We start from the raw sequence: 55,190 nt of genomic DNA on the forward strand, positions 1-55,190 counted from the left end.
CGCATGGCCGCCAAGGTGGACGAGCAGAACGCGGGCGATCCCTTCTACCAGCCGCTGCTGGAGAACGAGGACGGCGCGGCATTCAGCGCGGCGAAGGACCTCATTTTCAAGGGTGTCGAACAGCCCAGCGGCTACACCGAACCGCTGCTGCACGCCTGGCGGCGCAAGAAAAAGGCGCAGGGCTGACCACAGCCAGTCGCGATCGAAGGAAAATCCCCGCCGACCAGCGGGGCTTTTTCGTGGGGCCTCACCCTTCTGCGGTGAGTGCGCGCGCGAGGGTCACGAATTCGCCCACCGTTACCGTCTCGGCGCGGCGCTGCGAATCGATGCCCAGCTGCTCCAGCGCGGCGACTGCTCCGGGTACGCCCTTGAGGCTCTGGCGCAGCATCTTGCGGCGCTGGCCGAAGGCGGCTTCGGTCAGGCGTTCGAGCATTCGCGCGGACACGCCTTCGGGCATGGTGCCGGGTTCGACATGGACGATCGCGCTCATCACCTTGGGGGGCGGGGTGAAGGCGCTGCGGTGGACCTTCATCGCCAGCTTCGCGTGGCTGCGCCACTGCGCGAGGACCGCAAGCCGGCCATAGGCCGAGCCGCCGGGCTGCGCGACGATGCGCTGGGCGACTTCCTGCTGGAACATCAGCGTCAGGCTGGTCCACAGCGGCGGCCATGCATTCTCGCTGCCCTTCACCCCGGCCAGCCAGCGCACGAACAGCGCGGTGCCGACATTATAGGGCAGGTTGGACAGCACGGCGAAGGGTTCTCCGCCCATCAGCTCGGCATGATCGAGCTTGAGCGCATCGCCCTCGATTACGCGCAACTGGCCCGGGAAGGCGTCTTCCAGCTCGGCCAGCGCGGGCAGGCAGCGGCGGTCCATCTCGATTGCGGTCACGCGGGCGCCGGCGCGCAGCAGGGCGCGCGTCAGCCCGCCGGGACCGGGACCCACCTCGAGGACCTGCTTGCCCGAAAGGTCGCCGGGCACCGCGGCGATCCGGTCGAGCAATTGCTCGTCGAACAGGAAGTTCTGCCCCAGCGCTTTCGATGCGCTGAGACCATGGCGGGCGATCACTTCGCGCAAGGGAGGGAGGTCGGGTGAGGGCACGGGCGTCCTATACAGTCATTGCGCGCGAAGCGAAGCGATCCGGTTCAGCCTTCGAATGCAGCTATACCCGGGCGCGCCGCGCCGCCATGTCACCGGCCATTTTCAGCGCGGCGATCATCGCGCCCGGATCGGCGATGCGCCGTCCGGCAATATCGAAGGCAGTGCCGTGATCGGGGCTGGTGCGCACCAGCGGCAGGCCAAGCGTGACATTGACCCCTTCGTCGAAATCGAGCGCTTTCAGCGGAACCAGCGCCTGGTCGTGATACATGGCCAGCGCAGCGTCATAGGTCTGGCGCGCGCGCGGGGTGAAGAGCGCATCGGCGGGGTGGGGACCGCTGATCGACAGGCCCTCCGCGCACAGCGCCGCGATCGCGGGCTCGATGATCCGCGCCTCCTCGTCGCCGAACCGGCCACCTTCGCCCGCATGCGGATTGAGACCGCACACCGCCAGCCGCGGCGCGGCGATCCCGAAATCGCGGCGCAGCGCGGCGTGGACGATGCGCGCACGGTGTTCGATCAACGCCTGCGTCAGCCGCGAGGCGACCTCGGCCAGCGCGCAATGCACGGTCAGCGGTACCGCGCGCAGGCTCGGCCCGGCGAGCATCATTACCGCGTCGTCGGGGTCCCGCTCGCAGGCGGCGGCGAGGAATTCGGTCTGGCCGGGAAAGTCGAACCCGACCTTGGCCAATTCACCCTTGGCGATGGGGGCGGTGACGACCGCGCCCGCCTGTCCACTTCGCGCCAGCGCGGTGGCCTCGACCAGCGAATGCAGCGCCAGCCGCGCCCCGTCGGCATCGGGGGCGCCGGGGCGGTACTCGCCATCTTCACTGCCCAGGACCGGCAATGCCCGGGAAAAGACCGCCGCAGCGTCCGCCGGTTCGGCAATCCGCTCGACCGTCAGTTCAAGCCCGCGCGCCTGTGCCGCAGCTTCGAGTACGCCTGCCCCGCCGACCACGAAAAAGGGCGCGAGCCCCTTCTCGGAACGTCGCGCCCAGCTTTCGGCAATGATTTCGGGCCCGATCCCCGCCGGATCGCCAAGGGATACGGCGAGGGGAGCCACGGCCTGCGTCAGTTATACTCGATGAAGGCGTCGTTGCGCAGGTCGCGCAGGTAACGCTGCGCGCGCTTCTCGACGCGTTCGTCCTCAAGCTCGCCCATGATCTGGTCGAAGTTCGGACCCGCAGCCACCTGCGGATCGTCGCGGCCGCACAGCATCAGCACGCGCACGCCTTCTTCGAACGAGCCGAAGGGCGGGGTCGACTGGCCGACCTGCAGCTGGAGGACGATGTTCTGCAAGGCCTCGGGCAGCGAGCGCACGCGGATCTGGTCATTGGTGACCACATTCGCGCCCAATTGTGCCGCGGCATTTTCGGCATCGCCGCACCCGCGGATATTCTGCACGCCTTCGGTGAAGGCGGCCACGCGCTGCTGCGCGGCGGCCTGCGAGGTGCCCGGATCGAAGGAGATCTGGATTTGCTTGAGGCTGAGAACGGCATCGCGCGGATCGGCCATCAGCACCTGCCGCTTGTCGATCAGGTAAAGGATCGAAAAGCCGCCGGGAATGCGGATCGGGCCGACCAGCTGGCCGGGGCTCATTTCCGCGGCAACCGCTTCAAGCTGCGCGTTCTGGAGCTGTGCAAGCTGGATCCAGCCGAGATCGCCCCCGACCGCTGCGGTCGAGGCTTCGGAGAACTGGCGCGCATAGGCGACGAAGCTGCCACCCTGGCGCAGCTGTTCGACGATCTTGTTGGCATTGTCCTCGACCGCGGCTTCGGTCTCGGGCGTCGCCGAGAGGTAGATCTCGCCAAGCCGGTATTCCTCGGTCCCGCGCGAGGCTTCGAGCCGGTCGATCAGCTCGTTCACTTCCTCGCTCGAGACATTGACGAAGGGTGCGATATTGCGGCGCAGCAGCGCGTTCCACGCCAGTTCGCCGGTAATCTGGCGCTTGAGCGCCTGCGGTGCGGAGCCGATCGAGGCGAGATACTCGTCCATCTTGCCCGGCTCCTGGCCGAAATTCTGCGCGGCGACACGGGCATAGGTCTGGTCGACCTCGGCCTGCGAAATATCGAGTTCCTGCGCAATCGCCGCCTGGATCTGCAAGGTTTCGTCGATCAAATTGCGCAGCACCTGCATCCGCACGCGGAGCATCTCTTCCTCGCTGACCGGACGCTGGTTGGCGGCGAGCAGCAGCGCGACGCGCTGGTCGATATCGGTTTCGGTGATCACGAAGCCATTGACCACTGCAGTGGCCACGCGGTGGTTGGGATCGCTGTCCTGCAGCATGCTGAGGTCGCTGGGCAGGCCGAGCAGATCGCCCTGCGCCATGGTCTGCTGGGCCTGGCCCGCAAGGGGCGCAGCGGCGAGACCGGTCGCGGCGGCGATCGAAAGCAGTCGGGAAATTATCTTTGCAGTCACGTGTCGAACCTGTTTTGCGGCATCGTCTCGATACCTGAATATGCCGCCTGCCTTGGCGGGCTGCGGCTTAACCCAAGCTGATAGTCGCGCGCCGGATAGCGCGTTTGGTCCAAGCTGCCAATTGCACAGCCTAGCGGAAGCCCAGATTTCTCAGGCTGAAATAGAATTGGAAGGTATCGCCGCGTTCGGCATCGCCCGAAGTGATATAGTCGCGCCGCCAGGTCACCCCCAGTTCGAGGCAATCATCCTGATAGGCGATGCCGAGGCGCGTGCGGATCGGATCGAAGCCGTCGGAGGACAGCGTCGGGTCCTCCTCGCGGTTGGTCAGGTTGAATACGCCCGACCCGAATACCGACCAGTAATTGGCGAAAGCCACGCGCACCGCGCCGCGCAATTCCTCGCGGTCCTGCAAATCCTCGACCTGCGTGATGTCGCGGTCGAGCCGCACATAGCCGATCTCGGCATAGGTGCGGCGCGACCCCACCGTGGCGTCGATCTCGTTCCGGCGGATCGCCAGATTGTCCTTGTCCAGCCGGAAGCGGTGGGTGAACTTCAGGAAGTCCTTGTAGCGAACCTCGGTCCGGCCGACGAAATCGGAAAACCGCTCGGACAGGCCGGTCCCCACCGGCAGGATGTCGCGGTCGCTGTCGAGACGGTAGGATTGCCCGACATTGGTCTTCAGTTCCCAGTCGGGGATGCGCAGTGCCCAGTCGAACCCGTAGGTGACCCGCGCACCGTCCTCGACCCGGTCGTAGCCCGGGAAGCGGTTGAGCGCGAAGAGGTTGGAATCCTCCAGATCGATCGCGCGCGCATCCTCGTTGGGAATGGCGAGGTTCTTGATCGGCGGGGTGGCGACGAATTGCACGCGCGGGGTGAACACTTGCGTGCCGCCAAACGCCTCGCCGACGAAGGGCCACTGCACATCGAGCGCGCCCAGCGCCACGCCGCGATATTCCCAGCCGGGATTGCCGCGATAGCTGGCGGTGCTGGTGAGGTAGTTCTCGTCCGAATGGTAGACATCGCCGCGCAGCATGCCGGTCAGCGTGACGACCTGGCCCAGTCCGGTGACGCGCCGCAGATCCCACTGCGCGCGGGCAAAGGCGCGCTGCGTGTCCTGTCCCATGTCGCGGGTGATCGCGAGCGTGTTGGCCTGCAGTTCGAGCTGCCCGCCGAGAATCTGTTCGTCGGGGCGCCAGCGCGCATCGAGCACGGGCAGCGCCAGCGGCACCTCGCCCTGCGGCTGGTCCAGCCGCAGCGTCTGCGTCGCCCAGCCGGCAAGCGAGAAATAGGTGTTCTTGCCGACCCGCTCGAGCTCGACCGTCGAGCGCAGCCGATCGTCGCGGCTGAGGTCGTAGCGGCGCAGGAAGGTGCGGTCGGTCGTGCGGCGGATCGACCCGGTCACGCTCCAGTCGGGCGCAATCTGGAACTTGCCATTGGCGAAGATGTAACCGCGGAATTCTTCGGCGCTGTTCGACACGCCGGTCAGCGTGGAGATACGCTGCGAATGGGTGGCATAGCCGGTGACCTGATAGGCACCGCTGTCGGTCAGGTGGCGCCACTGACCCGCCACCATCGGCGCCGCATCGGTATAGACATGCGTGGTCAGCGTGAGATCGCGATTGTCGGCGAAGCGCAGGTAATAGCTGCCCGAAACCTCGACGCCGTTGCTCTCCGAAAACCTCAGGTCGGGGACGAGGAAGCCCGATACCGCGCCGCCATCGGTGCGGATGGTCAGCCCCGGCAGCGGCAGGATGCGCGCGCCGAACAATTCGAGGAAGGCGCCCGAAAATTCGATCCGGCGATTGTCGGGATTATAGACCACGCGCTCCGCGGTGATCCGCCAGCTCGGATCGCGCGGGCAGCCGGCGGGGGTGACGACCGAGCACCCGCTGTAGGCGGCTTCCTCGAGCGAGACCGTGCCATCGCTTTCGCGCATCCCGCGATTGGCGGCGAGGCGGCCCCCCTGCCGCAGCGCGAGCAGCAGGTTTTCCATCGCCCCGGCTTCGAATTCGTCGGTCAGCTCGATCCGTTCGGAGAACAGCTGGTTGCCGTTCTCATCGACGAAGCGCACCCGGCCGCTGGCGGTGATCACCCCGGTCTGCTGGTTCCAGGTCACCGAATCGGCGCGGAGCGAGCGGTCGCCGCTGCGCAGCACGACATTGCCGCTGGCGGTCACCTGCTGGCTGTCGGCGCCATATTCGATAATATCGGATTCGAACGCGATTTCGCGATTGCCCGCGGCATTGATGCCATCGTCGCCGGTCGGTGCGGGCGGGGCGTCGAGACCGGCATTGGGGTCCGGCACGGTCAGCAGCGCATCGACATCTTCGGCCGTGTCGACGCCCGGCTGCTCGGGCAGCGGCGTACCGGGTTCGCCTTGCGGATCGACCACCGTGCCCACGTCGTCGGCAGCATCCTGCGCGGCAAGCGGCGCGGCCACCAGCAGCGCCAGCGCGGTTGCGGTCAAGGTCACGGGTCGGAGGGCCTCCCGGCAGGAATGCGGGGTTGGCTCGGCAGGCGGGAGCATGGCTTGCCTATCGCACCGGCCACGCCTAATCGCAATCGCCATCCTCGCAGGACGGGCGCGAACCGCGCTGTCCCGACCAGAAAAAGATTCCGGAGATCGCATGCAAATTCAGTTCAGCCAGTCCCGTCCGCAGGATGTGCGCCTTGTTGCGCAAGTCACCGACAAGGGCAAGGTTCCCGCTGGCCTCGAAAAATCGCTGGTCGAAGGCATGGAAACCGCGCGCTTCAAGGGCACGGTCGGGCAGGTATTCGAAGGCTTCGTCGAACGCGGCGGGCAGGTGCTGCGGCTGGCGCTGGCGGGCGCCGGCGACCGGAACGACGAGGCACGCCTCGCCAATCTCGAAAAGGCCGGCGCGGCGCTTGCGGCGAAATACCAGGCGAGCGGCGCCGTGGAACTGGCGCTCGACCTGTCGGATAGCGGTCTGTCGGGCGAGGAAGCCGCCTGCGTCCTGCTCGGCCTGCGGCTGCGCAACTGGCGCTACGATATCTACCGCACCAAGATGAAGGACGAGCAGAAGGTCACGCTCGCCAAGGTCATCGTGGTTGGCGCGCCCGAGGGCGCCGAGGCAGCCTGGGAAGACATGGCGCATGTCGCGACCGGCGTCGAATTCACCCGCGAACTCATCACCGAACCGGCCAACATCCTCTATCCCGAAAGCTTCGTGGCGCGGTGCCAGGACCGGTTTGCCGGGACCGGCGTGGAACTGGTCGTGCTCGACGAAGCCGAAATGGAACGGCTCGGCATGGGCTCGCTGCTCGGCGTCGGGCTGGGTTCCGAACGCGAATCGCGCATCCTTGCGATCCGCTGGAACGGCGGCGCGCCCGATGCGGCCCCGACCGCCTTTGTCGGCAAGGGCGTGACCTTCGATACCGGCGGTATCTCGATCAAGCCGGGCCCGGGTATGGAAGACATGAAATGGGATATGGGCGGCGCCGGTGCGGTCGCTGGGGCGATGCTCGCGCTCGCCAGCCGCAAGGCCAAGGTCAATGTCGTCGGCGTGATGGGCCTCGTCGAGAACATGCCCGACGGCAAGGCGCAACGCCCGGGCGACGTGGTCACCAGCATGAGCGGTCAGACCATCGAAGTGCTCAACACCGATGCCGAAGGACGGCTGGTGCTGGCCGATGCGCTGCACTGGACGCAGGAAGAGTTCCAGCCCGCGCGGATTATCGACTTCGCCACGCTGACCGGCGCGATCATCGTTGCGCTGGGCAACGAATTCGCCGGCGTTTTCTCCAATGACGACCAGCTTGCAGAGGACCTCCATGCCGCGGGTGAAGCCACCGGCGACCGTAACTGGCGGATGCCGATCGGCCCGGCCTATGACAAGCTGATCAATTCACCGATCGCCGACATGAAGAACATCGGCGGCAAGGGCGCCGGCTCGATCACTGCGGCGCAGTTCCTTCAGCGCTTTATCTCCAATGGCACGCCGTGGGCGCATGTCGATGTCGCGGGCATGGTCTGGTCGGACAAGCCCGGCCGCACCTGGGGCAAGGGCGCGACCGGATACGGCGTGCGCCTGATCGATCGCTTCGTGCGCGACACGCTGGAGGGCTGAAGGCAGTCGTGGCCAAGGGCAAGGGCAGTGGCAAGATGCGGCGCATGGGCGACCTGCCCAGCAAGACCTGCCTGACCTGCGGCTTTCCGTTCACCTGGCGCAAGAAATGGGCGCGTGACTGGGACGGGGTGAAATACTGCTCGGACAAATGCCGCCGGAACAAGCCGGCGGCAGGCAGCGAAGCGGCAGGCCAGGAATGACCGCCACTCGCGTCGATTTCTACCAGCTCAGCCGGGATCCGGTCGATGTCACCACCGCCAAGCTGGCGCGCAAGGTACTGCAGGCGGGCGAGCGGCTGGTGGTGGTCAGCGGGGACGAGGGCCAACGCGGCCAGCTCGCCAAGCTGTTGTGGGAACAGGGCGGGGCGGCTTTCCTCGCTAATGGCATGGCCGGCGGTCCGCATGAGGCACGCCAGCCGATCCTGCTGTCGGCGGATTGCGCCGCGCCCAATGGCGCGCGCATGGCGCTTATCGCCGATGGCCAGTGGCGCGAGGATGCGCTGGGGTTCGACCGGGTGCTGCTGTTGTTCGATGGCACGCAGCGCGATGCCGTTGCCGAACTGTGGCGGCGCTTCGCGCAGGACGAGCAAATCGACAACCGCATCAACAAGCAGGACGAAAACGGTGCCTGGCGCGAAGGGCGCTGACGGAACCCTTCGGCGCTTCGTGGGTCGATTGGGTATGACCCGCAGCCCGCATGCCGCCCGCCTCGCCGCTTTCAGCGCTGCCGCGCTCGCGCTGAGCGGTTGTGGCGGCGATGCGGAGGACACCGAGGGCGCGTCGGCGGGTGACGGCGCCGAGCCGCGCGGCTCCTACGATATCGATGCCCGGACCGGCGAAACCAGCGCGCGCCATACCGATGGCGATGGCACCACCACGACGATGCGTTCGGGCGAGAAGGTGCCGGTCGCCTTGCCGGCCGGTTTCGCGGTCTATCCCGGCGCGAGCGTCACCAACAACACCCGGGTAGAACAGGCCGACGGGCTGCTGGTGCTGCTCAATCTGGAAAGCGATGCCACGCCGCAGGAGATGGTGTCCTATTACCGCAACCAGGCCGAGGCGGCGGGGATCGACGTGGCCACTTCGCTGGAAAGCGGCCCGGTGACGATGATCGGCGGCGAAGGCGCGGACGGCACCAGTTTTTCCTTCACCGCCACGCGCCAGGACGCGGTCACCGAAGCCCAGCTGTCGATCGGGCGCGGCCTCGAATGAATCTTGCCCGTGCGGGCGCGCAGCGCTAGGGGCGCGCGCGAGACCTCCTCTCCCCGTATAAAAATCCACGCAAGGAAATCACCATGGCGGTTACCCGCACCTTTTCGATCATCAAGCCCGATGCCACCCGCCGCAACCTGACCGGTGCGGTCACCAAGATGCTGGAAGAAGCCGGCCTGCGCGTCGTCGCTTCGAAGCGCATCCAGATGACCCGCGAGCAGGCCGAAGGCTTCTACGCGGTCCACAAGGAACGCCCCTTCTTCGGTGAGCTGGTCGACTTCATGATTTCGGGCCCGGTCGTCGTGCAGGTGCTCGAAGGCGAAGACGCCGTAAAGCGCAACCGCGACGTGATGGGCGCGACCAACCCGGCCGATGCCGACGAAGGCACGATCCGCAAGACCTATGCGGAATCGATCGAAGCCAATTCGGTCCACGGCTCGGACAGTGACGAAAATGCCAAGATCGAAATCGACTTCTTCTTCGACGAAGCCGAACTGGTTGGTTGAATTCCTGCCTAAGCGGTTAATTCCGCTGGCATAACTTTTGATGCTTGAAGCGGGGGCAATCCATTATAGGATTGTCCCCGTTATGCTGCGCTTCCTGTTCAAGAAACATCTGACCCGCAAGGCTCGCGTGGCGGCCGTGCACGACGTGGTCGACGGGCTGAATTCGCTCGATTACGAGGCGGTATTCCGGGTCATGACCCCCGATGCGGTGCTGGTCGATGGCAATGGACTGAAGCTCGAAGGGGTCGACGCGATCATCGATGGCGACCGCGCCTTTCGCGAACAGGCCGACCGTCCGCAGATACTGATCGATACGCTCGACCATTCGGGCGATGAAGTGCTGGTCCGCGGCCATATCAACAGCTCGATGCCCGAAATCGACGGGCCGGTGATGTGGCGCGTCTATTTCGATGGGTTGCGGATTGCGCGGGTCGAGATCACGCGTCCGCCCGATCGCATGACCGGACCGTTGTTCGCTGCCCAGCGCGAGGCGCGCCGGGCCAGTTGATCCGGTTCAGCTCGCCGCGAATTGCGCGAGCTGGGTCTTGTGCGCAGTATGGCTTCCGTGCTCTGCGCGGCTCTGTTCGCGGTGCATCGCCGCGAGCGCGGCATCGGTCAGTGGCAGGCCGAGTGCCGCATAGGTCTGGGCGATCTCGCCCGGCCAATCGGTATTGAGCCGCTCGAAATCGACGCATGCGACCGGGCCCCGGAATTCGGCCAGCGCCGTCTCCAGCCGCTGTTCGCGCAGGCGCAGCTTGCGCTGCCATTCGCGCTCGATCCCCGCCAGATCACCATGATCGGACTGCACCGCCATCTGGCTGGCGACGAGCGATACCGAGCTGTCGAGCACCTCCGCGCTGTCGCGCCGGGTCACGACCAGCCGCGCATCGGGGAATTGCGCCAGCAGCGCGGGCAGGTCCTCCGAGAATTGCGGGCATTTGAGCACCCGCGGCCGGTCCGCATCGCCCATCGTCGCTGCGTCCGTGCGCAGGATCCGCGCGAACTCGGCATAGACGGGCGCGGGATCGCGCGTCTCGCTCCAGCCGACGAAACCGGGAATATGCCACTGCGCTTCGAAGGTCGCGGGTGACAGCGCGCCCGCCAGCCAGCCGATTTCCTCGTCGATCCGCGTCGCCCCGAAGGGGTGCAGCGCGTCGAGCCAGGGATTGATACGCCGCGCGATCGCCAGCGCCGCGCCCGCCTTCAGCGGACGCCAGTCGGGGGTGACCGGTACGGGATTATGGCTGTTGCAGAAACGCGTGCCCGCATGCTGCGGATCGGCAGCCAGCAGGCGGTGCATCCGGGTAGTGCCTGCGCGCATCTGGCCGACCACGATGATCGGCGGCGCGATGGCGGTCTGCGCCAATTGCGGCGTCTCACGCCAGACCTGGCCCAGCGCATGGCGCTTGCGAATGGCCGAGGTCAGCTGGCCATAGGCCATCGCATGGCCCATCGCATTGAGCGCGGCGTCCTCGCGCAGGCTCGCACACAGCTGGTCCAGCCGCGCGCGGAAATCCTCGACCTCTGCGGCGCTGCGCAGCGAAGTTTCGTCTTGCGGATCGAACCCGCGGCTGCCGACCTCCCACAGGAATTCGGGCTCCAGCGGGGGTTTGGGGGTCAGGCCCCTGTCCCACAGCGCCTGCACCGCGCGCCCGGCCCAATCGGCCGCTCTAGCGCGGGCCAGCGGATGCGGGCGATTGGGGATGCCCACCGCGGCTAGACCTCGTCCGCCGCGTCGATCAGGCGGGCGGCGCTCTTTGGCGCGACCGCGCGCCAGCTGCGTTGCAGCCAGTCGGCGACAGTGTCCCAATCCACGCCGGGGCGGTTGAGGATCACGCCGATCCAGCCGCTCGCGCCATAATAAGCGGGCCTGTGATAGGCCTGCGGCTGCGCCTCGACCAGGTTCTCCAGCTCGTCCAGCCCGGAGCATTTGACCAGCAGCGAGATATGCGGCGTGCCGTGATGCTGGTCGGAGAAATAGGCGAAGAACTTGCCCGATTTCTCCGTCCCCACGCGAAAACCGGGCGAACCGTGGCTCTCGCGCTCATGCGTTTGCGGCAGCGCCAGCGCGCGTTCGCGCACGCGCTCGAGCAGCCATTTCGGATCGTTTCCGCGCGAGACGTATTCGCTGAGCACTTGGGGATAGAGCTGGTGTTCGGCCACGCGCACGCGGTTGGCGAGCTTTTCGGGCGTATCGCCCGGCCAGATTGCCACCGCCAGCTGCCCCAGGATTTCGCCGGCATCGAGCTCGTCTGTCACCAGATGGACGCTCGCCCCGGCATGGCTGTCGCCTGCCGCGATGGCCTTGGCATGCGTGTCGAGCCCGGGATATTTGGGCAGCAGCGAGGGATGGATGTTGAGCATGCGGCCCTCCCACCGCGCGACGAAGCCGGGCGTCAGGATCCGCATATATCCCGCCAGCACGATAAAGTCCGCCCCGGCATCGCGCGCTGCCTGCTCCATCGCCGCGTCATGGTCTTCGCGTGCCATGCCCCGGTGCGAAAGCGCAAAGGTCGCGACGCCCTCGGCTGCGGCCAGCTGCAGTCCTTCGGCCTGCGGATCGTTGGCCGCGACCAGCACGATCTCATAGGCCGCATGGGGCAGGCGGCTGGCATAGAGCAGTGCGGCCATATTGGTGCCCTTGCCGGACACGAAGACCGCGACCCTGGCCCTGTCAGGCATTATGCGTCGCCGACCAGTCCTCGTGCGCGGCCCAGGTCCCGGCCGATCCGCGCACGGTGCAGCCCTTGTCGCCCGCGTCGATCCGGCCCACGGCGAGCACGGTCTCGCCCGCATCTTCCAACCGGCTGCGGACCACTTCGGCATGCGCCGGCTCGACCGCGAGCACCATGCCGACGCCGCAATTGAAAGTCCGCGCCATTTCGGCGGGTTCGATATTGCCCTGCGCTTGCAGGAACGCCATCAATCCGGGCTGTTCCCAGCCATCGGCATCGACCTCGGCATGCGCGCCCTCGGGCAGCACGCGCGGGATATTCTCGAGCAGGCCGCCGCCGGTGATATGCGCCAATGCGTCCACCAGCCCGTCGCGGACCAGCGGCAGCAGGCTCTTCACATAGATTCGCGTCGGCTCGATCAGCGCGTCGATCAGCAGGCGGTCGCGGTCGAACAGCGCCGGACGGTCGAGCTTCCAGCCCTTGTCGGCAGCCAGTCGGCGCACGAGCGAATAGCCGTTCGAATGGACACCCGAACTGGCGAGGCCGAGCAGTATATGCCCCGGCGCGACGCGTTCGCCGGTCAATTGTTCGCCGCGTTCGACCGCGCCGACGCAGAAACCCGCGAGATCGTAATCGCCCGCGGCATACATGCCCGGCATTTCGGCGGTTTCGCCGCCGATCAGCGCGCAGCCGGCCTGTTTGCAGCCCTCGGCAATGCCCGCGATCACGCGCTCGGCGACGCCGTTCTCCAGCTTGCCGGTGGCGAAATAATCGAGGAAAAACAGCGGTTCGGCGCCCTGGACGATCAGGTCGTTCACACACATGGCGACCAGATCCACGCCCACCGTGTCATGGCGGTCGCTGTCGATCGCCAGCTTGAGCTTGGTGCCCACGCCATCGTTGCCCGCGACCAGCAGCGGGTCCTTGTAGCCAGCCGCCTTGGGGTCGAAAAACCCGCCGAAGCCGCCGATTTCGCCATCGGCCCCCGGGCGCAGCGTCGCCTTCACCAGCGGGCCGATCGCCTTGACGAGCGCATTGCCCGCTTCGATCGAAACACCCGCCTGTTCGTAGGTGTAGGAAGGCCTGTTGCTGCGCGGTTCGTCACTCATCCCACCCGCCTTACGCATTCGCGCTTGGATTTCCATAATCCTTTCGGCAAAAGGCGCCCTGTTTTCCCCATGAGCCAAACCATCCCCCTCCAACCCGCCCTGCGCCGCTCTGCCATCCTGGTGCTGGTCGTGGCCGCGCTATGCGTGCTGGGTGTGGCAGTGTGGGCGCAGGTCGGCGGCGAACGCGGGATCGCCCCGGTCGCCTCGAGCAGCGACATCCAGGTCTCGGGGATCGAGGTCGATGTCCGCGCCGACAGCGGCTCGGACGCCCGCGCGCAGGCCTGGGAAGAGGCGCAGCGCAAAGCGTGGGAGCGACTCGACGGGCCGCAATTGAGCGATTCGCAGATCGCGGGCCTCGTGTCCGCCATCGTCATCGAGCGCGAACAGCTGGGGCCGAAACGCTATATCGCCACGCTGGGCGTGGTGTTCGACCGCCAGCGCGCCTCGCGCTATCTCGGTTCCGAAGGCGAAGCGCGGCGCTCGGCGCCCATGCTGCTGCTGCCGGTGACGGTCTCTGCGGGCACGCAGATGGTCTATGAACGGCGCAACCCGTGGCAGCGCGCCTGGGCCGAATATCAGGCAGGGCAGAGCCGGATCGACTATGTCCGCCCGGCGGGTGCAGGCGGCGATTCGCTGCTGCTGACCTATGGCCAGACCGGCCGCCGCAGCCGCACTTGGTGGCGCAATGCGCTCGACCAGTTCGGCGCGGCCGATGTCCTCGTGCCAATCGCGAACCTGCGCTACACCTATCCCGGCGGTCCGGTCGAAGGCACCTTCACCGCCCGGTTCGGCCCCGACAATCAATATCTCGACGGGTTCGACATGACCGCCGCTTCGCCGGCCGAACTGCCCGCCATGCTCGAACGCGCAGTAGTGCGTTTCGACCGCATTTTCGAACTGGCGCTGGCCGATGGCAAGCTGCGGCCCGATCCCACGCTCGATATCGGCACGCCCGAACTCGACCCCGCGCTCCAGCGCCTGCTCGAACTGGGCCGGGCGATGCGCGCGCGCGACCAGGCCGCCGCTGCCGCCGCCTCGCAGCCGACCACCGAAAGCGGCGATGCGATCACCGCCGCCCCGATCCAGACGCCGCCGCCCGAAGGTTCGGTCGCGCTCTACACCGTGCAGGTGGCCACTCCCGATGCCGGCGCCTTCGACGGCGCGGTGTCCGCCGTACGCGGCACGCCGGGGGTCCGCAGCACGGGCGTTCGCAGCACGGCGATCGGCGGGACTTCGGTGATGACGGTGAGCTATGCCGGTTCGATTACGCAGTTGGCCGAAGCGCTGCGCGCGCGCGGCTTTACCGTTCGCCAGGGCAGCAACGCGCTCGCCATCAGCCGCTGAGCCGCGCGCGGTGACGTCGCAGATCGCTCTCCCGTTGATTCCCGCCGGTGCGGGCGAGCCGCCCTCGATCGTGGTCGGATCGGGCAACCGTGCGGTTGCCGAAGCGCTAGGCACGCCCGCCAACTGGCCGTTTCGCACCGCGATCCTCCATGGGCCACCGCGGTCGGGCAAATCGCTCTTCGCGCGCTGGTTCGCGGCGCGTCATTCCGCGGGCGTGATCGACGGCGTCCAGACGCTCGCCGAGACCGAGATATTCCACCGCTGGAACCGCGCGCAGGAAGACAGCTTGCCGCTATTGCTGGTGGTCGATGGCGAGAACTGGGAGATCGCGCTGCCCGACCTGCGCAGCCGCATGGGCGCAGCGCTACAGCTCGAAATCGGCCCGCCCGACGACGATATGGCGCGCGACCTGATGCTCTCGCATGCCGCGCAAAGGGGCCTCGCGCTGGGTGAGGGCGCACCCGCCTATCTGGTCCCGCGAATGGAGCGCAGCTACGCGGCGATAGAGAAAATCGTCGCCGAAATCGACCGGCTGAGCCTTGAACGGCAGGTTCCGGCAACCCTATCTGTATGGCGTGACGCGTTGGAGGCGGTGCAGGGTCCGGACCAGGGCCGCTTGCTTTAATCGCCACCCGGTGGGAGAATAGTGTCCATGTTCGAACGGCTTGTCGCCTATCTCGACAGCGTGAAGGCACGCGATCCTGCCCCCCGCAGTCGGTGGGAAGTGCTCACCTATCCCGGTGTCTGGGCGGTATTCTACCACCGCGTCGCGCATTGGCTGTTCGAAGCCGAGCTGTTTTTCCTCGCCCGGCTGGTCAATCACTGGAGCCGGATGGTTACCGCGATTGACATCCACCCGGGCGCGACCATCGGCAAGCATCTGTTTATCGACCATGGTTTCTCGGTGATCGGCGAAACCGCCGAAATCGGCGACAATGTCACCATCTATCAGTGCGTCACGCTGGGCGGGACCAATCCGACCAATGGCAAGGGCGGCAAGCGCCATCCGACCATTTCGGACGAGGTGATCATCGGCTCCGGCGCGCAGGTGATCGGTCCGATCACGGTGGGCCGCCGCGCGCGGATCGGCGCCAATGCGGTGGTCACCGACGAAGTGCCCGAAGGCGCGACCATGATCGGCCTCAAGGCGCGCAGCACGCTGGTGCCGGCAGAGGAATGGGTGAAGGAATTCATCCCCTATGGCACGCCCTGCGACGATCCGTGCGAGCCGAGCCGCGATTGCATCGAAAAGCTTGAGACCGAGATGAAGTCGCTGCGCGCCGAAATCGACGCGCTGCGTGCCGAAGTCGAGCCCGCCCGCCGCAGCGGTACCGAGGATTGATGAACTTCCTTGGCGACACGGTGGTCGCGTTTCCCGGGCGGAAGCCTCAGCAGATCGGCTTTACCCGCGAGGAACTGACCCGCATACTCGACCTTTACGGGCGCATGGTCGCAGCCGGGCAATGGCGCGATTACGCGATGGATTTCACGCGCGACGTGGCGGTTTTCGCCGCTTTCCGCCGCGCCGCCGAACGCCCGCAGGCGCGGATCGAGAAACGGCCCGCTCTGCGTAACAAGCAGGGCATGTGGACGCTGGTCGGCGAACACGGCCAGGTGCTCAAGCGCGGCCACGAACTGCCGGGCGTGATCGCGCCGATGGAGCGGCGCTTGCTCAAGGCGATCGACAGCTAGAACCTAGCCGATACGAAAAAGGGCCCGCGCCGCAGCGCGAGCCCCCTTTTGCGTAACCAGTGCTGCGGATCAGCCGCGCGCGCTGCCCGGGCCGGTGCCGGTAACCTTCTGCATCGCGGTCAGGATCGCGCCCGACTGCTCGCTGCCCGACTGCGGGGCCTTGAGGTTCGAGAATTCGCTAATCTTGTCCCAATTGGCGGCGAAGCCTTCGACCGTGCGCTCTTCATCCTTCAGCCAGACCGCATCGTTCATCACGGTCCAGGCGCTATGGAAGCCGCCCGCACCCGCGCCGACGATGGCGTTGGTCGGCGCATCTTCGCTGACGAGGAACAGCGCGGCCGGGACCACATTGACCGGGTCGAACAGCTTGAAGGCTTCTTCGGGGAAGAGGTCTTCGGTCATCCGCGTGCCCGCCACCGGCGAGATCGTGTTGACCTTGATGTTGTACTTCGCGCCTTCGAGCTGGAGCGTCTTGGTCAGGCCAGCAAGGCCGAGCTTGGCCGCGCCGTAATTGGCCTGGCCGAAATTGCCGAACAGGCCGGTCGAGCTGGCGGTCATCAGGATGCGGCCATAGGCCTGCTCGCGCATGGTTTCCCACACGGCCTTGCTGACATTGGCCGAGCCGTTGAGGTGGACGTCGACGACGAATTCGAAATCGTCCATCGTCATCTTGGCGAAGGTCTTGTCGCGCAGCACGCCGGCATTGTTGATGACGACATGCACGCCGCCCCACTTCTGCTTGGCGTCGGCTACCATCTTTTCCATCTGCTCGAATTCGGTGACCGAACCGCCGTTCGACATGGCTTCGCCGCCGGCCTTTTCGATTTCCTCGACCACCTGCAGCGCCATGTCCGAATGGCCGGTGCCGTCGCGCGATCCGCCGAGATCGTTGACCACGACCTTGGCCCCGCGGCGGCCGAGTTCGAGCGCGTATTCACGGCCCAGACCGCCGCCTGCGCCGGTTACGATGGCTACCTTGTCCTTGAAATCGATGCTCATCGAGCTGCTCCTGCTTTGTCGTTTACGTAAAGGTTAATTGGGCGCGTGGGTGGCATGTTCGCTTCGCACTTGCAACACTGGGTATGGCGGGCCGCCGTTCCGTAGCGGCGGGACGCTCAGCCCAGCCTGGCCAGCGCCGGAACCAGTTCCGCCAGCGACTCGATCTCCGCATCGGCACCCAGCTCGCCGCGCGGTTTGTCGCAATACCCATAGCGCGCGCCGATCACGGGTACGCGGGCCGCGCGCGCCGCGGCGACGTCATACGAGCTATCGCCCACAAAGGCGAGGCTGCCGCCGCCGCCGCGGCGCTGCGCTTCGAAGATCGGGTCCGGCGCGGGCTTGGCCTTGCCCTTGCCCATGGTATCGCCGCCGATGATCGCGGCGAAATGATCGGCGAGGTCGAGCGTGGTCAGGATCTGCCGCGCGAAGCTTTCGAACTTGTTGGTTACCACCACCATCGCGATGTCCCGTTCGCGCAGCAGGGCGAGCGTTTCACGGGCATGCGGATAGGGCTGCGTGTGGACCGCGTTATTGTCGGAATAATAGGCCAGCATGGCCTTGTAGAGCCTGCGGAATTCATCCTCGGGCAGGCCGCCCTGTTCGTCTACCGCGCGCTGCAGCATGATCTTCGCGCCGCCGCCGATCAGGTCGCTGGCGTGGTCCGCCGGAACCGGGGCGAAGCCGCCGAGGTCCAGCGCGTGATTGACCGCCGCGCCAAGGTCGCGGTGGGTTTCGAGCAAGGTTCCGTCGAGATCGAAACCGATGATGGCGAAGGGCAAGTCGGTCATGGCAGCGGCGGTGGCGGAAGGTTCTTCAAACTGCAAGCGATTGGTGGCAAGGCTCGGCGCCATGAACACTTCCCGCGAATTCGCCGCCGTCATCCTTGCTGCAGGCAAGGGAACCCGCATGAAAAGCGACCTGCATAAGGTCCTGCATCCGATCGCCGGGCGGCCGATGCTGCTCCACCTGCTCGACAGCTTTGCCCAGCTCCATCTCAAGCGCACGGTCGTGGTGGTAGGCGACAAGCGCGAGCAACTCGACGCTGCGCTGGAAGGGCGCGACGTTGCCACCGCATTGCAGGAGCCGCAGCTCGGTACTGCCCACGCCGCGCTGCAGGCGCGTGAAGCGCTCGAAGGCTTTTCCGGCCATATCCTCGTGTGCTTCGGCGATTGCCCCATGGTTCGCGGCGAGACGGTACAGCGGCTGATCGCGGCGCTCGACGATGGTGCGAAGGTTGCGGTGCTGGGCTTCCGTCCGGCCGATCCGCTCGCCTATGGCCGCATCATCGCCAATGCCGATGGGACGGTTTCCAGAATGGTCGAATTCAAGGATGCGAGTGCGGACGAACGCGCCTGCGACCTGTGCAACTCGGGTCTGATCGTGGCGCATTCGGACGATATGTGGCCGCTGCTCGACGCGGTCGGCAATGACAATTCGCAAGGCGAATATTACCTCCCCGATGTCGCCACCGGCGCGATTGCGCGCGGCGATACGGTCAAGGTGGTGGAGACCGATGCGGGCGAGGTCGCCGGGATCAACAGCCGCGCCGAACTCGCCCGCGCCGAGGCACAATGGCAGGAGCTGAAACGCGAGGAAGCGATGACCGACGGCGTCACGCTGACAGCCCCCGAAACGGTGTTCTTCAGCTGGGACACCGCGCTCGCGCCCGATGTGACGGTGGAGCCGCATGTCGTGTTCGGCCCTGGTGTCACCGTCGCAGGCGGCGCGCGGATCCGCGCCTTCAGCCATCTCGAGGGCGCGCGCGTGGGCGAGGGGTGCTCGGTCGGTCCCTATGCCCGCCTGCGCCCCGGCGCGGTGATGGAAAAGGACAGCTTCGTCGGCAATTTCGTCGAGATGAAGCAGGCCACGCTGGGCGAGGGGGCCAAGGCCAGCCACCTGACCTATCTCGGCGACGCCGAGGTCGGCGCGGGGGCCAATATCGGGGCAGGGACGATCACCTGCAATTACGATGGCTATTTCAAGCACAGGACGGTGATCGGCGACCGCGCCTTTATCGGATCGAACAGCGCGCTGATCGCGCCCGTGCGGATCGGGGCGGATGCGATCGTGGCGGCGGGCAGCGCGGTCAGCCGCGATGTCGGCGACGGCGATCTGCGCATGGTGCGCGGCGAGCAGGTGGTCAAACCCGGCTGGGCGGACCGCTTCCACGACGCGATGAAAAAGAAGAAGGCGGCGGCGAAGAAGTGAGAGCGCTGCCAGTCTTCACCTTGCTCCTCGCGTCCTGTGGGGGCGGGACCGCGGAAAACGAGGCTGGACCGGCGCGAGAGCGCGGCAAGCCGGTGGTGGCCCCGGCGGCCGCACTTTCGCCTGCCGCAGAACCTGCTCCCACCAGTCCGCTTGGCAAGACGGTCGGATGCGCGCCCGACGAAGAGCGGATATTTTCCTGCAAGGTGGCCAGCGGCAAACGGATCGCGATTTGCGGCACGGGCGAGCGAGACGCCGAATACCGCTTCGGCGGAAGCACCCCCGAACTCGTCCTGCGCGGCGGTCGCTGGGCGAGCGTGCCCTATTCGGGCGGGGGCGAGGCGCAGGTTGCCTTTGCCAACGGCGCCACGCGCTACATCGTCTTCAGCCGCATGGTCCGGACCAATTTCGCCGCCGGAGAACCGAACAATCCCGCGATCAGCGACGGCGCGATAGTGCTCGACGGCGAGAAGGTGATCGGCCTCCAGCTCTGCGACGATGCAGATACCGTCTCGATCGACTACGATCTGGCCGAAGCCCATTTCCCGCGCTCGGACGAGCTGTTTAGCTGGGAGACCGACCGCGCCGACCGCCGAACCCGATAGCTGCTGGCTGTGTGGGCGCGCGCTGGGGCGCAAGGTCCAGCAGCATCACCCCGTGCCCAAGGCCAAGAAGGGGCGCGAGACCGTACCGCTCCACCCGATCTGCCACCGCGCGATCCACGCCAATTTCACCAATGCGCAGCTGGCACGGATCGGCGCGGACCGCGAGGCATTGCTCGCCGATGAGGCGCTGGCGCGGTTCGTGGAATGGGTGGCCGACAAGCCGCCCGATTTCCACGCCCCGACGCGCAGGCCGCGCTGATCAGTCCGCCAGTCGCTGCAGCAGATAGACCATCTGCAGCGCCTGGATCTTGGCGCGCTGTTCGTTGTCGACGCCGCCCGAATGGCCGCCGGTCATGTCCTCGAAGTAGTAATACTCCTGCCCCAGTTCCTTGACCCGCGCGGCGCCCTTGCGCGCATGCGCCGGGTGCGTGCGGTCATCGGCGGTCGAGGCCCAGAAGAAGGGCGCGGGGTAGTCCTTGCCCTCGAGCAGCTTCTGATAGGGTGAATAGGGCTCGATCCAGGCGCGCTGCTCGTCGATGCGCGGATCGCCATATTCGCCCGTCCACGACGCGCCGCGCCCGATCACGTGATACCGCAGCATGTCGAACAGCGGGATTTGCACGATCGCCGCGTTGAACAGGTCGGGACGCTGGGTGAAGGCGGTGCCCACCAGCAATCCGCCCTGCGAGCCGCCCTGGATGCCGAGATGGTCGGGGCTGGTGATCCCGCGCGCGATCGCATCCTCGGCGATGGCGAGGAAATCGTCCCAGGTGCGCTGCTTGTTCTCGCGGATCGCGCTCTGGTGCCAGCCGGGGCCGAATTCGCCACCGCCGCGCATATTGCCGAGGATATAGGCGCCGCCGCGCTCGAGCCAGATCTTGCCGATCGAACCGAGGTAGGAGGGCAGGCGCGGGACCTGGAAGCCGCCATAGCCGGTCAGCAGCGTGGGATTGGTCCCGTCCATCACCATGCCCTCGGGCTTGACGAGGAAATAGGGGATCTTCGTCCCGTCGGCGCTGGTCGCTTCGTATTGTTCGACTTCCATGCCTGTCGCATCGAAATAGCTGGGCGAGGTCTTGATCACCTCGGGCGCGGCGCTGCCGTCCGAATAATAGAGCGTTGAGGGCGTGAGGAAATCGGTCACCGAATACATGATCTCGTCCGAACTCTCCGACGCGGTCTGCACGCCCACGGTCGAATTGTCAGGCAGTGCGATCTCGCTCGAAACCCATGCGCCATCGACATGGTCGAACTTGAGCACGCGGCCGCGAACGTTGTCGAGCAGGCTGACATAGAGGCTTTCGGCGGTATTCGCCGCACCCTGCTTGGTCTGCTTGTCTTCGGGGGCCCAGACGAGCGTCTTGGTCGCACCGTTCGGGTCGGCCTTGAACGCTTCGAGATCGACCGACACCAGCGCATCGGCGGGGAAGGTCTGGCCCTGCGTTTCCCAATCGACATCGGTCGAGAACAGCAATTGCCCATCGATCAGCCCGTAGGGCGCGGCCTTGAGCGGCATGTCGAGCCGCAGCCATTCGCCCTCATGCTGCCAGAAATATTCGGTTTCGTGGAAGCTGGTCGCGCGGAAGGCGTAATAGCCATGCGCGGTGCCGGTGTGATCGCGCAGCAATGTGGCGCTCGACCAGACGTCGGCTTCCTCGCCGCGCCAGATTTCCTGCGCGTCCTCGATCGCGGTGCCGCGTTTCCAGATGCGCGATGTGCGCGGATACTGGCTCTCGGTCAGCGTGCCTTCGCCGAAATCGCGGCTGACCAGCAGCGTATCGGCATCGACCCATTCGATCCCGCCCTGGCTCTTCTGGTCGAGGAGGAAGCCGTCCTCGACGAAGCTCTTGGTGGCCATGTCGAACTCGCGCAGCACGGTGGCGTCCTCACCCCCGTCACTCAGCGCGATCATGCACATGCGCTCCTGCGGCGGCAGGCAGGTGCTGCCCTTGTAGACCCATTCGCGGCCTTCGGCTTCTGCCAGCGCATCGACGTCGAGCACGGTTTCCCACTGCGGGTCGTCGGTGCGGTAGCTGTCCAGCGTGGTGCGGCGGACCAGCCCGCGCGGGTTCTGCTTGTCCTGCCAAAAATTATACAGCCCGTCGGGGCGGATCGTCACATAGGGAATGCGATCCTCGCTGTCGTAGATCGCCAGCGCCTCGGCCTTGACCGCGTCGAATCGCGGGTCGCCAGCGATGAGCTCCATCGTCCGTTCGTTCTCGCTGCGCACCCAGTCGAGCGCTTCATCGCTGCGCGCCTCCTCGAGCCAGATGTAGCTGTCGTCCTCGGGACCGGGGATGCCGTCCTGCGCGGCGGCGGGCGTTTGGGGTGCAAGCGTCATGGCAGCGGCAATGGCCAGCGCGGATACGAGTTTCAAGGGCTGTCTCCTGAGTCTTGGACGCCTTATGCGCAAAGGCGACAGGAAGGAGCAAGGGGGCGGCTCGTTTTGGCGAAATCCTTCCGGCGGCGACCCGTCAGTCGGTTTCGGCAGACCCGTCGCGCAGCACCCAGACCGAGATCGTGCGGGCATGGATTCGGGCATGCGACCGGCGTTCGTAATCGCGCGTCACGGTCTGCATCACCAGCGCCTTCACCTCCTCGTTCTGCGTGGTGAAGGGAATGTCCGCAGTCACGATCACTGGCGGCGGGCGCGACAGGATCCGGCGGACCTCGTCAATCTGCCGGATGCCGAGCGCATCGCGTTCGAGCGCATTGTTGAGGTGGTCGGGATAGATGAACCGCGTCGGCAGGCAGCTGCCCGTTTCGCGGTAGAGCGCGGTGGGCCCGTCGAAGACCCACAGGCAGCGCGTGCGGTCGTCGACCAGCGGGCTGATCGTGGCCACCAGCTGCGCCATGCCGGCGCGCGAACGCTGCGTCGCGTCCACCCTTGTGCCGTAATAGAGCAGCGAAAAGCAGATCGCGATCGCGGCCAGCATCGGCGCCAGCCGCAGCGGCCCGCGCCGGTCGAGAAACGGCAGCGCGAGCAGGATCGTCGCCGGGACCAGCGCGGCATAGTAATAGGCATAGACGGTGGAGGGCAGGAATACCGTGGCAAGGCTGGCGAGCAGCCAGGCGGCATAGAAGGCGTAGGTGCGTCGGTCGGTGGGGATACCCATCCGCCGCAGCGCCGCATAGGCACCCAGACCCGCGAGGGCGACAAGCGGGAGCTGGTACAGCCAGTGCGCCGAGAAGCGCCCCGCGGGGGAGGGCAGCCGGTCGAAGAAGCTGACGAAATTCGCAAACCAGAAGGCGTCCCATTCGCCGATCGCGAGATAGGACAGGCCGACCAGCGCCGTAGGCAGCAGCCCGAGAGCGGCAAAGGCGGCGCCCAGCCTGGCGAGCCGGACAAGCGACCGATCGCGCCCGTACTGGCCCCACAGCGCCCACAGGCCGAAGAACGCGCATTGCGGCACCACGGTATATTTGATCTGCAGCGCCAGTCCGCCGATCAGCATGGCGGCAAGCGCGCGGCGGATCGCATGCGGATGGCTGGGATCGCGCACGAGGATCGCCATCGCCAGCATGGCGGGGACATGGAAAATCTCGGTCTGGCCCGAATGCGGGCCGTAGAGCGCCATCAGGATGAGATAAAGAACACCGGCTCCCATCGCGACGGTCCGGTCGACCAGCGTCAGCGCCAGATGCCGTGTGAGCATGGCGCCGAGCACAGCGAAACCGGTCGCGAACAACTGATAGGCCAGCGGCGAGGGTCCCCCGATGGCATGCGCCAGCGCATAGAGCAGGAACAGGCCGACCGGCTTGCGGTCCCATAGGTCGACGAACGGCAGCTTGCCATCGAGCATGGCATTGCCGATCAGCGAATAGAGCTGTTCGTCGATATCGGCATTGGCATCGCCCAGGAACGGCAGGCGGATCACCAGCGCACAGACTGTCAGGAGCAGGACCACGCTGACCGCATCGGCGCGCGACCGGAAACCGGTTTGCGGATCACTGGACTTCACGATTTGCGCCTTCATGGCGTGCTGGCCCCCACCTGTCGCCATGCTCTGTGGCGCAGCGTGGTAAACTTTAGCCTAACCCACGCGGGGTAGGCGATAGGGCGCGCAAACGAAAAGGGCGACCCCGCAGGGCCGCCCTTCGTGTTCGGTATGGGGCGAAAGCCTCAGCCCTCGACGTGTTCGGCGAGGACCGTCAGGCCGTTTTCGCCGACCTCGGCGAAACCGCCGCGGACTTCGACCAGTTCGGGCGCGGCGCCTTCGGTCTTGTAGATCTGCACCGATCCGTCGCGGATCGTCGACATGAAGGGCGCGTGGCCTTCGAGCACGCCGAATTCGCCTTCCGCACCGGGTACGACGACCATGTGGACGTCTTCGGAGCGGACCAGCTTGGCGGGAGTTACGAGTTCGAAGTGCAGTGGCATGTCATTCCTCAAGCAGGTATTGCTGGATTATCAAAGGTGCTCCCGCATCGATGGCGCTTGCGTCGAAGAACTGGACCCCCAGATAAACTTCATCGATGGCCGGAGTGCGAAGCGTGGTCAATTCAAGGCGCTCATCCGGCGATGGTGCAGTCGGGTCCGGAAAAAGCGTATTATCAATTAGCCTGTAATCCGCGAGCATTCCATCGAAGGCGCGCCTTGCGCCTGGTCCATCCACGCTCACCTGACAAAAATTGGCATCCCAAGAATTGCCGATCCGGATTTCACCGTCGTCAGCTTGCCGAAACACGTAATCAACAGTGCCAGCCCGGGCGTGTTCGTGTGTTCCTTCCGAGGAATACCCGCGCGACACAATCTGGCTTTCTTCGGCCAACGGTGTCTCAATATCCATCAGCCTCGGACAGAGTTCAATCACCGCTTCTCGACCCAGTTCTTCCAGATCAGCAGCATGCGACGGCGTGGCCATAATACCTAAGGCCACGCCTCCAGCCGCACATAGAAAATGGCTAGGTCTCCGTAGCAAACTGCTTACGAGTCCTCGGCCAGCTTCTTGGCCTTCTCGACTGCCTGATCGATACCGCCGACCATGTAGAAGGCGGCTTCGGGCAGGTGATCGTATTCGCCGTCGACGACTGCCTTGAACGAGGCGACCGTGTCTTCGAGCTGCACGAACTGGCCGGGGATGTTGGTGAACACCTCGGCGACGTGGAACGGCTGCGACAGGAACTTCTGGATCTTGCGCGCGCGGGCCACGGTCAGCTTATCTTCTTCCGACAGCTCGTCCATGCCCAGGATGGCGATGATGTCCTGCAGGCTCTTGTACTTCTGCAGCGTTTCCTGGACCCGGCGGGCGGTGTTGTAATGCTCTTCGCCGACGACGCGCGGTTCGAGCACGCGGCTGGTCGAATCGAGCGGATCGACGGCCGGGTAGATACCCAGTTCCGAAATCGCACGGTTGAGCGTGGTGGTCGCGTCGAGGTGGGCGAAGGAGGTTGCCGGGGCCGGGTCGGTAAGGTCGTCGGCGGGAACGTAGATCGCCTGGACCGAGGTGATCGAACCCTTGTTGGTCGAGGTGATGCGTTCCTGCAGATTGCCCATGTCGGTCGACAGCGTCGGCTGGTAGCCCACGGCCGAAGGAATACGGCCGAGCAGCGCCGACACTTCCGAACCCGCCTGCGTGAAGCGGAAGATGTTGTCGACGAAGAACAGCACGTCCTGGCCTTCGACGTCGCGGAAATATTCCGCCATGGTCAGACCCGACAGCGCGACGCGGGCACGTGCGCCCGGCGGTTCGTTCATCTGGCCGAACACCAGCGCAACCTTCGAACCTTCGGAGATGGCATTACCGTCGGCGTCCTTGGCGATAACGCCGGCGTCGAGGAATTCGTGATAGAGGTCGTTACCCTCGCGGGTACGCTCACCGACACCGGCGAAGACGGACACGCCGCCATGGCCCTTGGCGATGTTGTTGATCAGTTCCTGGATCAGCACGGTCTTGCCGACGCCGGCACCGCCGAACAGGCCGATCTTGCCGCCACGCGCATAGGGCGCGAGCAGGTCGATGACCTTGATGCCGGTGACGAGGATGGCCGCTTCGGTCGACTGGTCGACGAACAGCGGGGCTTCGGCGTGGATCGGCATCGTCTGGTCGGCGCCGACCGGGCCACGTTCGTCGATCGGCTCGCCGATGACGTTCATGATGCGGCCAAGCGTCTTCGGGCCGACGGGGACCGAGATCTGCGAGCCGGTGTTGACGACTTCCTGGCCACGGACGAGACCTTCGGTCGCGTCCATCGCGATGGTACGTACGGTGTTTTCACCGAGGTGCTGCGCGACTTCGAGGACCAGCGTGTTGGCGCCGTTCTTCGTTTCGAGCGCGGTCAGGATGGCGGGCAGTTCACCTTCGAACTGCACGTCGACGACAGCGCCGATGACCTGGCTGATGGTGCCGTTGGGCGATTGGTTGAGTACGGGTGCGGTGGCCATGATCTATGTCCTGACTTGGGGTTTAATGCGCCTTAGCCGACGCAGACATTTTCCGGATCGGCAAAGGCCCATTCGCCTTCGCCAGCAGTAAGGGTCGCCTTGTTGCGAAGATATTCGTCGTCACCGAGGCCGAATTCGCACACGACATCGGGCGAACCCATGCCGGCGCGCTTGCAAATCGCGGTGTTGACTGCCTCGTCTTCGGGGCAGGCTTCGGCGTATTTCGCAGTGAGCAGCGCCTGGTCGGGCGCGGGCAGCGTCTGGATCGGCTCGGGCGTCACGACCTGTTCGGGCGCGGTCTGCGCGGCGGGTTCTTCGCCGCAGGCAGTCAGCAGCGCGAGGGGGAGGAGGAGGGCAAGCTTGTTCACATCGGGTCCTTAGAGAGCTTCCGCACCGGCGATGATCTCGATCAGCTCGGTGGTGATGGCGGCCTGGCGGCTGCGGTTGTACTGGATGGTCAGCTTGCTGATCAGGTCGCCGGCATTGCGCGTGGCATTGTCCATTGCGGTCATCGACGCGCCCTGTTCGGACGCCTCGCGTTCGAGCAGCGAAGCGAACAGCTGCGTCTTGACGTAACGCGGGAGCAGTTCCTCGAGGATTTCTTCCTCGCCCGGTTCGTATTCGACCACCGCATCGCCCGCGGTTCCCGTATCGCCTTCGGGCGAGGGGACGGGGATCAGCTGGTCGACGGTCGGGTCCTGCGCCAGCGCCGACTTGAAGATCGGGTAGACGAGATGGGCGACATCGAATTCGCCCTGCTCGAACCGCGCGATCAAATCGTCGGCGATCGCTTCGGCTTCCTCGAAGCCCGGCTGGCGGACTTCGGAAGTGTCGAACCAATTTTCGATCCGCTCGGCATAGTCGCGCTTGATCGGGGCGCGGCCCTTCTTGCCGACGAGGTAGAAGCGCACTTCCTTGCCCTCGGCGATCAGCGCGCGCGCCTTGACCTTGGCGGCCTTGACGATGTTGGCGTTGAGACCGCCGCACAGGCCCTTGTCGGTGTTGACCACCACCAGCAGGTGGCGTTTGTCCGATCCGGTGCCGCGCAGCAGGCGCGGGGCGCTGTCGCCGCTGACCTTGCCGGCCAGCGATGCCATCACGCCTGACAGCCGTTCGGCATAGGGACGCGCAGCTTCTGCCGCGGCCTGCGCGCGGCGCAGCTTCGCAGCCGCGACCATCTGCTTGGCCTTGGTGATCTTCTGGGTCGACTTGACCGAGTTGATACGGCCCTTGAGTTCTTTGAGGCTAGCCATGTTCGTTCAGCCTTCCAGCGACTTCACTTCGACGAGTTCCGGCGCGCCAGCGAGCCAGTTCTCGTATCGAGCGAAGACGTCCTTGGTGTATTCCTGAGCGTGATGGAAATCGAATGCATCGCGATCCGCCCACTCTTCGAAAATCATGATCGTGCTCGAACCGTCCGCGGCGCGGCGCGGCTCGAACGCGATGCACCCATCTTCGCCACGGGTCATCGGCACGATGGCGGCCACCGCTTGGCAAGCGGCCTCCATATGCTCCGACTTGACCCGGATGGTGGCGAAGACAGTGTAGCTCATCGTGCGATCAGGCGAACTGCTTCGCGAAGGTCTTGAGCGCGTCGACGACCTTGTTCTTGGTGTCGTCTTCGAACTTGCCCGTGGTGCGGATTTCTTCAAGCACGTCGGCATGTTCGGACCGCATGAAGCTGAGCATCTGGGCTTCGTAATCGGTCACGCGGTCGACCGGAACGCTGTCGATATAGCCATTGGTGCCGGCGAAGATCGACACTGTCTGCTCTTCGAACGGCATCGGCGAGAACTGCGGCTGTTTGAGCAGCTCGGTCAGGCGCGCACCGCGGTTGAGCAGCTTCTGCGTGGCGGCATCGAGGTCCGAGCCGAACTGCGCGAAGGCCGCCATTTCACGGTACTGCGCGAGGTCGAGCTTCATCGAGCCCGACACCTTCTTCATCGCCTTGGTCTGCGCGGCACCGCCGACGCGGCTGACCGACAGGCCGACGTTGATCGCCGGACGGATGCCCTGGTAGAACAGGTCGGTTTCGAGGAAGATCTGGCCGTCGGTGATCGAGATCACATTGGTCGGGATGTAGGCCGACACGTCGCCTGCCTGCGTTTCGATGATCGGCAGCGCGGTCAGCGAACCGCCGCCTTCGGCCTTGCTCATCTTCGCCGCGCGCTCGAGCAGACGGCTGTGGAGATAGAACACGTCACCCGGATAGGCTTCGCGGCCCGGCGGGCGGCGAAGCAGCAGCGACATCTGGCGGTAGGCGACGGCCTGCTTGGAAAGGTCGTCATACACGATCACGGCGTGCATGCCGTTGTCGCGGAAGAACTCGCCCATCGCGCAGCCGGTGTAGGGCGCGAGATACTGCAGCGGAGCGGGCTCCGAAGCGGTCGCGGCGACGACGATCGAATATTCCATCGCGCCGTTTTCTTCGAGCTGCTTGACGATCTGCGCGACGGTCGAGCGCTTCTGACCGACGGCGACGTAGATGCAGTAAAGCTTCTTGCCTTCGTCGTCGCCCGCATTGGCTTCCTTCTGGTTGATGAAGGTGTCGATCGCGACGGCGGACTTGCCGGTCTGACGGTCGCCGATGATCAGTTCGCGCTGGCCGCGGCCGACGGGGACGAGTGCGTCGACGGCCTTGAGGCCCGACTGCACCGGTTCGCTGACCGATTCGCGCGGGATGATGCCCGGCGCCTTCACTTCGACGCGGCGGCGTTCGGTCGATTCGATCGGGCCCTTGCCGTCGATCGGGTTGCCGAGCGCATCGACCACGCGGCCGAGCAGGCCCTTGCCGACGGGGACGTCGACGATGGTGTTGGTCCGCTTGACGCTGTCGCCTTCGCCGATTTCCTGGTCCGAGCCGAAGATCACCGCACCGACATTGTCGGCTTCGAGGTTCAGCGCCATGCCCTGAACGCCGTTGGCGAATTCGATCATCTCGCCGGCCTGCACGTTGTCGAGGCCGTGGATGCGGGCGATGCCGTCACCCACCGACAGCACGGTGCCGACTTCGCTGACTTCGGCTTCGGTCCCGAAATTGGCGATCTGGTCCTTGATGACCTTGGAGATTTCTGCGGCGCGGATATCCATGATGTGTGTCCTTTAAGCCTTCATGGCTTGCGAAAGCGAATTGAGACGGGTGCGGATCGAGGCGTCGATGCGCTTCGAGCCGATGGTGACGACGAGGCCGCCGAGCAGATCGGGCTCGACCTTCGTGGAAAGCTTGACGGTGCGGCCCTCGCGGGCGGTCAGCTTGGCCTTGAGATCGGCCAGCTGCGCATCGGTCAGCGCATGCGCGCTGGTCACTTGGGCAGTGACTTCACCGCGCTGCGCGGCGGCGATCGCGCGGAACGCGGCGATCACTTTGGGCAGCTGGTTCAGCCGGCGGTTCTGCGCCAGCACGCCGAGGAAGTTCTGCGACAGCTCGGTCAGGCCGAGGATCGCCGAAACGCCCCACAGCGCCTTTTTCGCATCGCTGCGCGAGACCTTGGGGTTGGTCGTGACTGCGGCGAGCTCGGCCGATTCGGCGAGCGCGGCCTCGATCTTGTCGAGGTCCGATTCGACCGCGGTCACGGTTCCGTTTTCGCTAGCGAGGTCGAACAGGGCCGAAGCGTAACGCCCTGCCAGGCTAGCCTGAATACCGGCGGAAATATCCACGCGCTTGAGGTCCTCTCGGGTCCGGAAGAAAAGTCTGTGCGATCCAAGCCGGTCGTGGGCGAACGAGAGTCACCCCGGCAAGGTCGGCGCGCGCCTAGCAAAGCCCCCTCGCAATGGCAAGCCGACTCCGGGCCGGGGTGCTGGACTCTGGCGGCAAGCGGCGTAAGTTAAGTGGCATAACGCAACCAGTCACGCGGGAGAGAGCGATGAGAGTGGTGCCACTGGCCCCCAAATGCGGGGTCGAAGTCGAGGATGTGAATCTGGCCGAGGCGGAGGGCGATACGCTCACCGCGATCAAGCAGGCGATATACACGCACGGTGTCGCGCTGTTTCGCGGTCAGGACGATTTCACGCCGGAAGCGCATATCGCTTTCGCCCAGCGCTGGGGCGGGATCGACATCAACAATTACTTCCCGCTGACCGACGAACACCCCGAGATTGCCGTGGTCCGCAAACGCGCCGACCAGGTCACCAATATCGGCGGCGGGTGGCATACCGACCATTCCTACGACCAGGTGCCCGCGATGGGCTCGATCCTCGTCGCGCGGACGCTGCCGCCCAGCGGCGGCGACACGCTATGGGCGCATATGGGCGAAGCCTATGACGCGCTGCCCGACGACCTCAAGGCCGAGATCGAGGGGCTCGAGGCGTTCCATACCGCCGACCATATCTATGACGAAGGCGGTCTCTACGCCAAAACTGACATGGGCAGCGACCTGCGCGGTCAGGCGCTCAAGACCGGCGCGACGCACCCGATCGTGATCCGCCACCCGCAGACCGGGCGCAAGCTGCTTTATGTGAACAGCGCTTTCACCATGCATATCGTCGGCAAGTCATGCGAGGAAAGCCTGCCGCTGCTCCAGCGATTGTGCGATGCGGCGACCGCGGCCGAGAATACCTGCCGCGTGGCGTGGGAACCGGGATCGGTCGCGATCTGGGACAACCGCACCACCTGGCACCTGGCGATGAACGATTACCAGGGCCACGCGCGCGAAATGCACCGCATCACGCTGACCGGCGAACCGCTGGCGGCCTAATTGCGCGCGTTACATTCGTAGACCAGCCGCTCGTTCGCTTCACGCGGAAGCTGGGCCAGCACTTCGCTCTGCAGCTCGCCCAGCTGCGCGGCGGCCTGGTCGCTGCCGCATTCGGGCGCGGAATATTTACCGCGTGCCTCCCGCGCTTCGCTCATCGCACCGCGCGGGAGGAGGTAGCGTTCGGTGCGGAAGATGCGCCGGTCGGGGTCGAAGCTGTTGACCGACACCGCGTCTTCCGAATTGGGGACGAAGACCCGGCTCCAGCTGCCCCCGGCAAAGCCGTATTGCGTGCGCGTGTTGACGCAGCCGTCTGCGGTCCAGTCGAACTCGATATCCTCCACCTTGGCGCTGGTCACGCGGCTGCGTTCGGGCACGAGCGTACACAGCAGCGCCGCCGCGCCCGATGCGGGGGTGTCGCCGCTTGCCGGATCGCCCGCGCCATCGGCCATCGCGGCAGCCACGCGGCGGTCGATCTCGTCGAGGCCGGGACGGGTGAGATAGGCGGCCAGCGCCACCAGCACGACCACTAGCGTCGCCCCGCCGACCAGCCGCAGCCGCTTTTCGTCGCGCGGCTCGGCGCGCCATAGCGTCAGCGCCCATTGGCCGAGGCCGAAGGCGACCAGCAGCAGCACGAAGGCGAGGAACACGCGGTCCTCGCGCTCGACGATCACCCCCTGTTCGGCCTCGAGCAGCGCGCGCTCGCGCTTGGTCCGCTGCACTTCGGAGCGCTGCGCCATATCGGCGCGCGCGGCCATCTGTTCGCGCTGCAGGCGCTCGCGCTCGGCCTCATCGAGATCGGCCATCGATCGGCAGGTGCTGCCGTTGACGCGCGGTTCGACGCCATTGGCACGCAGGAAGGGCAGGAGTTCGCGATTGGAGACCGCGAAGAAGAATTCGGCATCGCCGCCGTCATTGTCTGCGCCGAAGCTGTTGACCCCGACCACGCGCCCGCATGGGTCGAGCAGCGGGCCGCCCGAATTGCCCCGCGCGATCGGGGCGGTGTGGAGGATGGTGTCGAACTGGCGGCTGGGCCGCGCGCCCGAGACATAGCCGCGGCTCTTGACCGGCGGCTGACTGCGGAAAATATCGCTCAGGTCGAGTCCCTGCGCGCGGTCGACATTCATCGGATAGCCGACGCTGGTCACTTCACCGCTGTCGGGCGGGACGCCGCCGGCCAGCACCAGCGGGGGCAGCCGCAAGGCACCGGTGATGCGGATCAGCGCCAGGTCGTTGCGCGGGCTGACCGCGATCGGCTGGCCATAGACCGCCTCGCCGCCGCCGCTGGGGATGATGCCGATGCGCAGCGCATCGTCGCGCAGGGCATCGCGCAGCACATGCGCATTGGTCACCACCTGGTCGCTCGCGACGGCAAAGCCGGTGCCGTGGCTGATCGGGACCAGTTCCTCGCCATCCTCGCCGATGATGATCACGCGCACCACGCCGCGCGCGGCGGCATCGATATCCGCAGGCTCGGCCTGCGCCAGCACCGGTACGAGCAGCACCAGCAGCGCGGCGAGAAAGGTTGGAATGCGTCCCATCGGGCCGTCTTGTGACGATCATTCGCTTTGACCGCAAGCCGCGGGATGCCCGCCCGCCGCGGCGCGGGCAGAAGGCTCCGGAGAGTTCAGCAAGGAGCCATTGATGACCTATCGGATCCAGGGCCTCGAGCCCGGCCAGTTCGCCCGGTTTTTCGCCAGCGACGAAACGGCGCTCGCCCACTCGCTCACGCACAAGGTAATCGCGGGGGAGGAGGGGCGCTATCCGTGCCGGGTCAGCCTGCGCGATGCGGACCCGGGCGATGAACTGGTGCTCACCCACTATACCAACCACGCGGTTGATACTCCCTATCGCAACGCCTTCGCGATCTATGTGCGCAAGGACGCGCGCGAAGCGGCGGACTATATCGACGAAATGCCGCCTATCCTGCGCGGGCGGCCGATTGCGCTGCGCGGATACGATGCCGGCGGCTGCCTCCATACTGCCTCGCTCGCGCTGCAGGACGATGTCGACCGGGTCGTCCGCGCACTGCTGACCGATGACAGGGTCGCCTATGTCGATGCGCATAATGCGATGCATGGCTGTTTCGCGGCGCGGATCGAGCGCTATGATGGGGCCGACCATGAGTGATGCCATCTCCGACGATACCGCCTGGGCGGCGGTCAAGCGGCGCGATCGCAGTTTCGACGGGCGCTTCGTGACCGGCGTGCTGACGACGGGCATCTATTGCCGCCCGTCCTGCGCCGCGCGGCATCCCGATCGCGGCAATGTGCGCTTCTATGTCGATGGCGCGCAGGCGCGGAGTGCGGGCTTGCGCGCCTGCAAGAGGTGCCTGCCCGACGATGTCGGGCGCGACGAGGCGGCGGTGCTGGCGGCGATAGACGAGATCCGCCAGGCCGAAGATACGCCCTCGCTCGCCGCGCTGGCGCAGCTGACCGGCTATTCGCCCGCGCATTTCCAGCGGGTGTTCAAACGCGCGATCGGTCTTTCGCCCGCCGCCTATGCCCGCGCCTTGCGCGAGCAACGCGCGCGCGATGCGCTGTCGGGCGGCGACAGCGTGACCGGCGCGATCTACGAGGCGGGCTACGGCTCGGCCTCGCGCTTTTACGAGAATACGAAAGGACGGCTGGGCATGACGGCAAGTGCATGGGCGAATGGCGGGGCGGGGGCGACAATCCGCTGGGCGGTGGTGGACACCACGATGGGAGCGATGCTGGTGGCGGCGACCGACAAGGGTGTGTGCCGCCTGTCCTTCGGCGAAGACGAGAGCGAATTGCGCCGCCGCTTCCCCAAGGCCGATCTGGTCGAGGGCGGCGCGGCGTTCGGGAAACTGCTTGCCGACGTCGTCGCCAGCGTCGAGGCGCCGGGCGATTTCGCGCATATCCCGCTCGACGTGAAGGGCACCGCTTTCCAGGAAGCGTGCTGGGAAGCCTTGCGCGCGATCCCGCCGGGCGAAACGCGCACCTATGCCGAAATCGCCGCGGCCGCGGGCAATCCCAAGGCGGTGCGCGCCGCGGGCAGCGCCAATGCGCGCAACAATGTCGCGGTGCTGATCCCCTGCCACCGCGTCGTGCGCAAGGGCGGCGATCTGGGCGGCTATGCCTATGGCCAGGACATCAAGCGCGAATTGCTCGAACGGGAGACGAAATGATGGACGGGATCGACGCATTCACCGCGCTGCATGTACCGGGCGATCCGCTGGTGCTGTACAATATCTGGGACGCCGGCAGCGCCCGCGCGGTGGCTGGGGCGGGGGCGAAAGCCATCGCGACGGGCAGCTGGGGTGTGGCCGAGGCCAACGGGTTCAGCGATGGGGAGACGCTCCCGCTCGAGATCGCGCTCGAAAACCTCACCCGCATCCTTTCGGTCACCGACCTGCCGGTGAGCATCGACATGGAGGCCGGCTATGGCGATACCCCCGTCGCAGTCGGAACATCGGTGGGCAAGGCGCACGATGCGGGCGCGAGCGGGATCAATATGGAGGACCGCATGCCCGGCGAAACCGGGCTGCTCCCCGTTGCGCAGGCGGCGGAGCGGGTTGCTGCCGCGGCCGCCACCGGCATTCACGTCAATGCGCGCACCGACGTCTATCTCCGACGCGATCCCAAGGACTACACGCCCGCGCTGGTCGAAGACGTGCTGACGCGCGCCGCTGCTTTTGCCGAAGCGGGCGCGCGCAGCCTGTTCGTTCCCTTCCTCGGCGACCATGCGACGATCCGCGCGATCTGCGAGGCCTCGCCGCTGCCGGTCAACGTCTTGTGGGCGCCGGGCCGCGGTACGACTGCCGAACTGGCCGCGCTGGGCGTCGCGCGGATCAGCTATGGTCATGGCCCGTGGCGCGATGTGATGGCCGTATTGACCGAAGCGGCGAGAGACGCTTTTCGCTAGAGCGCGGGAGAGGCTCACCTTTCGATGATTGTGGCCCTTAAGGGTCGACTAATTACATTGGTTAGATCATCCTTACCTGATGAATGACTCACTATACGCGCCGCTTGCGACGGTAATCGCCGCATCCATTGCTGCTTTGGTTGGTTTGCTGAGTCTTGTCGTCTCAAAAGAAGCGAAAGTATCGGAGTTTCGTCAGGCATGGATAGATAGCTTGCGAAGTGAGGTGGCGTTGCTGCTTGCAAACGCACTCCAATCACTACGAATCACAGTTCGTGGCGCTGATGGAAAGGAAGATAAGAAGGATAACGATCTCGCCGTTCTTAGCGCCAACACTGCGCTATTCCGCATTCGATTGAGGTTAAACGAGAGGGAAACTCCCTCTCAAGAGTTACTATCAGTAATCGACGAAATTGAAAAGTACTCCGATTCTGAAGAATTCTCTAGGGAAGAAATATTGAGACTAGAAAGGGAGCTAACAAATAAAACGAAGAAGGTTCTGAAGTGCGAGTGGGATAGGGTTAGGAAAGGCGAGGTATGGTATAGGTCGGTAAGACTCATACTTTCCTTATTATTGATTACGCTTTTCGTAATCGCAGGAATTTTATTCTATTTGACGTTTTCATAGAAAACTTTCTGAAATTCGATAGAAACAATCTGGTTCGGGTGAGTAGGTCTGTCGAATAAGAAAAGGGACGCGCCAACGGTTGCACTCCTTGTTTTGCGAATGATTCGCATTAACTGGAGGTCATGAGCACCAGACCTTCCCCGCGGACGCTTACCGTCCTCTCGCGCCAGTCCCTTTCGCCCTCGATGATCCGGGTATCACTCGGTGGTCCGGGCCTGGCGGGGTTTCCGCCCGATTTCGCAGGCGGCTACGTCAAGCTCATGCTGGCCCCGGCCACCGCGGGCGGCAAGCCGGTGGTCCGCACCTATACCATCCGCCACCAGGCCGAGGATGCGATCGCGATCGATTTCGCCCTGCACGGCGGCGAGGCTGCGGGCCCGGCGACCCGCTGGGCGCTGTCGGCCACCCCCGGCGACACGATCGAGGTGGGCGGTCCGGGCCTGCCCAAGCCGCTGCCGCAAGGGCGCGATTTCTATCTCGTGGCGGGCGACATGACTGCGCTGCCGGCGATTGGGGTCAATCTCGAAGCATTGCCGGCCGATGCGCGCGGGTTCGCCGCGATCGAGATCCAGGACGAACGCGACCGGCAGGACATCGCTGCGCCCGAGGGTGTCGAGATCGCCTGGCTGGTCAATTCCGAGCCGGGGCAGCGGCCCGCGCTGCTGGTCGATGCATTGCGCAATGCCGCGCGGCCCGAAGGCGCGCTCGCCGCATGGGCAGCGTGCGAATTTTCCGCAATGAAGCGGCTGCGCGAATATCTGCGCGGCGAACTCGCGCTCGCGCCCGCCGATCTCTACCTTTCCAGCTATTGGAAACACGGCATGATCGAGGACGAGCATAAGCTCGCCAAACAGCAGGACGCCGCCGCGCAGCCCGCCTGAATCAAACCGGGGCGGACCCAAGGCCCGCCCCGCATGATCCGAATTCGCAGCCCGATCAGAGGCCCGAGTTCATCCCGTCGACACTCTTGCTGACGAGGATGTTGACCGCCACGCGGCGGTTCTGCGCCTTGCCCTGTTCGGTGGTGTTGTCCGCCGCCGGGTCGGCCTCGGCCATGCCGGTCGGGGTCAGCATCCGGTAAGGTGCCCAGTCGCATTCCTGCTGGAGGAAGTTGACCACGCGCGAGGCGCGCTTCTCGCTCAGCTCCTGGTTGTATTCATAGTCGCCGGTCGAATCGGTGTAGCCGACCACCAGCAGCAGCGCGTTGTCGGTACTCTTGGCCTGCGCCGCGGCCTGGCACAGCTCGTAACGCGCCTGCTGCGACAGATTGTACTTGGCCGTGTCGAAATAGACGTTGGTCGTGCCCTTGATATTGTACTGGTCGATATTCGCGACGCGGCCGCGCAGCGCCTCGGTCGCGGCTTCATTGGCGGTAAAGCGCTGGTCGGTGCCGCTGTGAATCATCCGCGCGGTTTCGAGATGCTTGCTCTTGAGCGCGATCTTGGTGGCGATCAGCCCGCGATCGGCCCATTCGACCGTCTCGACATCGACCGGCAGGCCATTGAGCAGGTCGGCAGGCGAAAGCTGGTCCTTGTCGAGACCGAGGAAGCCGCCGCTGCTGCGGATTTCGGTCGCCGGGCTGATAGCTACGACTGTGCGCATGCCATCGGCGCTGGTGACCTGGATCTTGTTATCCTGGCGCGCCGAGATCACGCCTTCGAATTCGGGGCCTTCGGGCATGCCGGTCAGGTCGCTGGGCGTGGTGCCCACGACAGTCATCGGTTCGCCTTCGCTTCGTACACTGCCCTGCGGATCGAGTTCCTGCGCCTGCGCACCGGCGGCGAGGGGGAGGGCGAGCGCGGCGAGCGCTGCGACTGTCTTCGAACTCTTGGATAAGGCAATCATATTCATACTCCTTCAATTCGAACCGACACGGGCCGTCGAGCGGATGTGGAATGCCGCTTTCTCCCCAATTGCGCCTGTGCGGTCAATCAGCCCCCTTCATTCGGTAACGGCTTGGTCGAGCGGCGCGGGGCCGCAGGCGGGGGCTGGTGTTGCCCGCAGCCTGTCTCGCAAATGAACCGCCGGGGGCAAGTCGGGCGCCATACGGATGGGCAGGGCGCGAACTGCGATGAACCGACGCTTACGGCGTCCGGGCCCAGCCGGCCTGCGCGGGCTCGAGCGTGTCGAGGAAGGCCTCGGCGCTGTCGAGACAGTCGCGCTGGCGCTCCTCGCCCATCCGGTCCCAGGTGGCGTAGATGCGCCCGATCCGGTGGTTCTGCTCCAGCCGCTCGCGGTGCCGGTCCATGAAATGCCAGTACAGCGGATTGAACGGGCAGGCGCCTTCGCCGGTCTTCTTGCTCGGCGAATAAGCGCAGCCCGCGCAGTAATTGCTCATCTTGTTGATGTAATTGCCGCTTGCCGCATAGGGCTTGGAGGCCAGCTTTCCGCCATCGGCATAGAGGATCATCGCCGCCACATTGGGCAGCTCGACCCATTCATAGGCATCGGCATAGACCACGAGGTACCAGTCCTGCACCTCGCGCGGGTTGACCCCGGCGAGAAGCGCGAAATTGCCGAGCACCATCAGCCGCTGGATATGGTGCGCATGCGCATTGTCGCGGGTCGAGCGGATGCAGTCGGCGAGGCAGGCCATGTCGGTTTCGCCGGTCCAGTAAAACTCGGGCAGGCCGCGCTGCGCGTCGAGCGCATTGGCTTCCTGCAAGTGCGGCATCTGGTGCCAGTAGAAGCCGCGGACATATTCGCGCCAGCCGATGATCTGGCGGATGAAGCCCTCGACGCTGTTGAGCGGCGCGCGCCCCTCGCGATAGGCTTCCTCCGCGCGGCGGCACAGCTCGAGCGGGTCGAGCAGGCCGAGATTGATGCTGGTCGAAAGCATCGAATGGAACAGATCGTCCTCGCCCGCGACCATCGCGTCCTGATAGGGGCCGAAGCATTCTATCCGCTCGGCGAAGAAGGCATCGGCGGCCTCTTCGGCCTCGTCGCGCGTCACCGGCCAGCCGAATGTGTCGAGCGAGCCGAAATGGTCGCCGAACCGCGCCTCGACCAGCTCGATGACCTCCTGCGTCACGGCATCGGGTGCGAACTTTGGTCGTTCGGGGGCGGCAAGCCCGTCCTTGGGCGGCTTGCGGTTCTCGCTATCGTAATTCCACGCGCCGCCTTCGGGCTTGCCGTCCTCGGCCATGAGCAGCCCGGTCTTGCGGCGCATCTCGCGGTAGAAGAACTCCATCCGCAACTCCTTGCGGTCCTGCGCCCATTCGTCGAACTCGGCCTGACTGCAGATAAAGCGGTCGTCGCGCAGGATTTCTATTTCGCAGGCGAACTTGTCCGCCCATTGCTCAATGTCCTGCCTGACGCGCCATTCGCCCGCCTCGACAACGCTGACGAGACGAGGCTCGTGCCGTTCGATCGCGCGCGCGACCTCGCCGGTGAAGCTGCCCGCATTCTCCGGATCGCCAAGTTCGGTGTAGTCGATGCTCCATCCCGCACCGCGCAATTCCGCGGCGAAATGGCGCATTGCGGAAAAGATCAGCGCGATCTTCTGCTTGTGGTGGCGGACATAAGTCGCCTCGTCCCACACCTCCATCATCAGGATGACGGTATCGTCCTTGGTGCGCCCGCGCAGGCTGGCAAGGTCGCGGGTCAGCTGGTCGCCAAGGATGGGCACGAGGACGGGGCCGGGCATGGTTGTTCCAATGCCCGGCTCCCGCGAAGGTGCCTTACAGCTTGGCGATTTCCTGCTTCGCCGCATCCATGCCCTGTTCGATCACCTCGGGACCGAAGCCCGCCTTCTCGACGCGGACGAAATGCAGATCGTCCACCCCGATAAAGCCGAAGAAGGTGGTCAGCAGGCTTTCCTGGTTCTCGGCCAGCTGGTCGGTCGAATATTCGCCGCCGCGCGCGGAGGCGACCACGACCTTGCGGCCGCCCGCCAGGCCTTCGGGTCCGTTTGCGCCATATTTGAACGTCACGCCGGGCACGCCGAGCCGGTCGAGCCATGCCTTGAGCTGGCTGGGGATGGTGAAATTGTACATCGGCGCGCCGACGATCACCACGTCGCTGGCGAGGAATTCGTCGAGCACCGCGCGCTGTTCGGGATAGGCCGCGGCAACCGCTTCCTCATGCGTTTCGGGCGGGGTGCGGATCGCGCTGGTGGTAATCGGGTCGATATGCGGCAACGGTTCGGCCACGAGATCGCGCGTGACGACCTTGGCCTCGGGATGCTTGGCAGTGAAATGGGCGAGCAGTTCGTCGGTCAGCTTGCGGCTGATCGACTGGTCGCCGGTGGTCGAGCTGTCGATACGAAGGATTTGCATAGGGGGAACTCCATAGTTACTGTTGATAACCTGGAGGCCATATGGAAACTGTACCCCACCCCGCGCAAGAAGGCACTTCGTTGTCCGATAGGGACACGGGTGTTCCCCTTGAGGTTCATAATGCGCCGCAATGCACCGCGGTGAACGACATCCTCGCGCGTGTCGGCGACAAATGGTCGGTCCGCGTCGTGATGGGGCTGGCCGACGGGTCGCGGCGGTTCAACGAATTGCGGCGCGATATCCCGGGTATTTCGCAGCGCATGCTGACGCGCACGCTGCGCGGGCTGGAGCGCGACGGGCTGGTCAGCCGCGCGGTCACCCCCAGCGTGCCGCCGCGGGTCGACTATGCGCTCACCGCGCTGGGCCGCTCGCTGTGCGATCCGGTGGCGCAGCTGGGCAATTGGGCGATTGCCAATATCGGCAAGGTCGAGGCCGCGCGTGCGGTCTATGACGGCGGACAGGACTAGGCCGGAAGGTCGAGCTTTTCGCGCAGCATGTCGAGCGCGGCGCGCAGCGCGGCGATTCGCACGCCGTCGCGGCCGATCGGCCCGAAATGCTCTTCGCGATGGCTCAGCGATCCGTCGGCGCCGGCGAGCGCAAGATGGACGAGGCCTTCCTCGTCATCCTCACCCGCGGGCCCGGCGAAACCCGTGATCGAGATCGCCAGCTGCGCCTGCGACCGGTCGAGCGCGCCCGCGGCCATCGCCTCGGCGACCGCGCGGCTTACCGCCCCGCAATTCGCCACCAAATCGTCGGCCAGGCCGAGCAGGTCGCATTTCGCCTGGTCCGAATAGGCCACGAAGCCGCGATCGAAGACACGGCTGTAGCCCGGGACATCGGTGAACAGCGCGGCGAGCAATCCGCCGGTGCAGCTTTCCGCGGTCGCCAGCTGCCACTCCGCATCCCTCGCCGCGCCGAGAATGCGCTCCGCGAGATCGCAGACATCGTCGGGAAGGGCTGCTTCGAGTTCTTCGGCCATACTGTCTCGGTGAACGTCCCGGAGAAACCCGGGGTTCCCGCTGCACGGACCGCATGACCCGCGATGCCCGCGCGGTCCGGCGACCTAGTCCTTGTCGTCTGCCCCGGAATCGTCGTCGTCTGCCTCGTCATCGTCGTCGATATCGCTGAGGTCGGGGAATTTCGCCCCGCTCTCGCGCATGGCCTCGATCCGTTCGATCGCGCGGCGGCCCGGTTTGGGGAAATGCGGGTCGTTGGCAAGCATCTGCAACAGGGCGATGCCATCGTCATACCGTCCCAGTCGCGCCAGGTCATAGGCGAGGCCGATACGGAAGGCGGTGGTTTGCGGCGCGCGGTTGAAGGCCGCGAGATAGGCATCGTGCATCATCGATCCTTCGCGCCCTTCGCGTGCGTAGCTGAGGGCAAAGCGATAGAGCGCCTCGGCATTGGTGGGATCGGTCCGGTTGGCGATCTGGAAGTGTCGCCGTGCATGCGCCCAGGCTTCGCTATCGGTGCTTTCGTCTTCGTACAGACGATGGCTCAGAATGCGGCCCTTGACGATATTGGCGCGCAAATGGCCCGGATCGACTGCCAGCGCCCGGTCCGCGGCCGCTTCGGCGACAACGAAATAGGGGCCGCCCATTTCCTTGTCCTCGACCGCGTCGTCGTCCTTGTGTTCTTCCTTGTATTCCGCGCGCTCTATCTGCTCGAGCCCCAGCTCGGCCATGGCCATTTCGGCATAGGCATCGGCGCTAAGCGCCCCCTCCCGGGCGAAAGCCGCAAGATCGTCGCGGGTGTCTTCGAGCTTGTTTCTACCCAGGCGGCGCAGGCGGAGTTCGAGCATCCGGCTCTCGGCGAGGGACAAGGTGCTCAGGCTGACATCCTGCGACCAGGGGAACGGCTCCGCCGAGACGCCATATTCGATATCCCCGCGCACGTGGCGTTCGAGCTGGCGTTCGAGCTGGCGCAGATCGCCGAACACGGTGCGCGCGGCGGGCAGGGGCTTCTCGCCTGTGGCGAGCCGGTCGATATAGGCGGAAATGCGCGCGCCGCGATCGGGCGCGGTGTACAGCATGTGCGTCAGCCCCCACGACCAGCCGTAGAAGCCGGTGATGACCCTGCCCTCCTCATCGGGCCATGAGAGCAGGCGTTCGATCTGGGCATCGTCGTAATAGCGCAGTTCGGCGCCGCGATGGGTGGCGGGCTTGCCATAGGTCCAGCTGCCATCCTCGCCGAATTCGACCGTGGCGAGGAATTCGGCGAACCCTTCGATCAGCCATGCGGGTGCAGGGACGGCGAATTCGTTGAACATGAAATGGTGGGCATATTCGTGGAACAGCACGCGCTGACCGGTCAGGCTGCGCCACCCGCCGCCGCCGCGATGCGCGATGGCGTAGGTTCCTTCGATTTCGGACGAGTAATAGCCTGCGACATAACGCGAGCCGACCAGCTTCTGGACGCCGCGCCTGCCGTCGAGCAGGTAGATCGTGATCGGGTCCTTGCCCGGCCGATCGGGCTTGTCGTACCAGAACCGCAGCAGGCCATCGAACCGTTCGAGATCGTTGGCGAAATCGGTCAACTCACCTTCGTCGCCAGCCGAATAGATCGTGAAATGCTGCGTGTCGGCGCGCTTCCAGATGTCGTTAGCGGCCTGCGCGGGCGAGGCGAGCAAGGCAAGACAGGCCGTCAGCGCGGCAAGAATTCTGAGCATGGAAAGTAGACCCCCGTAACAGGCCCTGCGATGGCCCGGACACGGCCGAGCCTAGGCACGCCGCGCGCGACAATCAAACGAAACTATAGGGGTCGATATCCACTGCCACGCGCACGCCGGGCGGATGGTCGATCGCGGCCAGCCAGCGGCGGATGACCTGCTGCAATTGCACGCTGCGCCGCGCGTTGATCAGGAAGCGGTAGCGATAGCGGCCGCGCAGCAATGCCATCGGGGCGGGCGCGGGGCCGAGGATCATGCATTCGGCGACCTCGGGGCGGAAGGCACCGATGCGGTTGGATGCCTCGCGCGCCTCGGCATCGTCTTCGCTGGAAATGATGATCGAGGCCCAGCGGCCGAAGGGCGGGGCGCCCGCCTCGCGGCGCATCTCGGTTTCGGCGGAATAGAAGGCATCGCGGTCGCCCGCGGCCAGCGCGGCAATCACCGGCGCGTCGGGGTGGCGGGTCTGCAGCAGCACTTCGCCCGGTTTCGATCCGCGCCCCGCGCGCCCGGCGACCTGCGCGACCTGCTGGTAGGTCCGCTCGCCCGCGCGCAGATCGCCGCCCTCGAGGCCCAGATCGGCATCGACCACGCCGACCAGTGTCAGCTCGGGGAAATGGAACCCCTTGGTTACCAATTGCGTGCCGACGATCACGTCCACCTCGCGCGCCTCGACTGCGGCAATGAACTCCGCCGCGCGGCCGGGCGAATTGAGCGTGTCCGAAGTGGCGACGAAGACACGCGCCTGCGGGAGCCGCTCGGCGACTTCGTCGGCGATCCGTTCGACGCCCGGGCCGCACGCGACGAGACAGTCGGGCTCGCCGCATTCGGTGCAGGTCTTGGGGGCAGGGGCCTCATGCCCGCAATGGTGGCAGGCGAGCCGGTTGGTGAAGCGGTGTTCGACCAGCCACGCGCTGCAATTGGGGCACTGGTAGCGAAAGCCGCAATTGCGGCACAGCGTTAGCGGGGCATAGCCGCGCCGGTTGAGGAACAGCAGCGATTGTTCGCCGCGCTCCAGCCGCGCCTCGATCCCGTCGACCAGCCGCTGCGCCAGCCACATGCCCTGCGGCGGCTTTTCCTCGGTCAGGTCGATCGTCTCTATCGTGGGCATTTGCGCCCCGCCGTAGCGGCTCGGCAGGTCGATCTTCGCATAGATCCCGCTTTCGGCCATCTGCAGGCTCTCGAGCGCGGGGGTGGCGCTGGCGAGCACCACAGGCACTTGCTCGAAATGCCCGCGCATCACCGCGACGTCGCGCGCATTGTAGCGCACGCCCTCTTCCTGCTTGAAGCTGGTCTCGTGCGCTTCGTCGACCACGATCAGGCCGAGCCGCGCGAAGGGCAGGAACAGCGCCGAGCGCGCGCCGACCACCACCTGCGCGCTGCCTTCGGATACGGCGCGGTAGGCGCGTCGGCGCTCGGTCGATTTGAGCGAGGAATGCCACAGCACCGGCGGCGCGCCGAACCGCTCCTCGAAGCGGTGGAGGAAATTTTCGGTCAGCGCGATTTCGGGGAGCAGAACCAGCACCTGCCGCTCCATCCGCAGCGCTTCGGCGACGGGTTCGAAATAGGTTTCGGTCTTGCCTGATCCGGTCACCCCGTCGAGCAGGAAGGGGGCAAATTCGGCCTTGCGCACCGCGTCGGAGAAGATGTCCGCCGCCTCGCGCTGCTGCGCGCTCAGCGCGATCTCGACGAAATCGGGCCGGGCGGGCGGATAGGGGCGGTCGCAATCGACCTCCACCGGTTCGAGCGCGCCGTGATTGACCAGCCCGCGCAGCACGCCTTCGGAAACCCCGGCGATACCCGCCAGTTCGCGGATCGTCGCCTGCTCGCCTTCCAGCGCCCCCATCGCCGCCTCGCGCTGCGGCGTCATGCGTTCAGGTATGCCGCCGGTCAGCCGGTATTCGGTCATCGTCGCGGGGCCCTTGAGCGCGCCGCCCGAGGCCAGCGCCATCCGCGCCACGCTGGCGAGCGAGGCGACGTAATAGTCGGCGGTCCATTCGATCAGCCGGCGCAGCGGTGCCGACAGCGGCGGGACGGGCAGCAGGCCGCGCACATTGCGCAGCTTCTCTGCCGGAACTTCGGTTCCCGGGAGCCGTTCAGCTTCCCAGACGATCCCGATAACCGTGCGCGGACCCAGCGGGCATTCGACCACGGAACCCGGTCCGACATCCATGCCCTCGGGCACCTTGTAGTCGAGCGGGCCGAGAGCGGCATTGAGGACGAGGCAGCGCACGCGGTTCATGGCCCGGCCATATGGGTGGGGGCAGGCGCGTGAAACAAGGGCAGGATGCAATGAGGACCAGCGATATGACCGATATTCTCGTCAAACCCACCGGACGGCGCGGCTTCCTCGGCGGGGCCATGGCCGGGGGCGGCCTGCTGCTGCTGCCCGCCTGTTCGACGATCCCCGGTTTCGGGATGGTCGATGCGGTCCAGCGGATCCTGTTCCTGTCGAGCGAGCGGGCGTTCGCGCGGATGCTCGAAGGCGGCGGCTTCTGGGACGAACAGGTCGCGCTGGTCGGCTTCGGCGAGCTATTGGGCGCGCGCGGCGACGTGGTGTCGCGTATCCTCACCTCCGCCTTGTTCAAGAGCCGGCTCGAAAACGCGTTTGGCGATATCGCCTATGAAGGCGCGCAGCGCGCGGCACCGCTGGTGACCGATGCGGTGCGCACCATCGGCATCCAGAATGCGATCGACCTCGTGCGCGGCGGCCCCACTGCCGCGACCAGCTTCCTGCGCGATTCGATGGGCCGCAGCCTGGTCGAGGCGATGGTGCCCGAGCTGGGCGACGCGCTGCGCGTGGCGCAGGACCCGCTGGTGGCGGAACTGGTGCAGGGTCTGGCCGGGGTCGATCTGGCGGGCGCGGTCACGCGCTTCGCCGGCACTATCGACACCACAATCTGGCGCGAGATCGGGACCGAGGAAGCGGCGATTCGCCGCAACCCGCAGGCCACGCGCGACCCGCTGATCATCGGCGTGTTCGGCGCGGGCGCGCAGTACTAGCCGCAGGCCATATCGGGCGCTAAGGCTCTGCGGGAATCGCAATTCCCCCGGAGCCTTCGCGCATGAAATTCTTCGTCGACACCGCCGATATCGCCGACATCAGGGAAATGGCCGACACCGGCCTGCTCGACGGCGTCACCACCAATCCGTCGCTGATCGCCAAATCGGGCCGCGACTTCATGGATGTGACGAAGGAAATCTGCGATATCGTGGATGGCCCGGTCAGCGCCGAAGTCGTCGCGCTCGATCACGACACGATGATGAAAGAGGCCGAAACGCTGCGCAAGATCGCGGACAATGTCTGCATCAAGGTGCCGCTGACGATCGACGGGCTCAAGACCTGCAAGAAGCTGACCGGCGATGGCACGATGGTCAATGTGACGCTGTGCTTCTCCGCCAACCAGGCGCTGCTGGCGGCCAAGGCCGGCGCGACCTTCGTTTCGCCCTTCGTCGGGCGGCATGACGACAACGGCTTCGACGGCATGGCGCTGATCCGCGATATCCGCCTGATCTACGACAACTATCCCAATTTCTCGACCGAGATCCTCGTCGCCTCGATCCGCAATCCGGTGCATGTGCTCGAAAGCGCGCGCATCGGTGCCGATGTCGCGACCATGCCCGCGGCGGTGATCAAGGGCCTGTTCAAGCATGTCCTGACCGAAAAGGGCATCGAGGGCTTCCTCAAGGACTGGGACAAGACGGGCCAGTCGATCCCCACCGCATAAGTGAGCGAACAGACTCCTCTCGACCGCTTCAAGCAGGCGCTGACCGGCGCCAGCCGCGCGCTTGCGCATGAAGCGGAGGTCGAGGTGGCGTGGAGCGCGGATGCGCCGACCCAGTCGGGCAAGAACTTCCGCGTGCCGCTGCCCGGGCGCAATCTCCCGCGCGAACAGGCGAGCGAGGCGCGCGGCTTTGCCGACAGTTTCGCGCTGCGGCTCCGGCATCACAGCGAAGCGCTGCACGGCAAGGGCGCGCCGCCCGAACCGATCGCGCGCGCCTGTTACGACGCGATCGAACAGGTCCGCTACGAAGCGATCGGCTCGACGCGCTATGCGGGCATTCGCGGCAATCTCGACGCGGCGGTCGAAATGCGCACCGCATCCGATCCGATCGTGCGCGCCGAGGCGGCGGGCGATGTCCCGCTGCCCACCGCGCTGTCGCTGATGCTGCGCGAGGCGCTGACCGGCGAAGCGGTGCCCGAACGCGCCCGCGCAGCGGTCGATCTGGTGCGCGAGGATATCCTCGCCAAGATCGGCACCGACATGGACGGGCTGGCCGATGTGCTCGACGACCAGCGCGCGTTCCAGAACCTGACGCTCGACATCCTGCGCGATCTCGACCTGACGCTGCCCGAGACCCCCGAACCGACCGATGCCGAGGATGGCGAGGACGAGGAAGGCGAGAACCCCGAGGACCAGGACGAGACCGACGAGGAAGACGAGGGCGGGGCCGAACCCGATGCCGCCGATGCCCGTTCGGAAGTCACCGATGGCGAGGCCGAGGGCGACGCCGACCAGGACGTCGAGGGCGAACAGGAAATGTCCGATGGCGATCCGTCGGACGATGGCGAGGAAGGCATGCAGCCCGTCCGCCCCAATCGCCCGTGGACCGACTTTCCCGAAGGCTTCGACTACAAGGCCTATACCCACAAATTCGACGAGGAGATCGAAGCCGCCGAGCTGTGCGACAATGAAGAGCTCGACCGGCTGCGCGCCTATCTCGACAGCCAGCTGGCGGGCCTGCAGGGCGTGGTCACCCGGCTGGCCAACCGGCTGCAGCGCCGCCTCATGGCGCAGCAGAGCCGCAGCTGGGATTTCGACCAGGAAGAAGGCATGCTCGATGCCGCACGGCTGACCCGCGTGGTGGTCAGCCCCGGCCATGCGCTCAGCTACAAGATCGAACGCGATACCGAGTTCAAGGACACGGTCGTCACGCTGCTGATCGACAATTCGGGCAGCATGCGCGGGCGGCCGATCTCGATCGCCGCGATCAGCGCCGATATCCTCGCGCGCACGCTCGAACGCTGCGGCGTGAAGACCGAGATCCTGGGCTTCACCACCCGCGCGTGGAAGGGCGGGCAGAGCCGCGAGATGTGGCTCTCCGATGGGCGGCCCGCGAACCCCGGCCGGCTCAACGATCTGCGCCACATCCTCTACAAGAAGGCCGACGAACCGTGGCGCCGCGCGCGCCGCAATCTCGGCCTGATGATGCGCGAAGGGCTGCTGAAGGAAAACATCGACGGCGAGGCGCTGATGTGGGCGCACGACCGCCTGCTGCGCCGTCCCGAAGACCGCCGCATCCTGATGGTGATCTCCGACGGCGCGCCGGTCGACGACAGCTCGCTGTCGGTCAACCCCGCGGGCTTCCTCGAGGGCCATCTGCGCAAGGTGATCGACTGGATCGAGAACCAGTCACCCGTCCAGCTCGCAGCGATCGGCATCGGCCACGACGTCACGCGCTATTACAAGCGTTCGGTCACGATCATGGATGTCGAGCAGCTTGGCGGGACGATTATCGAGCAATTGGCTGATCTGTTCGAGATCGAGAAATAGGCCGCGCCTGTTTGCGCATCGTCATCCCCGCGCAGGCGGGGATCCCGATACTGTGAAGCTGGCGAGGAAGTGAGCGGGACCTCCGCCTTCGCGGGGGCGACGGGCCGAGGGGCGGGGTCAGAAGCCGCAAATTGGGGCGCCTGCTTGCAGGCGAGGAGGAGAGAAAAATCACAATGAACGTTACCGAAGCCGTCCAGACGCGCCGCTCCGTGCGTGCTTTCACCGATCAGCCGGTCGAGCGCGAAACGCTCGCCCGTATCCTCGAGAAGGCGCAGCGCAGCCCCTCGGGCGGCAACACGCAGCCGTGGCACGGGATCGTCCTGACCGGCGAGCCAATGCAGGCGCTGTTCGACCGCGTCGCGCAGGATTTGCCCAAGGGGCGCGCGGCGTTTGCACCCGAATACAATGTCTATCCGCCCGAACTCGACGGGGCCTACGAACAGCGCCGCCGCGGGGTAGGCGAGGACATGTACGGCGCGCTCGCAATCTCCCGCGAGGAGAAGGGCAAGCGGCTGATGTGGTTCGCCAACAATTTCCGCGCCTTCGGGGCGCCGGTGCTGATGCTGGTCCATACGCCCAAATACATGGGCCCGCCGCAGTGGAGCGATATCGGCATGTGGCTGCAGACCGTGGGCCTGCTCGCGCGCGAGGAAGGGCTCGACACCTGCTTCCAGGAAGCCTGGGCGGTCTATGCGCCGCAGATCCGCGAAATGGTCGATATCCCCGAGGATCACACCTTCTTCTGCGGCGTCGCGATCGGCTACCGCGACGAGGAAGCCGCGGTGAACAATTTCGCCGTGAAGCGCGCCGGGATCGAGGAAAGCGTGCGCTGGGAAGGGTGGGGCTAGGCCGGCTGCGGGTACCAGCGCCGCGGATCGCCTTTCGCCAGCCGCGACTGGATCAGCCACACCGCCCCGCCGTATATCGCGGCATTCACCGCTGTGAAAATGCCCCAGAACTGGCCTGCGGAGGTAAGCTCGACAAGCTGCCAGCGCGGGTTGGTGGCAAGCTGGCTGAACCCCGCCATCAGCAGCCCGGCATAGCTATAGGCCAGATGCACCTGATGCGCGCGCAGCGCCTCGACATTGCGCGTCTTGCGCCAGCGCCACAGCTTCGCGACCCCGAACAGGAGCGCGCCGAAGCCGAACAGCACGAAAACATGGAAGAATCCGAAGCGGGTCCCGAAAAACGGCATCACCGTGGCGCGGACGGGGACGACCGAAACCACGGTGACGAACATGGCGGCGATATATCCGCTGCCCATCACCCGGTGCCGCAGCGTGCCCTTCGGTAGCAGGAAAATCATCGCGCCCAGTATGATTGCGATGCTTGCTGCACCCAGATGCACCAATACCAAAGGGGATAGGTCGCCGAGCATACCGCGTCTCCTAATGTATTGCATCAGTAACACACTTGGCGAACCGTCGCAATGTGCCGCTTGACCCGCACTATGCGCGCCGCCACACGCCGGACATGACCGACACGCCGCTCAAGCTGTTCAACTCGCTGACCCGCGAGCTGGAGGAATTCACTCCCGTCCACCCCGGCGAAGCGCGCGTCTATTCCTGCGGGCCGACTGTCTACAACTACCCCCATATCGGCAATATGCGCGCCTATGTCTTCGCCGATGTGCTGGGGCGCACGCTGAGCTGGAAGGGATACAAGCTCACCCACATCATCAATATCACCGATGTCGGCCATCTGACCGACGATGGCGATGCGGGCGAGGACAAGATGGAGAAGATGGCTGCCGCCAAGGCGCAGTCGATCTGGGACATCGCGAAGCACTATACAGAGGCCTTCTGGGCGGACGTGAAAGCGCTCAATATCCGCGAGCCGGCCAAATGGTCGGTGGCGACCGATTATATCGACGAGATGATCGACTTCGCGAAGGGCATTGCCGACCAGCATTGCTACGAACTCGACAGCGGGCTCTATTTCGATGTCTCGACCGTGGCCGATTACGGCCGCCTCGCGCGTGCGGTGACCGAGGAAGGCGAGGGCCGGATCGAGACCGTCGCGGGCAAGCGCAACGCCGCCGATTTCGCGATCTGGCGCAAGACCCCGGCGGGCGAAACGCGGCAGATGGAATGGGACAGCCCGTGGGGCAAGGGCGCACCCGGCTGGCATCTCGAATGCTCGGTCATGGGCGAAAAGCTGCTCGGCTTCCCCTTCGACATCCACACAGGCGGGATCGACCACCGCGAGATCCACCATCCCAACGAGATCGCGCAGAACCAGGCCTTCTGCGGCTGCGGCGGATTGTCGGAAGCGACCAATTCGGGCGCGAAGATCTGGATGCACAACAACTTCCTCGTCGAGCGCAGCGGCAAGATGAGCAAGTCGTCGGGCGAATTCCTGCGGCTGCAATTGCTGGTCGACAAGGGCTACCACCCGCTCGCCTACCGCATGATGTGCCTGCAGGCGCATTACCGCAGCGAGCTGGAGTTTTCGTGGGAAGGGCTGGGCGCGGCGCTGACTAGGTTGAAGCGGCTGGTGATGGCGATGGAGAAGCTGAAGGCTGCCGCGCTATTATCTTCAACGCAGCAGGAAGACGTCCATTCGGTCGTGGTTGAGCAGTTCGACGACGCTATAAGCGATGATCTCAATACCCCTCGAGCTTTAGCAATGGCGGAAGCAACTGCTGTGGCGGACAAGTTTCCCGCCACCAATTATGACTCGCTGCTAAGGATGGACAAAGTATTGGGCTTACGCTTGGAGTACCTCAGCCGCATCGACCTGCGTATCCGCCCCAAGGATGCGGCCATTACCGAGGACGAGATCGAGGCCGAACTCCTGCGCCGCAAGCAGGCGCGCGCGGCCAAGGATTTCGCCACTTCCGACGCCATCCGCGACAGCCTTGCAGCCGCAGGCGTAGAGGTTATGGATGGCGATCCGCTCGGATGGGAATGGAAGCTCTAAGCATGGCCAAGGCCGACCCGCAGACGCTGCTGTGGCAGCACCTCAAGGACGCGCCCCGGGAGCTGGAATTCCTCCGCGATCACGAGGCCGAGGGCTTCACCCTGCCGTTCTACTGCGCCGCCGCGCATCTCGCGATCGAGGTCGATGACGACCCTTTCCGCGCCAATCAGAACGGCGCGCGCGAACGCTGGCAGGAACGCCACCGGGTCGACATCATGCAGGTTCCGCCGACCCATGTCCTGCGCAATGCCGGCGAAGTGGCCGCGGCGATCCTCGACATCGCCACCCGCCGCAAGGAACGGTTTGCGAAATAATCCCTGAACGGCAATGGAGGTTTCGAGGGAGAAATCGATGACCAAAGCCGTCCTGTCCGCCATGATCCGCCCGCTGGTCGAACCGCGCCTGCCCGAATGGGTCGAGCCGCTGTGGTTCATGAGCAAGGAACAGGCGCTGGAATTCGCGCCGCAGGCGGAGATCGGCTGGTTCGACCTCAACGAGAAGGAGCCGATGATCGAGATCGCGCGCGCCGCGACCGGGCTCAAATGGATGAACTCGATCTATGCCGGGCTCGATTTCATGCCGCTCGACCTGCTCGCCGAGCGCGGCGTGGTGGTCACCAACGGTGTCGGCATCAATGCGATCACCATTGCCGAATATGTCGTCATGCTGATGCTCGCGCATGCCAAGGGCTACCGCGAAGTGGTGCGCGCGCAGGACCGCCACGAATGGCTGCTCGACAGTCCGGGCAAGCGCGAACTGGCGGGCGAGCGCGTGCTGCTGCTGGGGATGGGGGCGATCGGATCGCTCATCAAGACGCGGCTCGAGGCGTTCGACATGAAGGTGGTGCCGGTGCGCCGCTCGGGCGCGGACGGTGCGCTGAGGCCAGGCGAATGGCGCGAGAAGCTGGGCGAGTTCGGCTGGGTCGTGCTGGCGGTCCCCTCGACCGCGGAAACCCGCCACATGATCGGCGCGATGGAACTGGCCGCGATGCGCCCCAATGGCGTGCTGGTGAATATCGCGCGCGGCGACGTGGTCGATCAGGAGGCGCTGGTCGAGGCGCTGCAGCAGGAGAAGATCGAGGCCGCGCTGCTCGACGTCACCGATCCCGAACCGCTGCCCGAGGATCACCCGCTGTGGGACCTTGAGAATGCGCAGGTCACCATGCACCTGTCGGGCCGCGCGCAGACCAAGATGTTCCAGCGCAGCGCGGACCGCTTCATCGACAATCTCGAACGCTGGCAGCGCGGCGAGCCGGTCCAGCCGCAGATGGATCTGGGCCTCGGCTACTGACACGCCTGCAGGCCTCTGTTAGGCCTGCAAAAAGCCGGGAAGACTCGGGTCGCGTATTTCTGTTCACGCCTGCCTGTGCGGGCCGCGAAGGGGGGAATCGCGTATGACCGAACCACGCAAGGCGTCCGACCTGTTTATCGAGTGCCTCGAAGCCGAGGGCTGCGAGTATATCTTTGGCGTCCCGGGCGAGGAAAACCTCGACTTCCTCGACAGCCTCAGCCGCTCCACGCAGATCACGCTGGTGCTCACGCGCCATGAACAGGGTGCCGGCTTCATGGCCGCGACCTATGGCCGCCACACGGGCAAGACCGGCGTCTGCATCGCCACGCTCGGCCCCGGCGCGACCAATTTCGTCACCGCCGCCGCTTATGCGCAATTGGGCGGCATGCCGATGATGATGATTACCGGCCAGAAACCGATCAAGAAATCGAAGCAGGGGCAGTTCCAGATCCTCGACGTGGTCGCGATGATGGAACCGATCACCAAATATACCCGCCAGCTGCACGCCGGGGACAACATCCCCAGCCGCGTGCGCGAAGCCTATCGCCTCGCCGAGGAGGAGAAGCCGGGCGCGGTCCATCTCGAACTGCCCGAGGATATCGCCGAGGAACCGACCGATGCCGCGCCGATCCCGCGCAGCGTCGCGCGCCGGCCCAGCGCGGAGCCGAAGGCCGTCGACCAGGCGGTTGCCGCGCTCGAACAGGCCAGCAAGCCGATCCTCGTCATCGGCGCGGGCGCCAACCGCAAGATGACCGGCAAGATGCTCGCCGAATTCATCGAGAAGACCGGCATTCCCTTCGTCACCACGCAAATGGGCAAGGGCGTGCTCGACGAGCGCCATCCCCTGTTCCTCGGCTGCGCGGCGCTGTCGGCGGGCGATTTCTGCCACCGCGCGATCGAAGAAGCCGACGTCATCGTCAATGTCGGCCACGACGTGATCGAGAAGCCGCCCTTCTTCATGCGCCACAACGGGCACACGGTGATCCATGTCAGCAACCGCAGCGCCGCGGTCGATCCGGTCTATTTCCCGCAGATCGAGGTGATCGGCGATATCGCCAATGCGATCTGGCAGATGAAGGAAGACATCACCCGGCAGGACCATTGGCAAAGCGCCGAACTCAAGCGCTATCACCGTGCCGAGCTCGAGCATACCGAAAGCCTCGCCGGCGACACACGCTTCCCGATCTTCCCGCCGCATCTTGTCCAGCAGGTGCGCGAGAGCATGCCCGATGACGGGATCATCTGTCTCGACAACGGCGTCTACAAGATCTGGTTCGCGCGCGGCTATTGCGCCTCGCAGCCCAACACCGTGCTGCTCGACAATGCGCTAGCTACGATGGGCGCCGGGCTGCCCAGCGCGATGATGAGCGCGATGCTCTATCCCGACCGCAAGGTCATGGCGATCTGCGGCGACGGCGGTTTCATGATGAACAGCCAGGAGATGGAAACCGCAGTGCGGCTGGGGCTGAACCTGATCGTGCTCATCCTGCGCGACGATGCCTATGGCATGATCCGCTGGAAGCAGGCGAACATGGGGTTCGAGGATTTCGGCCTGACCTATGGCAATCCCGATTTCGTCAAATATGCCGAAAGCTACGGCGCGCATGGCCATCGGGTCGAAAGCAGCGATCACTTGAGCGAACTGCTCGCGCATTGCCGCGATACGCCGGGCGTCCACCTGATCGACTGCCCGGTCGATTATTCGGAGAATGACCGGATTTTGAACCACGATATCAAGGAACTGAGCGCGAAGCTCTGAGATTGACCGGGTGAAGGAGACGACATGCCCACGCTCAAGGACACCTACCCGCTCTATCTCAACAACAAGGCGCAGCAGCCCAACACAGATCTGGCGGTAACCGACAAGTTCACCGGCGAGGTCGCCTTCCGCACTGCGCTGGCCAGCCCCGAGATCATCGACGAGGCGATTGCCGGGGCGGTGCGCGCGGCCGAGCCGATGGCACAGCTCGCCAGCTACGAACGCCAGGCGGTGCTGCAGCACTGCGTCGAGCGCTTTACCGAGCGCTTCGACGAGCTCGCCTATGCTTTGTGCGTCGAAGCGGGCAAGCCGATCAAGGATAGCGAGGGCGAGGTCACGCGGCTGATCGACACCTTTCGCATCGCGGCGGAAGAATCGGTGCGCATGGTTGGCGAGGTCATGCCGCTGGACATCTCCGCGCGCGCCAGGGGCTATCAGTCGATCTGGAAACGCTACCCGATCGGGCCGTGCAGCTTCATCTCGCCGTTCAACTTCCCGCTCAATCTCGCCGCGCACAAGATCGCCCCCGCGATCGCGGTGGGGTGCTCCTTCGTGATGAAGCCCGCGAGCAAGACCCCGCTCGGCGCGATCATCATGGGCGAGGTGCTGGCCGAAACCGACTTGCCCGAGGGCGCGTTCTCGATCCTGCCCGCCAGCCGCGACGGGGCGGACCTGTTCACCGTGGACGAACGGCTCAAGTTACTCAGCTTCACCGGCTCGCCCGCCGTCGGGTGGGATTTGAAGGCGCGCTGCGGCAAGAAGAAGGTCGTGCTCGAACTGGGCGGCAATGCCGCGGTGGTGGTCGACCATGATGCCGATCTCGACGATGCGCTCGATCGGATCGTCTTCGGTGCCTTCTACCAGAGCGGGCAAAGCTGCATCGGCGTGCAGCGAATCATCGTGCATGAAGATGTCTACGACCGCTTCAGGGACATGCTGGTCGCGAAGACGAAGACGCTGGTCGCGGGCGATCCCAAGGACCGCGATACCTTCATCGGCCCGATGATCTCCGAGGGCGAGGCCAGCCGCCTCAAGGGCTGGATCGACGAGGCGGTCGCGGGCGGCGCGACGCTGCTCACCGGTGGCGGGCGCAAGGGCAATATGCTCGAGGCAACGCTGCTCGAAGACGTGGACAAGAACGCCAAGGCGCTCAACGAGGAAGCCTTCGGCCCGCTCGCCATCCTG

57 protein-coding genes (2 of these 57 cut by a window edge) are annotated in these 55,190 nt (G+C 65.5%); 30 read left to right on the forward strand and 27 right to left on the reverse strand.

Annotated features, from left to right (window positions below; genetic code table 11):
• On the forward strand, nucleotides 1-186 hold the 3' portion of the coding sequence (locus J2S32_RS15280) for a malate synthase G (RefSeq protein ID WP_253523276.1). The gene continues 1,920 nt to the left of window position 1, outside the view; the window shows 186 of its 2,106 coding nt (coding positions 1,921-2,106); its start codon lies beyond the left edge, outside the window; it ends in the stop codon at nucleotides 184-186.
• 61 nt (nucleotides 187-247) lie between these two features.
• On the opposite strand, the gene rsmA is transcribed toward J2S32_RS15280, so the two are convergent.
• From rsmA to J2S32_RS15300, 4 genes are all read right to left on the reverse strand, one after another.
• Entirely contained in the window at nucleotides 248-1,099 is an 852-nt protein-coding gene (rsmA, locus tag J2S32_RS15285; RefSeq protein WP_253523278.1) for a 16S rRNA (adenine(1518)-N(6)/adenine(1519)-N(6))-dimethyltransferase RsmA, read from the reverse strand.
• A 61-nt stretch (nucleotides 1,100-1,160) separates the two neighbouring features.
• Entirely contained in the window at nucleotides 1,161-2,159 is a 999-nt protein-coding gene (gene pdxA, locus J2S32_RS15290; RefSeq protein WP_253523281.1) for a 4-hydroxythreonine-4-phosphate dehydrogenase PdxA, read from the reverse strand.
• 8 nt (nucleotides 2,160-2,167) lie between these two features.
• A complete protein-coding gene (locus tag J2S32_RS15295) occupies nucleotides 2,168-3,514 on the reverse strand; it encodes a peptidylprolyl isomerase (RefSeq protein ID WP_253523284.1) in 1,347 nt (448 codons plus the stop codon).
• Nucleotides 3,515-3,644: 130 nt separating this feature from the next.
• The gene (locus tag J2S32_RS15300; RefSeq protein ID WP_253523287.1) at nucleotides 3,645-6,041 is read right to left on the reverse strand and encodes an LPS-assembly protein LptD; all 2,397 of its coding nucleotides are present in this window, start codon (nucleotides 6,039-6,041) and stop codon (nucleotides 3,645-3,647) included.
• Nucleotides 6,042-6,141: 100 nt separating this feature from the next.
• Here J2S32_RS15300 and J2S32_RS15305 point away from each other — a divergent pair, with 100 nt between their 5' ends.
• The 6 genes from J2S32_RS15305 to J2S32_RS15330 all read left to right on the forward strand — a co-directional run bounded on the left by J2S32_RS15305 (nucleotide 6,142) and on the right by J2S32_RS15330 (nucleotide 9,827).
• Nucleotides 6,142-7,602, forward strand: a complete 1,461-nt coding sequence (locus J2S32_RS15305) for a leucyl aminopeptidase (RefSeq protein WP_253523290.1) — start codon at nucleotides 6,142-6,144, stop codon at nucleotides 7,600-7,602.
• Nucleotides 7,603-7,637: 35 nt separating this feature from the next.
• Nucleotides 7,638-7,802 carry a DUF2256 domain-containing protein gene (locus J2S32_RS15310; protein WP_253523430.1) on the forward strand — a complete coding sequence of 55 codons (165 nt, stop codon included), beginning with the start codon at nucleotides 7,638-7,640 and terminating at the stop codon, nucleotides 7,800-7,802.
• A complete protein-coding gene (locus J2S32_RS15315) occupies nucleotides 7,799-8,248 on the forward strand; it encodes a DNA polymerase III subunit chi (protein WP_253523294.1) in 450 nt (149 codons plus the stop codon). The genes J2S32_RS15310 and J2S32_RS15315 overlap by 4 nt, the downstream gene beginning before the upstream one ends.
• A 34-nt stretch (nucleotides 8,249-8,282) precedes the next feature.
• The gene (locus tag J2S32_RS15320; RefSeq protein WP_253523296.1) at nucleotides 8,283-8,813 is read left to right on the forward strand and encodes a hypothetical protein; all 531 of its coding nucleotides are present in this window, start codon (nucleotides 8,283-8,285) and stop codon (nucleotides 8,811-8,813) included.
• Nucleotides 8,814-8,896: 83 nt separating this feature from the next.
• Nucleotides 8,897-9,319 (forward strand): nucleoside-diphosphate kinase, encoded by a 423-nt coding sequence (ndk, locus tag J2S32_RS15325; RefSeq protein ID WP_253523298.1) that lies wholly within the window; start codon nucleotides 8,897-8,899, stop codon nucleotides 9,317-9,319.
• 82 nt (nucleotides 9,320-9,401) lie between these two features.
• Entirely contained in the window at nucleotides 9,402-9,827 is a 426-nt protein-coding gene (locus J2S32_RS15330; protein ID WP_253523300.1) for a nuclear transport factor 2 family protein, read from the forward strand.
• 6 nt (nucleotides 9,828-9,833) lie between these two features.
• On the opposite strand, the gene J2S32_RS15335 is transcribed toward J2S32_RS15330, so the two are convergent.
• Genes J2S32_RS15335 through purM form a run of 3 tightly spaced genes read right to left on the reverse strand, consistent with a single transcriptional unit; the run spans nucleotide 9,834 to nucleotide 13,103 of the window.
• Nucleotides 9,834-11,030, reverse strand: coding sequence for a sulfotransferase family protein (locus J2S32_RS15335; protein WP_253523302.1), 1,197 nt, complete (start codon nucleotides 11,028-11,030; stop codon nucleotides 9,834-9,836).
• Nucleotides 11,031-11,035: 5 nt separating this feature from the next.
• Entirely contained in the window at nucleotides 11,036-12,001 is a 966-nt protein-coding gene (gene purN, locus J2S32_RS15340) for a phosphoribosylglycinamide formyltransferase (RefSeq protein WP_253523303.1), read from the reverse strand.
• A complete protein-coding gene (gene purM, locus J2S32_RS15345) occupies nucleotides 11,994-13,103 on the reverse strand; it encodes a phosphoribosylformylglycinamidine cyclo-ligase (RefSeq protein ID WP_253523305.1) in 1,110 nt (369 codons plus the stop codon). The genes purN and purM overlap by 8 nt, the downstream gene beginning before the upstream one ends.
• A gap of 69 nt (nucleotides 13,104-13,172) precedes the next feature.
• Here purM and J2S32_RS15350 point away from each other — a divergent pair, with 69 nt between their 5' ends.
• The 4 genes from J2S32_RS15350 to J2S32_RS15365 are packed head-to-tail and all read left to right on the forward strand — an operon-like array spanning nucleotide 13,173 to nucleotide 16,139.
• Complete coding sequence (locus J2S32_RS15350) at nucleotides 13,173-14,447, forward strand: heavy-metal-associated domain-containing protein (RefSeq protein ID WP_253523307.1); 1,275 nt, start codon at nucleotides 13,173-13,175, stop codon at nucleotides 14,445-14,447.
• 10 nt (nucleotides 14,448-14,457) lie between these two features.
• Entirely contained in the window at nucleotides 14,458-15,072 is a 615-nt protein-coding gene (locus J2S32_RS15355) for an HdaA/DnaA family protein (protein WP_253523309.1), read from the forward strand.
• 27 nt (nucleotides 15,073-15,099) lie between these two features.
• Nucleotides 15,100-15,789, forward strand: coding sequence for a serine O-acetyltransferase EpsC (gene epsC / locus J2S32_RS15360; RefSeq protein ID WP_253523312.1), 690 nt, complete (start codon nucleotides 15,100-15,102; stop codon nucleotides 15,787-15,789).
• Nucleotides 15,789-16,139, forward strand: coding sequence for a DUF2794 domain-containing protein (locus tag J2S32_RS15365; RefSeq protein WP_253523315.1), 351 nt, complete (start codon nucleotides 15,789-15,791; stop codon nucleotides 16,137-16,139). Before epsC ends, J2S32_RS15365 begins: the two co-directional genes overlap by 1 nt.
• A gap of 69 nt (nucleotides 16,140-16,208) precedes the next feature.
• Here the strand turns inward: J2S32_RS15365 and J2S32_RS15370 are convergent, their stop codons facing one another.
• A complete protein-coding gene (locus J2S32_RS15370) occupies nucleotides 16,209-17,138 on the reverse strand; it encodes an SDR family NAD(P)-dependent oxidoreductase (protein ID WP_253523317.1) in 930 nt (309 codons plus the stop codon).
• 116 nt (nucleotides 17,139-17,254) lie between these two features.
• Nucleotides 17,255-17,926 carry an HAD hydrolase-like protein gene (locus tag J2S32_RS15375; RefSeq protein WP_253523320.1) on the reverse strand — a complete coding sequence of 224 codons (672 nt, stop codon included), beginning with the start codon at nucleotides 17,924-17,926 and terminating at the stop codon, nucleotides 17,255-17,257.
• A gap of 61 nt (nucleotides 17,927-17,987) precedes the next feature.
• On the opposite strand from J2S32_RS15375, the gene glmU reads away from it, so the two are divergent.
• Genes glmU through J2S32_RS15390 form a run of 3 tightly spaced genes read left to right on the forward strand, consistent with a single transcriptional unit; the run spans nucleotide 17,988 to nucleotide 20,207 of the window.
• Nucleotides 17,988-19,346: a bifunctional UDP-N-acetylglucosamine diphosphorylase/glucosamine-1-phosphate N-acetyltransferase GlmU gene (gene glmU / locus J2S32_RS15380; protein WP_253523323.1), complete on the forward strand. Its 1,359-nt coding sequence runs from the start codon at nucleotides 17,988-17,990 to the stop codon at nucleotides 19,344-19,346.
• Nucleotides 19,343-19,948 carry a hypothetical protein gene (locus J2S32_RS15385; RefSeq protein WP_253523326.1) on the forward strand — a complete coding sequence of 202 codons (606 nt, stop codon included), beginning with the start codon at nucleotides 19,343-19,345 and terminating at the stop codon, nucleotides 19,946-19,948. The genes glmU and J2S32_RS15385 overlap by 4 nt, the downstream gene beginning before the upstream one ends.
• A 7-nt stretch (nucleotides 19,949-19,955) precedes the next feature.
• A complete protein-coding gene (locus J2S32_RS15390; RefSeq protein WP_253523432.1) occupies nucleotides 19,956-20,207 on the forward strand; it encodes an HNH endonuclease in 252 nt (83 codons plus the stop codon).
• Here J2S32_RS15390 and J2S32_RS15395 read toward each other — a convergent pair whose 3' ends face one another.
• The 10 genes from J2S32_RS15395 to J2S32_RS15440 form a co-directional block, all read right to left on the reverse strand.
• Nucleotides 20,208-22,325: a prolyl oligopeptidase family serine peptidase gene (locus J2S32_RS15395; protein WP_367398994.1), complete on the reverse strand. Its 2,118-nt coding sequence runs from the start codon at nucleotides 22,323-22,325 to the stop codon at nucleotides 20,208-20,210.
• A 97-nt stretch (nucleotides 22,326-22,422) separates the two neighbouring features.
• On the reverse strand, nucleotides 22,423-23,910 hold the full coding sequence (locus J2S32_RS15400) for an ArnT family glycosyltransferase (RefSeq protein ID WP_253523328.1): 1,488 nt from the start codon (nucleotides 23,908-23,910) through the stop codon (nucleotides 22,423-22,425).
• Between the two features lie 161 nt (nucleotides 23,911-24,071).
• Nucleotides 24,072-24,329 (reverse strand): ATP synthase F1 subunit epsilon, encoded by a 258-nt coding sequence (locus tag J2S32_RS15405; protein ID WP_253523330.1) that lies wholly within the window; start codon nucleotides 24,327-24,329, stop codon nucleotides 24,072-24,074.
• A gap of 1 nt (nucleotide 24,330) precedes the next feature.
• Entirely contained in the window at nucleotides 24,331-24,813 is a 483-nt protein-coding gene (locus J2S32_RS15410) for a hypothetical protein (RefSeq protein WP_253523332.1), read from the reverse strand.
• A 62-nt stretch (nucleotides 24,814-24,875) separates the two neighbouring features.
• Nucleotides 24,876-26,333 (reverse strand): F0F1 ATP synthase subunit beta, encoded by a 1,458-nt coding sequence (gene atpD / locus J2S32_RS15415; protein ID WP_253523334.1) that lies wholly within the window; start codon nucleotides 26,331-26,333, stop codon nucleotides 24,876-24,878.
• Nucleotides 26,334-26,365: 32 nt separating this feature from the next.
• Complete coding sequence (locus J2S32_RS15420) at nucleotides 26,366-26,701, reverse strand: hypothetical protein (RefSeq protein WP_253523336.1); 336 nt, start codon at nucleotides 26,699-26,701, stop codon at nucleotides 26,366-26,368.
• 9 nt (nucleotides 26,702-26,710) lie between these two features.
• A complete protein-coding gene (locus J2S32_RS15425) occupies nucleotides 26,711-27,586 on the reverse strand; it encodes a F0F1 ATP synthase subunit gamma (RefSeq protein WP_253523338.1) in 876 nt (291 codons plus the stop codon).
• Nucleotides 27,587-27,592: 6 nt separating this feature from the next.
• Nucleotides 27,593-27,886, reverse strand: a complete 294-nt coding sequence (locus tag J2S32_RS15430; protein ID WP_253523340.1) for a putative quinol monooxygenase — start codon at nucleotides 27,884-27,886, stop codon at nucleotides 27,593-27,595.
• A gap of 7 nt (nucleotides 27,887-27,893) precedes the next feature.
• Nucleotides 27,894-29,423 (reverse strand): F0F1 ATP synthase subunit alpha, encoded by a 1,530-nt coding sequence (gene atpA / locus J2S32_RS15435; RefSeq protein WP_253523342.1) that lies wholly within the window; start codon nucleotides 29,421-29,423, stop codon nucleotides 27,894-27,896.
• Between the two features lie 12 nt (nucleotides 29,424-29,435).
• Nucleotides 29,436-29,990: a F0F1 ATP synthase subunit delta gene (locus tag J2S32_RS15440; RefSeq protein ID WP_253523344.1), complete on the reverse strand. Its 555-nt coding sequence runs from the start codon at nucleotides 29,988-29,990 to the stop codon at nucleotides 29,436-29,438.
• A 206-nt stretch (nucleotides 29,991-30,196) separates the two neighbouring features.
• Here J2S32_RS15440 and J2S32_RS15445 point away from each other — a divergent pair, with 206 nt between their 5' ends.
• Nucleotides 30,197-31,027, forward strand: a complete 831-nt coding sequence (locus tag J2S32_RS15445; RefSeq protein ID WP_253523346.1) for a TauD/TfdA dioxygenase family protein — start codon at nucleotides 30,197-30,199, stop codon at nucleotides 31,025-31,027.
• Here the strand turns inward: J2S32_RS15445 and J2S32_RS15450 are convergent.
• A complete protein-coding gene (locus J2S32_RS15450) occupies nucleotides 31,024-32,565 on the reverse strand; it encodes a S1 family peptidase (protein WP_253523348.1) in 1,542 nt (513 codons plus the stop codon). The two genes, J2S32_RS15445 and J2S32_RS15450, sit on opposite strands and share 4 nt — an antisense overlap.
• Nucleotides 32,566-32,668: 103 nt before the next feature.
• Between J2S32_RS15450 and J2S32_RS15455 the strand changes: the two genes are divergently transcribed.
• The 5 genes from J2S32_RS15455 to J2S32_RS15475 all read left to right on the forward strand — a co-directional run bounded on the left by J2S32_RS15455 (nucleotide 32,669) and on the right by J2S32_RS15475 (nucleotide 36,418).
• Entirely contained in the window at nucleotides 32,669-33,154 is a 486-nt protein-coding gene (locus J2S32_RS15455) for a DUF1203 domain-containing protein (RefSeq protein ID WP_253523350.1), read from the forward strand.
• Nucleotides 33,147-34,175: a bifunctional DNA-binding transcriptional regulator/O6-methylguanine-DNA methyltransferase Ada gene (gene ada, locus J2S32_RS15460; protein WP_253523352.1), complete on the forward strand. Its 1,029-nt coding sequence runs from the start codon at nucleotides 33,147-33,149 to the stop codon at nucleotides 34,173-34,175. The genes J2S32_RS15455 and ada overlap by 8 nt, the downstream gene beginning before the upstream one ends.
• On the forward strand, nucleotides 34,172-34,912 hold the full coding sequence (locus tag J2S32_RS15465; protein WP_253523354.1) for an isocitrate lyase/PEP mutase family protein: 741 nt from the start codon (nucleotides 34,172-34,174) through the stop codon (nucleotides 34,910-34,912). The genes ada and J2S32_RS15465 overlap by 4 nt, the downstream gene beginning before the upstream one ends.
• A 79-nt stretch (nucleotides 34,913-34,991) precedes the next feature.
• Complete coding sequence (locus tag J2S32_RS15470) at nucleotides 34,992-35,537, forward strand: hypothetical protein (RefSeq protein WP_253523356.1); 546 nt, start codon at nucleotides 34,992-34,994, stop codon at nucleotides 35,535-35,537.
• Between the two features lie 122 nt (nucleotides 35,538-35,659).
• Entirely contained in the window at nucleotides 35,660-36,418 is a 759-nt protein-coding gene (locus tag J2S32_RS15475; RefSeq protein WP_253523359.1) for a siderophore-interacting protein, read from the forward strand.
• 55 nt (nucleotides 36,419-36,473) lie between these two features.
• Here J2S32_RS15475 and J2S32_RS15480 read toward each other — a convergent pair whose 3' ends face one another.
• From J2S32_RS15480 to J2S32_RS15490, 3 genes are all read right to left on the reverse strand, one after another.
• Nucleotides 36,474-37,382 (reverse strand): OmpA family protein, encoded by a 909-nt coding sequence (locus tag J2S32_RS15480; protein ID WP_253523362.1) that lies wholly within the window; start codon nucleotides 37,380-37,382, stop codon nucleotides 36,474-36,476.
• A gap of 238 nt (nucleotides 37,383-37,620) precedes the next feature.
• The gene (locus J2S32_RS15485; protein ID WP_253523365.1) at nucleotides 37,621-39,183 is read right to left on the reverse strand and encodes a cryptochrome/photolyase family protein; all 1,563 of its coding nucleotides are present in this window, start codon (nucleotides 39,181-39,183) and stop codon (nucleotides 37,621-37,623) included.
• Nucleotides 39,184-39,217: 34 nt separating this feature from the next.
• A complete protein-coding gene (locus J2S32_RS15490) occupies nucleotides 39,218-39,814 on the reverse strand; it encodes an FMN-dependent NADH-azoreductase (RefSeq protein WP_253523368.1) in 597 nt (198 codons plus the stop codon).
• Between the two features lie 41 nt (nucleotides 39,815-39,855).
• On the opposite strand from J2S32_RS15490, the gene J2S32_RS15495 reads away from it, so the two are divergent.
• The gene (locus J2S32_RS15495) at nucleotides 39,856-40,281 is read left to right on the forward strand and encodes a winged helix-turn-helix transcriptional regulator (protein ID WP_253523370.1); all 426 of its coding nucleotides are present in this window, start codon (nucleotides 39,856-39,858) and stop codon (nucleotides 40,279-40,281) included.
• Here J2S32_RS15495 and J2S32_RS15500 read toward each other — a convergent pair.
• The 3 genes from J2S32_RS15500 to J2S32_RS15510 all read right to left on the reverse strand — a co-directional run bounded on the left by J2S32_RS15500 (nucleotide 40,278) and on the right by J2S32_RS15510 (nucleotide 44,721).
• Nucleotides 40,278-40,793, reverse strand: a complete 516-nt coding sequence (locus tag J2S32_RS15500; RefSeq protein WP_253523373.1) for a CinA family protein — start codon at nucleotides 40,791-40,793, stop codon at nucleotides 40,278-40,280. The two genes, J2S32_RS15495 and J2S32_RS15500, sit on opposite strands and share 4 nt — an antisense overlap.
• A gap of 84 nt (nucleotides 40,794-40,877) precedes the next feature.
• Nucleotides 40,878-42,482, reverse strand: a complete 1,605-nt coding sequence (locus tag J2S32_RS15505; protein ID WP_253523376.1) for a DUF1570 domain-containing protein — start codon at nucleotides 42,480-42,482, stop codon at nucleotides 40,878-40,880.
• A 73-nt stretch (nucleotides 42,483-42,555) separates the two neighbouring features.
• Nucleotides 42,556-44,721, reverse strand: a complete 2,166-nt coding sequence (locus tag J2S32_RS15510; protein ID WP_253523380.1) for a primosomal protein N' — start codon at nucleotides 44,719-44,721, stop codon at nucleotides 42,556-42,558.
• 65 nt (nucleotides 44,722-44,786) lie between these two features.
• On the opposite strand from J2S32_RS15510, the gene J2S32_RS15515 reads away from it, so the two are divergent.
• The 4 genes from J2S32_RS15515 (at nucleotide 44,787) to J2S32_RS15530 (ending at nucleotide 48,882) form a co-directional block, all read left to right on the forward strand.
• Complete coding sequence (locus J2S32_RS15515; protein ID WP_253523383.1) at nucleotides 44,787-45,482, forward strand: DUF4197 domain-containing protein; 696 nt, start codon at nucleotides 44,787-44,789, stop codon at nucleotides 45,480-45,482.
• 62 nt (nucleotides 45,483-45,544) lie between these two features.
• Nucleotides 45,545-46,207: a fructose-6-phosphate aldolase gene (gene fsa, locus J2S32_RS15520; protein ID WP_050600282.1), complete on the forward strand. Its 663-nt coding sequence runs from the start codon at nucleotides 45,545-45,547 to the stop codon at nucleotides 46,205-46,207.
• A complete protein-coding gene (gene cobT / locus J2S32_RS15525; RefSeq protein WP_253523386.1) occupies nucleotides 46,208-48,034 on the forward strand; it encodes a cobaltochelatase subunit CobT in 1,827 nt (608 codons plus the stop codon). It begins immediately after the preceding gene.
• Nucleotides 48,035-48,207: 173 nt separating this feature from the next.
• A complete protein-coding gene (locus J2S32_RS15530) occupies nucleotides 48,208-48,882 on the forward strand; it encodes a nitroreductase (RefSeq protein WP_253523389.1) in 675 nt (224 codons plus the stop codon).
• Here J2S32_RS15530 and J2S32_RS15535 read toward each other — a convergent pair.
• Nucleotides 48,879-49,412, reverse strand: coding sequence for a hypothetical protein (locus J2S32_RS15535; RefSeq protein WP_253523391.1), 534 nt, complete (start codon nucleotides 49,410-49,412; stop codon nucleotides 48,879-48,881). The two genes, J2S32_RS15530 and J2S32_RS15535, sit on opposite strands and share 4 nt — an antisense overlap.
• A 95-nt stretch (nucleotides 49,413-49,507) precedes the next feature.
• Here J2S32_RS15535 and cysS point away from each other — a divergent pair, with 95 nt between their 5' ends.
• From cysS to J2S32_RS15560, 5 genes are all read left to right on the forward strand, one after another.
• The gene (gene cysS / locus J2S32_RS15540; RefSeq protein WP_253523393.1) at nucleotides 49,508-50,956 is read left to right on the forward strand and encodes a cysteine--tRNA ligase; all 1,449 of its coding nucleotides are present in this window, start codon (nucleotides 49,508-49,510) and stop codon (nucleotides 50,954-50,956) included.
• A gap of 2 nt (nucleotides 50,957-50,958) precedes the next feature.
• Complete coding sequence (locus J2S32_RS15545; protein WP_253523395.1) at nucleotides 50,959-51,270, forward strand: DUF559 domain-containing protein; 312 nt, start codon at nucleotides 50,959-50,961, stop codon at nucleotides 51,268-51,270.
• A 37-nt stretch (nucleotides 51,271-51,307) separates the two neighbouring features.
• Entirely contained in the window at nucleotides 51,308-52,246 is a 939-nt protein-coding gene (locus J2S32_RS15550; RefSeq protein WP_253523397.1) for a D-2-hydroxyacid dehydrogenase, read from the forward strand.
• Nucleotides 52,247-52,349: 103 nt separating this feature from the next.
• Nucleotides 52,350-54,005: an acetolactate synthase large subunit gene (locus J2S32_RS15555; protein ID WP_253523399.1), complete on the forward strand. Its 1,656-nt coding sequence runs from the start codon at nucleotides 52,350-52,352 to the stop codon at nucleotides 54,003-54,005.
• A gap of 24 nt (nucleotides 54,006-54,029) precedes the next feature.
• Nucleotides 54,030-55,190 carry the 5' portion of an aldehyde dehydrogenase family protein gene (locus tag J2S32_RS15560; RefSeq protein ID WP_253523401.1) on the forward strand. Its footprint extends 273 nt past the window's final position, so the window shows 1,161 of its 1,434 coding nt (coding positions 1-1,161); the start codon lies at nucleotides 54,030-54,032; the stop codon falls past the right edge of the window.

Origin of the sequence: Qipengyuania citrea, assembly GCF_024171405.1 — a bacterium.
GTDB lineage: Bacteria > Pseudomonadota > Alphaproteobacteria > Sphingomonadales > Sphingomonadaceae > Qipengyuania > Qipengyuania profunda.

What these genes read in the sequence shown, in the direction of transcription:
- J2S32_RS15300 (WP_253523287.1), bottom strand. Translation starts at nt 6,041, where the DNA reads ATGCTCCCGCCTGCCGAGCCAACCCCGCATTCCTGCCGGGAGGCCCTC.
- J2S32_RS15305 (WP_253523290.1), top strand. Translation starts at nt 6,142, where the DNA reads ATGCAAATTCAGTTCAGCCAGTCCCGTCCGCAGGATGTGCGCCTTGTT.
- J2S32_RS15310 (WP_253523430.1), top strand. Translation starts at nt 7,638, where the DNA reads ATGCGGCGCATGGGCGACCTGCCCAGCAAGACCTGCCTGACCTGCGGC.
- J2S32_RS15315 (WP_253523294.1), top strand. Translation starts at nt 7,799, where the DNA reads ATGACCGCCACTCGCGTCGATTTCTACCAGCTCAGCCGGGATCCGGTC.
- J2S32_RS15320 (WP_253523296.1), top strand. Translation starts at nt 8,283, where the DNA reads ATGACCCGCAGCCCGCATGCCGCCCGCCTCGCCGCTTTCAGCGCTGCC.
- ndk (WP_253523298.1), top strand. Translation starts at nt 8,897, where the DNA reads ATGGCGGTTACCCGCACCTTTTCGATCATCAAGCCCGATGCCACCCGC.
- J2S32_RS15330 (WP_253523300.1), top strand. Translation starts at nt 9,402, where the DNA reads ATGCTGCGCTTCCTGTTCAAGAAACATCTGACCCGCAAGGCTCGCGTG.
- purN (WP_253523303.1), bottom strand. Translation starts at nt 12,001, where the DNA reads ATGCCTGACAGGGCCAGGGTCGCGGTCTTCGTGTCCGGCAAGGGCACC.
- purM (WP_253523305.1), bottom strand. Translation starts at nt 13,103, where the DNA reads ATGAGTGACGAACCGCGCAGCAACAGGCCTTCCTACACCTACGAACAG.
- J2S32_RS15350 (WP_253523307.1), top strand. Translation starts at nt 13,173, where the DNA reads ATGAGCCAAACCATCCCCCTCCAACCCGCCCTGCGCCGCTCTGCCATC.
- epsC (WP_253523312.1), top strand. Translation starts at nt 15,100, where the DNA reads ATGTTCGAACGGCTTGTCGCCTATCTCGACAGCGTGAAGGCACGCGAT.
- J2S32_RS15365 (WP_253523315.1), top strand. Translation starts at nt 15,789, where the DNA reads ATGAACTTCCTTGGCGACACGGTGGTCGCGTTTCCCGGGCGGAAGCCT.
- J2S32_RS15370 (WP_253523317.1), bottom strand. Translation starts at nt 17,138, where the DNA reads ATGAGCATCGATTTCAAGGACAAGGTAGCCATCGTAACCGGCGCAGGC.
- J2S32_RS15375 (WP_253523320.1), bottom strand. Translation starts at nt 17,926, where the DNA reads ATGACCGACTTGCCCTTCGCCATCATCGGTTTCGATCTCGACGGAACC.
- glmU (WP_253523323.1), top strand. Translation starts at nt 17,988, where the DNA reads ATGAACACTTCCCGCGAATTCGCCGCCGTCATCCTTGCTGCAGGCAAG.
- J2S32_RS15405 (WP_253523330.1), bottom strand. Translation starts at nt 24,329, where the DNA reads ATGCCACTGCACTTCGAACTCGTAACTCCCGCCAAGCTGGTCCGCTCC.
- J2S32_RS15410 (WP_253523332.1), bottom strand. Translation starts at nt 24,813, where the DNA reads ATGGCCACGCCGTCGCATGCTGCTGATCTGGAAGAACTGGGTCGAGAA.
- atpD (WP_253523334.1), bottom strand. Translation starts at nt 26,333, where the DNA reads ATGGCCACCGCACCCGTACTCAACCAATCGCCCAACGGCACCATCAGC.
- J2S32_RS15425 (WP_253523338.1), bottom strand. Translation starts at nt 27,586, where the DNA reads ATGGCTAGCCTCAAAGAACTCAAGGGCCGTATCAACTCGGTCAAGTCG.
- J2S32_RS15430 (WP_253523340.1), bottom strand. Translation starts at nt 27,886, where the DNA reads ATGAGCTACACTGTCTTCGCCACCATCCGGGTCAAGTCGGAGCATATG.
- atpA (WP_253523342.1), bottom strand. Translation starts at nt 29,423, where the DNA reads ATGGATATCCGCGCCGCAGAAATCTCCAAGGTCATCAAGGACCAGATC.
- J2S32_RS15445 (WP_253523346.1), top strand. Translation starts at nt 30,197, where the DNA reads ATGAGAGTGGTGCCACTGGCCCCCAAATGCGGGGTCGAAGTCGAGGAT.
- J2S32_RS15450 (WP_253523348.1), bottom strand. Translation starts at nt 32,565, where the DNA reads ATGGGACGCATTCCAACCTTTCTCGCCGCGCTGCTGGTGCTGCTCGTA.
- J2S32_RS15455 (WP_253523350.1), top strand. Translation starts at nt 32,669, where the DNA reads ATGACCTATCGGATCCAGGGCCTCGAGCCCGGCCAGTTCGCCCGGTTT.
- ada (WP_253523352.1), top strand. Translation starts at nt 33,147, where the DNA reads ATGAGTGATGCCATCTCCGACGATACCGCCTGGGCGGCGGTCAAGCGG.
- J2S32_RS15465 (WP_253523354.1), top strand. Translation starts at nt 34,172, where the DNA reads ATGATGGACGGGATCGACGCATTCACCGCGCTGCATGTACCGGGCGAT.
- J2S32_RS15470 (WP_253523356.1), top strand. Translation starts at nt 34,992, where the DNA reads ATGAATGACTCACTATACGCGCCGCTTGCGACGGTAATCGCCGCATCC.
- J2S32_RS15475 (WP_253523359.1), top strand. Translation starts at nt 35,660, where the DNA reads ATGAGCACCAGACCTTCCCCGCGGACGCTTACCGTCCTCTCGCGCCAG.
- J2S32_RS15480 (WP_253523362.1), bottom strand. Translation starts at nt 37,382, where the DNA reads ATGATTGCCTTATCCAAGAGTTCGAAGACAGTCGCAGCGCTCGCCGCG.
- J2S32_RS15485 (WP_253523365.1), bottom strand. Translation starts at nt 39,183, where the DNA reads ATGCCCGGCCCCGTCCTCGTGCCCATCCTTGGCGACCAGCTGACCCGC.
- J2S32_RS15490 (WP_253523368.1), bottom strand. Translation starts at nt 39,814, where the DNA reads ATGCAAATCCTTCGTATCGACAGCTCGACCACCGGCGACCAGTCGATC.
- J2S32_RS15495 (WP_253523370.1), top strand. Translation starts at nt 39,856, where the DNA reads ATGGAAACTGTACCCCACCCCGCGCAAGAAGGCACTTCGTTGTCCGAT.
- J2S32_RS15500 (WP_253523373.1), bottom strand. Translation starts at nt 40,793, where the DNA reads ATGGCCGAAGAACTCGAAGCAGCCCTTCCCGACGATGTCTGCGATCTC.
- J2S32_RS15505 (WP_253523376.1), bottom strand. Translation starts at nt 42,482, where the DNA reads ATGCTCAGAATTCTTGCCGCGCTGACGGCCTGTCTTGCCTTGCTCGCC.
- J2S32_RS15510 (WP_253523380.1), bottom strand. Translation starts at nt 44,721, where the DNA reads ATGAACCGCGTGCGCTGCCTCGTCCTCAATGCCGCTCTCGGCCCGCTC.
- J2S32_RS15515 (WP_253523383.1), top strand. Translation starts at nt 44,787, where the DNA reads ATGACCGATATTCTCGTCAAACCCACCGGACGGCGCGGCTTCCTCGGC.
- fsa (WP_050600282.1), top strand. Translation starts at nt 45,545, where the DNA reads ATGAAATTCTTCGTCGACACCGCCGATATCGCCGACATCAGGGAAATG.
- J2S32_RS15530 (WP_253523389.1), top strand. Translation starts at nt 48,208, where the DNA reads ATGAACGTTACCGAAGCCGTCCAGACGCGCCGCTCCGTGCGTGCTTTC.
- J2S32_RS15535 (WP_253523391.1), bottom strand. Translation starts at nt 49,412, where the DNA reads ATGCTCGGCGACCTATCCCCTTTGGTATTGGTGCATCTGGGTGCAGCA.
- cysS (WP_253523393.1), top strand. Translation starts at nt 49,508, where the DNA reads ATGACCGACACGCCGCTCAAGCTGTTCAACTCGCTGACCCGCGAGCTG.
- J2S32_RS15545 (WP_253523395.1), top strand. Translation starts at nt 50,959, where the DNA reads ATGGCCAAGGCCGACCCGCAGACGCTGCTGTGGCAGCACCTCAAGGAC.
- J2S32_RS15550 (WP_253523397.1), top strand. Translation starts at nt 51,308, where the DNA reads ATGACCAAAGCCGTCCTGTCCGCCATGATCCGCCCGCTGGTCGAACCG.
- J2S32_RS15555 (WP_253523399.1), top strand. Translation starts at nt 52,350, where the DNA reads ATGACCGAACCACGCAAGGCGTCCGACCTGTTTATCGAGTGCCTCGAA.